At 56.7% G+C, this 57,671-nt stretch carries 9 protein-coding genes and 1 pseudogene (1 of these 10 running past the window's edge); 1 reads left to right on the forward strand and 9 read right to left on the reverse strand.

The window, feature by feature from the left end:
- Positions 1-21 precede the first annotated feature (21 nt).
- Both xcpS and gspE read right to left on the reverse strand, forming a co-directional pair.
- Positions 22-1,239 carry a GspF family T2SS innner membrane protein variant XcpS gene (xcpS, locus tag Q8O69_RS02300; protein ID WP_305589290.1) on the reverse strand — a complete coding sequence of 406 codons (1,218 nt, stop codon included), beginning with the start codon at positions 1,237-1,239 and terminating at the stop codon, positions 22-24.
- A 13-nt stretch (positions 1,240-1,252) separates the two neighbouring features.
- Entirely contained in the window at positions 1,253-2,767 is a 1,515-nt protein-coding gene (gene gspE, locus Q8O69_RS02305) for a type II secretion system ATPase GspE (RefSeq protein ID WP_305589291.1), read from the reverse strand.
- 106 nt (positions 2,768-2,873) lie between these two features.
- Here gspE and lepB point away from each other — a divergent pair, with 106 nt between their 5' ends.
- Complete coding sequence (gene lepB, locus Q8O69_RS02310) at positions 2,874-3,602, forward strand: signal peptidase I (RefSeq protein ID WP_305589292.1); 729 nt, start codon at positions 2,874-2,876, stop codon at positions 3,600-3,602.
- A 23-nt stretch (positions 3,603-3,625) separates the two neighbouring features.
- Here the strand turns inward: lepB and Q8O69_RS02315 are convergent, their stop codons facing one another.
- The 7 genes and pseudogenes from Q8O69_RS02315 to Q8O69_RS02345 form a co-directional block, all read right to left on the reverse strand.
- Positions 3,626-4,975 carry a hypothetical protein gene (locus Q8O69_RS02315; RefSeq protein WP_305589293.1) on the reverse strand — a complete coding sequence of 450 codons (1,350 nt, stop codon included), beginning with the start codon at positions 4,973-4,975 and terminating at the stop codon, positions 3,626-3,628.
- Positions 4,975-11,190: a hypothetical protein gene (locus tag Q8O69_RS02320; RefSeq protein WP_305589294.1), complete on the reverse strand. Its 6,216-nt coding sequence runs from the start codon at positions 11,188-11,190 to the stop codon at positions 4,975-4,977. Before Q8O69_RS02320 ends, Q8O69_RS02315 begins: the two co-directional genes overlap by 1 nt.
- A gap of 24 nt (positions 11,191-11,214) precedes the next feature.
- On the reverse strand, positions 11,215-17,463 hold the full coding sequence (locus tag Q8O69_RS02325; RefSeq protein ID WP_305589295.1) for a thrombospondin type 3 repeat-containing protein: 6,249 nt from the start codon (positions 17,461-17,463) through the stop codon (positions 11,215-11,217).
- A 276-nt stretch (positions 17,464-17,739) separates the two neighbouring features.
- Positions 17,740-18,669 (reverse strand): annotated as a pseudogene (locus tag Q8O69_RS22020) (hypothetical protein); the annotation flags it as partial.
- Between the two features lie 82 nt (positions 18,670-18,751).
- Positions 18,752-19,498 carry a hypothetical protein gene (locus tag Q8O69_RS02335; RefSeq protein ID WP_305589298.1) on the reverse strand — a complete coding sequence of 249 codons (747 nt, stop codon included), beginning with the start codon at positions 19,496-19,498 and terminating at the stop codon, positions 18,752-18,754.
- A gap of 103 nt (positions 19,499-19,601) precedes the next feature.
- Positions 19,602-20,477: a peptidylprolyl isomerase gene (locus Q8O69_RS02340; protein ID WP_305589299.1), complete on the reverse strand. Its 876-nt coding sequence runs from the start codon at positions 20,475-20,477 to the stop codon at positions 19,602-19,604.
- Positions 20,478-20,568: 91 nt separating this feature from the next.
- A protein-coding gene (locus Q8O69_RS02345; RefSeq protein WP_305589300.1) for an Ig-like domain-containing protein crosses the window boundary here: on the reverse strand, positions 20,569-57,671 show its 3' portion. Its footprint extends 5,206 nt past the window's final position; 37,103 of the gene's 42,309 nt are visible here — the last part of the coding sequence; the start codon falls outside the window, past its right edge; its stop codon occupies positions 20,569-20,571.

Consider the following 57,671-nt stretch of genomic DNA (forward strand, 5'->3'; position numbering starts at 1 on the left):
GGATTGACGCTTGTTCACTGCTTACCCCACCAACTGATTGAGAGACAGAATCGGCAGCAGAATGGCCAGTACGATCACCAGCACCACCGCCCCCATAAAGACCAGCATAAAGGGCTCGAACAGCCCCACCAGCAGCGCCACCTGGGCGCCCAGATCGTTTTCCTGATTGCGCGCGGTGCGTGCCAGCATCTGATCCAGCTCACCGGAGCGCTCACCGCTGGCGATCATATGCAGCATCATCGGCGGAAACTGCCCACTGGCTTCCAGCGCGCGGGTCAGGCTGCCGCCCTCGCGCACTTTCTGCGCGGCAATCACCACATCGGCGCGGATTACCCGATTGGCAATCACCTGTGCGCCGATGCCCAGGGCTTCCACCAGCGGTACACCGCTGCGGGTCAGAATCGCCAGGGTCGAAGCAAACCGTGCGCAGTCAGTGGCACGAATCAACCGCCCCACCAGCGGGATGCGTAACAGAAAGCCGTGCCAGCGCGCTTTGACCGCATCATCACGCAACGCCCAACGCAAGGCGAACACGCCCAGGATCGCGATAATCACCGCCAGCCAGCCCCAGCCTTTGACCCAATCACTCAGGGCAATCAGGCCACGGGTCAACGCCGGCAGGGTTTGTCCGGAGTCGACAAACACCCGCACCACATCCGGCACCACATAGCCGAGCAGGAAGCCGACAATCAGCAAGGACGCGCACATCAGAATCAGTGGATAGAGCAGCGCCAGCTGGATTTTCTGCCGAGACTGCTGTCGTTGCTCGGTGTAATCGGCCAACTGCTCCAGCACCGGGCCGAGATGGCCGGCATGCTCGCCCGCCGCCACGGTGGCGCGGTACAGCTCGGGAAAAGCAGAGGGGAATTCTTTCAGACTACTGGCCAGGTCATGACCTTCCAGCACCCGCGCGCGCACGGCCAGCAACATGCTTTGGATACGCGGCGAACTGGCCTGGGCCGCCGCTGCGCGTAGGGCTTCCTCAATTGGCAGCGCAGCCTGCACCAAGGTCGCCAATTGCCGGGTGATCAACGCCAGATCGCGAGCCGAGATACCGCGAGCAAAACTGAAGTGCGAGCCTGCGCCTGCATTTTCACGGGTACGAGTGGCTTTGACATCCAGTGGCGCCAGTTGCCGTTCGCGCAGAATCTGCCGCACCTGGCGCGCGCTGTCGGCTTCCAGCACACCTTTCTGCTGGCGACCTTTGCCGTCGAGGGCGAGGTATTCGAACGCGGCCATTATTCTTCCCCGCTCATTCTTCGCGAGTCACGCGCAGCACTTCCTCAACCGTGGTCGCCCCTTCCAGCACCTTGCGCCGGCCATCCTCACGGATGTTCGGGCCGAGGGTGCGGGCATGGCGGGTCATGTCCTGCTCGGAGGCCGCGTTGTGAATCAGGGTGCGCAGGTGGTCATCGAACACCACCAGTTCGTAGATGCCGGTACGGCCGCGGTAGCCGAGCTGCTTGCATTCAGGGCAACCCTTGGCATGAAACAGCGTGGGAGGTTGTTGCGGATCCACGCCGAGCAGGACGCATTCGGCCTGATCCGCCGAATAGGGCACCTTGCAGCTGGGGCAAAGCACACGCACCAGGCGCTGGGCCAATACGCCCAACAGCGAGGAGGACAGCAGGAAAGGCTCGATACCCATATCGACCAAACGCGTCACCGCGCCTATGGCACTGTTGGTGTGCAGCGTCGAGAGCACCAAGTGGCCGGTGAGCGAGGCCTGTACAGCAATCTCTGCAGTGTCCTTGTCGCGGATTTCGCCGACCATCACCACGTCCGGGTCCTGACGCAGGATGGCGCGCAGGCCGCGGGCAAAGGTCATATCGACCTTGGTATTGACCTGGGTCTGGCCGATACCTTCGAGGTTGTATTCGATCGGGTCTTCGACTGTGAGGATATTGCGTGTGTCGTCGTTGAGGGTGACCAGGCTGGAGTACAGCGTGGTGGTCTTACCGGAACCGGTGGGGCCGGTAACCAGCAAGATGCCATGGGGTTTGCTGAGGGTTTCCTGCATCAATGCCATATCACGTCGGCACATCCCCAAGTGCTTAAGCGACAAGCGCCCCGCTTGCTTATCGAGCAAACGCAACACCACTCGCTCGCCATTGGATGACGGCAAGGTGGAAACGCGGATATCCACCTCACGGCCGGCCAAACGTAGGGAAATACGCCCGTCCTGGGGGATACGCTTTTCGGCGATATCCAGCTTGGCCATTACCTTGATCCGCGAGACCAGCAAGCCGGCCAACTCACGACGCGGGCGCACCACCTCGCGCAGGATGCCGTCGATACGAAAGCGCACGACCAGGCGCTTCTCGAAGGTTTCCACATGGATATCCGAGGCGTTTTCCTTTACCGCCTCGGACAGGATGGCGTTGATCAGGCGGATGATGGGTGCATCACCCTCCTGCTCCATCAGGTCTTCGGTTTCCGGCAGACGCTCGGCCAGGCTCTCAAGATCCAACTCATCGCCCAGGCCTTCGACCATTTGCATCGCCGCCGAGGAGTTATGTTGATAGGCATCACTAAGCGCCTGATCGAAGGCCTCCAACTCCAGCGGCACAATCTCCTGCACCTGCCCGGCAAAACGCTGCGCCTCCGCCAAGGCGGTAACCGAGGTGCCCGGCCGGTAAGCCAAGTGCACGCCATTGGCCGTCGCCATCAGCAACACGCCATGGCGCTTGGCAAAGGCGAAGGGCAAACGCCGCGCATCCAGCTCGCCGCTGGGCTCGTCGATCAAATCGGAGGGGGGGGCAAGCATGGCAGGGTCCGTGGCGCGGAAACGCGGATGAAGGCAGAACGATGGCGCATAGTGTAACTATATGGGGCGCGTATGGCTGCAGCGCCGAGCCTGATACGACTAAACTGTGAACATCCAAACACTCAAGTGCTTAGCTAAATCCATGCCCCACAGACTAATTGGCTTATCGCTCAATCTACTGCTTCCTGGCGCAGGGCTTGCTTATTTGGGGTCTGTCAAGGGAGCCTTGGCGTTCCAAGCCGTATTCTATTTGCTGCTAGCTTTCCTCACGCTGACACGCCTGATTCTGCACCCAATCGGTTTGATAACCCTGATATGCACGGTACCCCTACTCTGCCTAGGAAGTGCCTGGTACGGTCTGGCCTCCTCCCCTTCCACATTGAAAATGCGTGAACGGCTTATTCGCTTACTCGGCTTCAGCCTACTGAGCATACTCAGCCTTGGGCTTGGCCTGGCGAATAAACAAAGCCTATTGGGTATTCAAGTGTACTTTGTACCTTCGCCATCAATGACCCCAACGCTAAATCCCGGCGATTTTATTCTGGTTGATACATGGGCCTACTCTACTCACCCTCCTGTCACCGGCGATATCGTGGTATTCCAGCAGGCTGACGATTTCGCGGTCGTCAAACGCTGCGCCAACTGGCCGGGTACAAACTCCGGCATCCAAGATAATCGACTATATGTCTTAGGGGACAATCCTCGACTGAGTATGGATAGTCGGAGGATTGGCGGAATAGACCTCGGCAAAATCAACGGCAAGGTTCGTCTCAAGCTGGTTACTTGGCAGCCTGAGAGCCAACACTGGCAATGGAAAATGGTTGGCGTGCATTAAAAAGGCGATGGATTTAAAGCAGCCTACGCCTTCTCCAAATTCCCCCACACCACTTCAACCGCTAAGCTCGCCTTGCTCTTGGCTGGTTTGAAATAGAAAACCTCACGAAATTCCGCCACAAACTTGGTTAGATAGCCCTGTTCAAACTCGCTGGGTCTATCCGCTGAATAAATCTCCACTCGGAATTGCCCGTCGAACTTCTTATCCAGAATGTTACCCTCCCATCCCAACGGATGATCGCAGGTTTCATGAATAAGCCGGCTCAATTCGCTGGCGGCAGAACGGATGGCTTTATTGACTGACTTATCCTTCACTCTAATACAATAGCTATGCTTGCCCTTGACGGCCGAAACGGCCTGCTCGATTTCAATATTGTCGGAAATATCCAAATGAAACGAGCCCTGGCTAAGCGTCTCTTCCGGTGTCCAGATCAACTGCGCGCGGTCGAAAGTATGGAAACGCCGAGCCAGTGGCAGGATATTGAATCCCTCCTTAAAGCCATAATTTCCGCCATCGATTCGCCATTCATTGGGGAATGAGAGCCCTTGCGCCGGCTCGCCGTTCAGCGGCAGCAATAAGAGACTTTGCGCCTCATAGATATCAAACGCTAGATAGGCATTCCGATTATCTACCCAGGTCAGGACTCGGGTTTCCTCATCTAGCGCCGCCTCGAAGGTGAGCACGGGCGACACCTCAATTTCGCCATCGACGACTTGAAAGCGTTGTATGCCGGCAAAGTCCACCACCAATACACTGCCGTCGGGCAGGTCCTGCACCGCCAGAATGACTCCGTTGAAGCGCCGCACGCCAGTTGCTCGCTCCCCCTCTACGTCGTATACCTCGTATTCTTCCCCAGGACTCAGTGGGAAAAAGAACAACGGTTTGCTAAAACGCGCCACACCACAATTATTGCCACTTACCGGTCGTATGATTGAAAAGACAACCTGACCATTCATATTGAATATACGCCACTCACTATCGCTACCCAGCGCCAGATGGCGATCACCCAGATGCTTCGGATACTGATGAGGTACGCGATAGAGCTCTTCGCCACCAGGGTCTATTACTACAATTTCTTTATCAGATGACTCGTTTTCTTCTATGGCGACCAGATAATTTTCACACGCGACGGGCGAAGAACTCGATTTAAATTTGAATTCTCCATCGCCATAACAAGCTAGATACAGCTTGTTTGCTAACCTCAACACCCGGAATGAGCCAGAAACTTCACCAGCCACCAGATCGATATTATTCAATGGAGCTACAAGCTTGACACTATCACTGGTAACAATAAGCGAGCCAATATCGGCCACAAAATCGAGCCCACCAACCTCCGCGCCATTATAACCGTGCGGAAAACTAAAAATGATCATTAGCCGGGAACTCCTGACAAAATTACTTTAACAGCTTCATCTACAGCATCTTTAATATCATCAAACTCTCCCCCGGGTTTAATTTTCCCCAACAAATATTGCTGAAATTTTCCCTCTTTAATAATTTCCGCTTTAACTTCATTTATCAGCGCTAAGCGGTCAATCGTTTCATCGGAAAATTCCCAACGAATATTCTTGTTTCCACCAGGGCCCAAATAAGTCGCCAAGTCCTTCATCAACTGCCCCGGCGCACCATCCGTACCATCCGTTTTTTTGCTGAAGTTTAGGGACTCCTTAATTCTCGTCAGCGAGATATGCTTGTTCCAGGACTTCACTTCGACAAAGTATGTAATTGCATTGCGCTTGACGACGATATCGTAAGTTCTTTTGCCAAAAATCTTTTGCATAATCTCAGGCAGAGATATTTCAAAGCCAATAAGCTCGTCGCCCTCCTGGGTGAACTTCTTCGACGCAACCCTGATCGTGCCCGCACCACCTCGGGCAACGAAAATCAGCGCACGGTCATAGCTGTCCTTAACGAAAGCGCCTATTTGCCCCAATACCGCCGAATAGTTCTGAGGATCGGCACCTTTCGAGAATTTCAGTTCTAATTTGTAAAACTCCTGTACAAACTCACTGAAACTTTTCCCGCCAAAACAATCAGAAGGGGTGCAGGGCGTTCGGCGTAGGGCAGCCAGCCCCTCCTGCCCCCCGCGCGCGTATACTGCGAGCAGGGCCATCAAGTCCGGCGACTTCTTCGCCAACTCATCGAGGTTGCCGCCGCGCTCTTTCACCAGAAAGCCGATGACTTGAGTGAAGTGCGCCGCCACTTTGTTTTTGGATTTGAAGGGTTGAGTTTTTTCTTCCACCTCTTTAAGAACTTTTATGAAGGCTGCCACCGAGGTATTTTTCAGAATATCGTCGATACCAGCCGCATAGGCCGCACCGACAAAAAAAGCAACGTAACGATCAAGCGCCGGGCTCTGCGTCACCGTGACGGCATTGATGGCACCCTCTTCGATCATCCAGTAGGTGTAACCCACCCATATATCGAAATCGTCGACGCTATCCACGGCCTTAACCAGGAAGTCTTTTATAGTGCCGCCCTCATATGCGGCAAAGGCCACCACTTGCAGGATGGGCACTACTTTTTTCAATGCCGCAGTGCGCGTGCCCGACAACCCATTCAGCACTTTCGCATCGAGGTAGCTGACCAGGTTAGTCAACACCTTGCTACCTTTCATGACCTTGGCGGCCGTCTTCCCGCCCGCCAGTGCCGCATCGACCGAAATCCCAACCCCCGTCAACTCGGCCAGCGTGCCGGCTATCCCTAGCCCCGCGAACACATACGTCGCCTGATCGAATTTCTCGGTATTGTCGGTATAAAAGTAATACCCATGGATCACGAAGTCACGAATATCGCCAACCAGTAACAGGCTGGCTACAAAGTCACAGATGGTACTGGCCGCGCTATCTACGCTTCCGGTTATGATGCCGTCGATACATTGCGACAGATAAATGACCGAAGTCCCTGCAACGTTCAATTGTGTCCGTAAGGTCTTCAGTGTACTCAGTTCGGCATAAGCAACGACTGTATCCAGCACCCCACTCGATGTTTTGACCTTGATTTCGGCTTGGCGGATTTTCTTTTGCAATTGGCAGTCGACGACAAACTTGAGGAAGGCCTCCGCCGAACCGATCAAATCATCCGTCATCACTGGGTTGCAGGTAGCGGCATCGTCCACGGGCGCGGCATGGGCGATCAAAATTTGGCTAATGGGAGAGAGCAGCTCTTTGTTGGGGGTTTCCCTCAGCGCCATCAGGTTGCTGAAGTTGGAGATCAGCCGGAATCGGGCCATGCCATCCGCACCGACCGTGGCATCCGCTTGCTCATTGCCACTCGCGAGGCGCAGCACGGGGGCTTGGCTCCAGTCGTAGACACCCAGCTCATTCAAGCGGCCCTGAAAACCCTCGCCGATAACCAGTGCATATTGTTCTTGCTGCCCTTTGAGCGGCTCCTCCAATGGCACTTTAAGAATTTGTTTATCAAGCTGAACGATCAGGGTCTGCTCGACAACATGTACGCCCAGACGGTGCCAGGCACCGGACTGAACCGCAGCGGTGGTCAGTTCGCGAGTACCACTTTCCATCTGGGCAGTTACTTTGACTTCACCAATGCTGGTTAACTCGATCTTTAGACCGCTGGCGGAAAGATCCACCAACTTACGGCCGAAGGCGACGGGATCGGCGCTGAAAGCGAAGCTGATACCGACATTGTCGGTTCGGGCGAAGGCACCATCATAAGACAAGGCCAACCGGCTATCCGTCTCGCCAAAAACAATGAATTTGTCTTTCTTTCCTAGACCAATGCTTTGCACCTGAGCCTTGTTGGCTATTAGCTCACGGCCGAACTCATCATCGACAAAGCGCCCATTAATGGCCGGTGTCTGCAAATCCCAGAACGCCAATGGTAATAGGTTGGGTTTGAGATAGTCCTTCAGGTCAATCGAGACGGTTTCGCCCTCTGCCCCAGGAACCAGCACGTCCGTTTCCGCACTGAAGCCGTCCGTGCCATCGGGGGAGCCTATCCGACTACTGACCAGGAGCCGGTTAGACAATCTCAATGCATTGGCCGGGGCTTTAACGGAAAAAGCTTTGTCATAGAGCGAGTCGTTGATTCGGGCGATGACTTTGCCAGCGCCCTCGAAATTGCCAGCGTTCAAACGGGTTTTGGCCATATTACCGGCCTCGATCTTCAGGTCGCCCTGCTCGACCGCCCCCCGTAGGCTGGTGACTTGAAGGGATAGCCCGGTCAAATCTCCGTAGGCCGACTCCGCCTTGATCGTAACTTCCCCGCTCCCACCTACCACCAGATTGGAAGGAGCCTCGATTACCAACGCAACATCCTCGACGGTGACTGGGATGCTCTTCTCTATATCGCCCGCCTTCACGATTAGCTCTTTAGCGCCAGGGGAAGTATCGCCAATCGCCTTGATCTTGATCTTGCCGTTAACGGTCGCAAAATTTCCTTCGACGCGCATATCGGCGGCATTAATACCTATGATCGTTCCATCTTCAACCAAGTTCCCAAAGCGATCTTTAAAGGTTAGTTCCAGTTCGACCCCCCCTAGCCCACCGATTACCGTTTTGCCGGAAGATACATGGGTGATCTCATAGGGTTTACCGGGAATAATCTCGTAAGTCGCTGACGGGGCCTTAAGGTCATAGGGCTCCTTGAAATGGGCCGTAACGCTAACTTTCTGTTTGGCCGTGGTCGGCAGTTTCAGCGCAGTGGAGAAATACCCCGTTGTATTGGTTTCACCAGTGCTCGAAGGGGTGGCGTTGCCTTGGACAGACCAGCCTATTGTATAAGGGCTTGTGGCTTCCTTGCCTTTTGGCCGTAATACCAACCCCTCTACGGATTGAAAACCTTCCGCGGCGGTATCTGCGGTTATTTTGATTGTGTCGCCATTCGGCAGTGGTAACGGGATAACCAGCATATGGTCGAATGCCCATTCCCACAGAATATTGCCAACATCGTTATTCGCATAAAGACGGATACTTAGAAAATCATCCACGTCCAACGCCGTAAGATGGTCGATATTGTCGAATGTGATACTTTGGTTCGTACCGATCTTAACCTTGGTCTCTTGCTCGCCCACAGCCAGTATCATTTCCCGTTCACCCGCCATATCGATTGGGGTGAGTTGTGTGAATTCACTTTGTAAGAGGCTATAAACGAATTCAACCAGCTTGTCAGTTGCCGAGAGGGCCGGTTTATCCAGATCTATCTTCTGTCCCAAAGAACTGTCGTATTCAGTTCTTTTTATCGAGTCGACGGTAAGCTCATACAAACTAAATTGCATCTCCGGCCGATACTGCCAGCTATACATCGGCTCCGGCTTCTTCAGGTTCAGCTCGGGCTTTTCCTTATCGGCTTTGCGATAAGCCTGGCGGGCGATTTCGCTGGCTTGTTCGTCGTGCAGCGGGACTTGTACCGGTACGTATTTAGACGGCCGGTATTTGAGGATGCCCTCGCCATTGCCGGTGGCGAAATCCGGGTTGCGGTTTTCCGGCTGCCCGGCCACTTGCAGGTAGAGGTGTTGTTTGGCCAGAACCTTTTCCGGCAGTTGGATGATCTGCACCTGTTGGCCAGGTTTGATCTTGAATTGCGAGAGGTTGTTGGCGCCTACGGGGGCGAGTTGGTTGGCGGCAACGATTTTGGCCAGGCGGCCGGTGTAACCGTAGTCAGCCAAGGCTTCGGGCAGGGGGCCGCCGTCCTGGTCGCGCCAGTCACTGTAGATGGCAATGCTGATATCGCTGCCGAGACCAGCACCTTCGTTGCCGATCAGCTGCTTCTTCTCTTCGCCGCGGGTCATGCCCTGTTCGATCTTGTTCTTGCGCTCGGCCCAGATTTTCAGATTGGGCGGGGTGAGCTGGATGCGGGCCTGATTGAGGTCGATCATGTTGCCGTTTAACGAGGCATTGAGATTGATTCGTGTGCTGCCCATATAGCCGGTGGGACGGTTGATGGCGATGATGCGCACCTGCTCCCCAGACTTTAGGTGGTTGGCGGTGCGCTTTTGAAACTCTTCGGTAAAGCCACCGGCGCTTTGCCACTTGTTGAAATTGGCTTCACCGCTGCGGCCTGACAGGGCGTAGGTATTTTCCGCCGAACCTCGCAGTTGGATGGTGAAGCGGAAGCTACCTTGCTTATCGTCGACGCCGGAGAAGGTCTTATACAACTCGCTCTCGTGCAGACCACGGCGCTCAGCTACCAGCTGTCCGGTGGATTCGCGGAATACATAGATATCGGTGTCGCGCAGGTCGTCCTTGCTGATGCTCTGCAGCAGGCCTCGGTCCTTGAAATCAGCTTTGGTATCGATCAGGCGGGTGAAGTCAGGCGCTGTGTCTTCTGTGCTGGCTGGTTTTGCACTATGCCGGCTGGACAGGTAGATGCCTTGCAGTTCGGCCTCTGCGACTGCGGTTTCGACGAAAACTTCACGCTCTTTGCCGTCGATGGTTTTTTTGACTTTCTTGCCCGGCACGATGATTTCTGGCTTTTCATCGCCATCGAAGTCGTAGGCTTCTTGGATAGTTTTGGCGTAGTCACTGGCCTGCGGGTTGTAGGCTGTTTTGGCGTCCAGTTTCACATTGGCAAAGGCGGCGGCACCATCAATTACCATCAGATCGACAGGGAAATCGAATTTCGGTTTTACGAATGTTGCGCTGGTCGTCATGGCCAGCGTAGCCAGCATGCTAATCGCACTCAGGCCGTTACAAAAGTCGTAGTCCTGACGCACCAAGTAATAGGGCATCATCGAGTTGCCGCGTGGATTGAAGCGCGAGTAATACAACTCCAGGTAGACCGGGGTGGTGTACTCGAAGGTGAATCCGGGGCACGACGGCAGGAAGTAATGCATGCTGTAGTTGCCGTCCGCATCGGTGATGGCGTAACCACCGGTGATATGCCCCCCGAGGGTCACAGGAACACTGGGCATCTTGCCGTAGATTTCGCTGCCATGATCACGACGCTTATTGGTCTCAACCTTGCCGTCTTTGCCGAAGAAGCCCACACGAAATGCGATGGTGTTGGCTGTCTGGTGCAGAATGTCCCCAGCTTCGGAAACCAACAGCGATTTGCTCGACGCTGACGGCTGCACGCCGGATTTTATTGGCAGCTCGAGCAACAGTAGATCGGAGCCATCCTTGAGGTAGCGGTTGTTCTGCGCGCGCACCAGAACGGTCAGCGCAGTGGGAGATATCGAGGGTTTCTGGATACTTTCGCCACCGGCGGTTTTAAAGGTGCTGCCGCGATAAGCCGCTGCAGTCATTTCTTCGTGCTCGGGGTAACGCTCTTTGGTATCGGCCAGGCGCTGAAGCAGGCTGCGGTAATAAGCCCCCGCCATGATTTGCGCGCGCTCGTACTGACCCGTTTTCTCGGCGATCTCACGGCCTTCATTGCCACTGTTGTCGTACTCAACGTAGTACGGATTGCCCGCCGGGCTCAAGACAATGGCCCGGGTATAGACCGCGCCATGCTTGTAGTAGATCTGCGGGATATATACGCCAGGCACCATACCCAGCGCCCAGAGAGCATTGGCGGCGCTGCTCCAGCCGACCAGCAAAACCGCTATCAGGCTGGCGGCACTACGACGCCCTAGTGTGTGGCAGAAGCTGCGCCATATGGTGCGAAAGAAAAGCAGCATGTCCATCTATCAAGCATCCCTGAGCTGGCGCTATTGGCTATTGTTCAAACGGTTCAATTCGCTTTGCAGTTGACGCAGATTGAGCTGCCCCTCTGCATAGGCTTTGAGTGCGGGCTGGGCTTCGCCGCCGACCAGGGCAAAACCAATCAGGTCGAGGGTTTGCAGCGCCAATACACCGCGGCTGTGCACCCGGTAATTGCTCACCTGCCCGACACCCACGGGCACGATGCGCTTAGCCTGCGGGTCGAAGCCAACCATCACCACGTAGTCATCGTTATCCGGTAAGTAGGCGTAGCTGTCGCCCAACTTCAGGGCAGCCAGATCGACACTGATCTCACCGTCTACAGCAATCCCACCAGGCTGCAAACTGTACATCCAGTAAGGCAAGGCCAGAGGCTCAACCGGGTAGGGTAACTGGGAGAACTCGAGGATCTGCGCGTGCACGTCACCGGCCTGGGTTCCGTCGGGGAACTGCAGGCTGGCCTGAGTCAAATCGAGCTTCAGCTCGCCTTGCAGCAGACTGAACGCCTGACCGCCTTGCAGAACGCTGTAAGGCAGGTTGCTGTTCAGCTGCGCTAACTGAAAACGCCCCAGCTCATTACTACGACCGCCCTGAATGGCAACCGCCTTGCGCTCACTACCGTAGTTGCGATTGGCCTGCCCCGGGTTCACCTCCAGCCGATAGTTGCCGCCAGCAATGTTCTCCTGCGCAGAGTCACCAAAGCCGAAGTTGAACGCGCCATCCCGGTTGGTGCGGCTACTGCGCCCCAACTCAACAAGGCGAACCTCCAGGTTGGGCACGGGCTGCTGTAACTGGTCAAACACCGCGCCGCTGATCAAAGTTGGCAGAGCTCGGGTTTGGTAGCGGATGCGTTGCAGCTCCTGACCGTCGTAGCGCACCTCAACCGATACTTCGGCGGCATAAGCCACATCACGGACTGGGTAGAAGGCGACGACCTGATTACCAGGCAGCAGCGATAGCTCGCCCGGCACCGGTTCATAGCTGCGGTTTACATCCACCAATTGATAACCTTTGGCCTCCAGTGGGTTTACGCCTAGCGGGTCCATATCCACGTAGGTTTTACCGTTTGCACTTTCAAAGACCTTAAGTTCTAACTTGGCCGGATCAATGGCCTGATTGAAGTAAAGGGTTATGAAGTCGTTAGGATCGACGTTCTTCGCGGCGTTATTCGGCGAGATACGCTCCAAGGCAATCGGTACCTGCTCCTGCGTCACCACCGTGATGCTTCGATTGCTCTGGGCCACGACTTGCTGATTACCATCCTGCAACACGGCAAGCAGGCGGTATTGGCCACTTTGCGGAGGGATTTGCAGGGTCGCGCTCTTCAGCGTGGTATCACCCTGCAAGCCCGCGTCAGACAGGACATCACCAGCGGCAGAGAGCAACAACGCGCGCGGGAATAGCTGGCCACTGAGGTCCTCGATACGCGCTGCCACTTGCAGCCTGATAGGCTCGCCGAGATTGAGCAGTTCGGTGCCCTCGGTCGGTAGCACCCAGTTGATCGCGGCTTGCCCGGACAGCTCCAGGCTGTACTCGCGCCGTGCTTGATTGCCAGCCTGGTCGCGGGCCTCCAGGGTTAGGCTGACCGGCTTGCCGAGCGGCAAAGCGACCTGAGTGACAAAGCGAAATTCGCCAGTCTGAGTACCCGGTTGCAGGGCGACATCCTGGCCATTGATCTGGAAGCTGGCGAGGTTGTTTTCACGCACACTGCCTTTGATCGAGTAAGGCTGCTCGCTCACACGATTCTGCGCGGGCAGCTCCAGTAGCTGCGTGTCGAGGATGATTTGCGGCGCTTGTTGGTCCAGCTGCCAGCTAAGACTCTGGCGCGTTTCCTGGCCGCTGTTATCACGAGCGATCAGCTCGACACTGAACGACGATTGGCCGGCAGGAATACTCAGGGCTTCACGCAGATCCAGCAACTGAGTGCCGGGGGCACGCAAGTTCAGACTACGGCCATTGAGCGTAATCAACTGCAGGCCGGCCTCGGCAAATACCTGACCACTGAGTTGAAAGCTATTGCCCGGCAACAGGCTGCCATTAGCGGGCGATAGATTGTCGAAGCGCGGCGGGGCGAAGCTGGTCTGCGGCGGCCGGTAAGTGACCTGCACACTACGTTGAACGCTGCGCTGCTCTACCCAAGCCTGAATCGACAGCGTGTTAGGCCCCGGCTGCAAGTTAAGAGCAGTGGACTGGAAGTTGAACTCGGTAACCTGTGCGGTAGGCGAAAGGGCAGCGGCCTGACCGTTGACCAAGACCTCCATACGCTGGGCCGGCTGGTCACTGTGCAGCAAGCCACGCACCACCAGAGTGGCATCGGTCAAAACAGCACCCGGCTGCGGATAACTGATGCTCAGGCCGATATCGCTGGCCAACGGCTGACGTTCCACTCTACGGGTGCGCTGCGCCGCGTTGCCGGCTTTGTCGAAGGCCGTCAGGGTCAGCAGGTTGGTGCCTTCAAGCAAGGGTACGCTCGCCGTCCACTGCGCCGCTTGCACGCTCACGGCAAAACGCGCGCCTGGGAAGCGGTCTGAGCTGAACTCCAGGCGATCCACACCGGAGCCACTGTCGCTGACGCTGCCACTCAGGTTCACACTGTCTTCATTGACGCTGATAAGTTCCGGCCCGTCGATACTGACATCCGGCGCCACGCGATCAGGGAAATCGTTGGCATCATCAGGGTTAGTGCCAGCGGCTATTTCTTCCTCATTGCTGACGCCATCGCCATCGCGATCCGGATCGGTGTTATCGCCAATGCCGTCGCCATCCAGGTCTCTGCTTTCCGTCGCATCGTCGGGGAAAACGTCTTGATCATTGGCTACACCGTCGCCATCGCGATCATCGTCTAACGCGTCCGGGGTGCCATCTTTATCCAAATCGGTAGGCACGCTGGTCTTGTCGTCTGGATCAGTGCCCAGCTGAGTTTCGTGATCGTTGGAGATGCCGTCACCATCGCGGTCGGTATCAGCGTTATCGCCAATGCCATCGTTGTCCAGATCCTTCGACTCAGTTGGGTCACGGGGGAAAGCATCCGCCTCATTAAGGACGCCGTCTCCGTCGATGTCGTTATCGAGGCTGTCAGGGATGCCGTCATTATCCAGGTCGTCAGGCACGCTGTTCTTGTCGTCGGGATCTGTGCCGACCTGAACTTCATAATCGTTAGAAACGCCGTCGCCATCACGGTCAGCATCAGCGTTATCGCCAATACCATCGCCATCCAAATCTTTTGACTCGGTGGGGTCATCCGGGAAGACATCAATGTTGTTTGCTACGCCGTCGCCGTCACGGTCATCGTCTAACGCATCCGGAATACCATCTTTATCCAGATCGGTAGGCACACTGGTTTTGTCGTCTGGATCAGTGCCCAGCTGAATTTCGTAGTCGTTGGAGATACCGTCGCCATCGCGGTCGGTATCAGCGTTATCGCCAATGCCATCGTTATCCAGATCCTTCGATTCAGTTGGGTCGCGAGGAAAGGCATCCGCCTCGTTGAGCACGCCGTCTCCGTCGATGTCGTTATCGAGGCTGTCAGGGATGCCGTCATTATCCAGATCGTCAGGCACACTGCTTTTGTCGTCGGGGTCTGTGCCGACCTGGGTTTCATAGTCGTTAGAAATACCGTCGCCATCGCGGTCGAGGTCGGCGTTATCGCCAATGCCATCGCCATCCAAATCCTTGGACTCGGTTGGATCATCGGGCAGCGCGTCGAGATGGTTGGCCACGCCATCGCCATCGCGATCATCGTCTAACGCGTCTGGAATGCCGTCTTTATCCAGATCGGTAGGCACGCTGGTCTTGTCGTCTGGATCAGTCCCCAGCTGAATTTCGTAATCGTTGGAGATGCCGTCGCCATCGCGGTCGGGATCGGCGTTATCGCCAATGCCATCGCCGTCCTGATCTTTCGACTCGGCTGGGTTGTCTGGAAACTCGTCGTCCGGGTTGAGTACGCCGTCGCCATCGCGGTCATCGTCCAGGCTGTCGGGAATACCATCTTTGTCGCTATCCGTCGGTACGCTGTCTTTGTCATCCGGGTCTGTGCCCGCCTGGGTTTCATAGTCGTTGGAAATACCGTCACCATCGCGGTCGAGGTCGGCGTTATCGCCAATACCATCGCCATCCAAATCCTTTGACTCGGTTGGATCATCCGGGAAGGCATCAATGTTGTTTGCTACGCCGTCGCCGTCACGATCATCGTCCAGCGCATCTGGAATGCCGTCTTTATCCAGATCGGTAGGCACGCTGGTCTTGTCGTCTGGATCAGTACCCAGCTGAATTTCGTAATCGTTGGAAATGCCGTCACCATCGCGGTCGGGATCAGCGTTATCGCCAATGCCATCATTATCTAGATCATTCGATTCAGTTGGGTCGCGGGGGAAGGCATCCGCCTCATTGAGCACGCCGTCGCCGTCGATGTCGTTATCGAGGCCGTCAGGGATGCCGTCATTATCCAGATCGTCTGGCACGCTGTTTTTGTCGTCGGGATCGGTGCCGGCCAGAACTTCATCATCGTTGGAAATGCCGTCACCATCACGGTCGGCATCCGCGTTATCGCCAATACCATCACCGTCCAAATCCTTTGACTCGGTCGGGTCATCGGGGAAGGCATCAACGCCGTTGGCTACACCATCACCGTCACGGTCATCGTCTAACGCATCCGGAATACCGTCTTTATCCAGATCGGTAGGCACGCTGGTCTTGTCGTCGGGATCAGTACCCAGTTGAACTTCGTAATCGTTAGAGATGCCGTCGCCATCGCGGTCGGTATCAGCGTTATCGCCAATGCCATCGCTGTCCAGATCCTTCGATTCAGTTGGGTCGCGGGGGAAGGCATCCACCTCATTGAGCACGCCGTCGCCGTCGATGTCGTTATCGAGGCTGTCAGGGATGCCGTCATTATCCAAATCGTCAGGCACGCTATTTTTGTCGTCGGGATCTGTGCCGACCTGAACTTCATAATCGTTAGAAATACCGTCGCCATCACGGTCGGTATCAGCGTTATCACCGACACCATCGCCGTCGAGGTCTTTCCATTCGCGAGGATCATTGGGGAATGCATCAACATCGTTGGCCACACCGTCGCCGTCACGGTCAAGGTCAAGCATGTCTGGAATACCATCTTTATCTAGGTCCGCAGGCACGCTGGTTTTGTCGTCAGGATTAGTGCCCAGCTGAATTTCGTAGTCGTTAGAGATACCATCGCCATCGCGATCAGGATCGGTGTTGTCACCAATGCCGTCACCGTCAAGATCTTTGCTTTCGCCAGGGTCGCGAGGAAAGGCATCAGCATCGTTGTCCACGCCATCGCCATCAATATCGCTATCCAGGGCATCGGGGATACCATCGCGATCTAGGTCTTCCGGCACGCTGTTTTTATCACTGGGGTCTGTCCCCAGCTGAATTTCGTAATCGTTAGAGATACCGTCGCCGTCGCGATCTAGGTCTTTGTTGTCACCAATACCGTCGCCGTCGAGGTCTTTGGATTCAGTCGGATCATTGGGGAAGGCATCGGCATCGTTGACCACTCCGTCGCCGTCACGGTCATCATCCAGCACATCTGGAATTCCATCGCCATCCTGATCCATAGGCACGCTGGCCGGGTCATCGGGATCAGTACCAACTTGTTCTTCATAGTCATTGGAGATGCCATCACCATCACGGTCCGGATCCTGACTGTCGCCGATACCATCGCCATCGAGGTCGCACAACTGACCGAAATCCACCTTGGCCAAAGCGATCGGATTGTGGTGCGCGCGCGCCTGGGTTTCCAGAGACACATTGCGCGCCACTGCACCGCCATAAAGCAGCGAGCCATATTGCTGAGTCAGATTACCGCGGGCATAAACGAAGCCAGCCAGCGTCGTGCTGGATGCGAGGGTTACATTGCCTTCGACAAGCACCAGCATTCGTGATGCATCGCCTGGCTGTTCGTAGCCGCTGGCATTAATCCGCGCCTGCCACGGCAGCTCGAGGTTGCCCAATACATGCAAACGCACCGTTCCATTGCCAATCGGCAGTACACGAGCCTCGCTGCCTAGGGTGAGCTTCTCAACCCAGTAATCTCCCGGTGCTAGTTCCAGCGTACCGCGATAGCCCACCTCGAGTTCCCGGAGGCGATAAACCCCCGAAGCGCTAAAGCGTACGCTCGCCATCCCACCAACACTCAGGCGCGCCCACTCTTTACGACTGCCATTGAGCACAGCGCTGCCAGCATAAGATACGTCCTGACGAAAACTGTCGGTGGTTTTCAGGAAGGCCGACATCGTCGGTACGGCTGCCCGCTGGAATGTGGCCTGGCAGTCTTGCGTAGTACAACTACGGGCTGTGGATGCAAAACTATTGTCGACCCGTGTCGCCGGTAGGTATGCAGAGGGGGCATCGCGTAACTGGGCATTGAAGGCAAAACTGATGCGGCCATCGTTGCCATGGACCTGCAGCCCTTTCGCAAAGGCCGCCACGCAAAGATTCGGCTGCACAGGAGGTGGGGCTATCGCGGGAACACTTTGCGCATTACGCGGATCACTTCCGGCTACCCGCTCACGCTCGTCATCGAAGCCATCACCATCGGTATCTTCGTCGAACAAATCGAGGATGCCATCACCATCCAGATCTCCACGCTCCTGGCATTGCGTGTTCCAGCCAAGAGCACCTATAGCTGCCATGCTCGTTTCGACTCGGGCCGCAGTGCCAAGGTCGACGGTGCGGGCATTCAATGCACCACTTAAGCGAGCGGCAAAAGCAGCACGGTAGTCGCCCTCAACATAGGTGAGTGCGTTGATGGTGCTGGACGAGTCTTGTGTAAGGTTGCCTCGGATAAACAGCTGCAGCGCCTCGGCCTGCCCCGAGCCACCCTCAATATCATTGATCCGGGCCTGGAACGGTAAGGTGACGGAATTTGCCACCATCAGCTTTGCGGTTCCGCCTGCAACCCGTAGCTGGCTATTGGATGCCATATCCAGTTGGCCAATCCAATAGCGACCGGGTGCAAGTGTAACCTTTGCACCGTATGCGATGCTTAGGCGCTGGATGTAATAGGCTTGATGGCGTGTGTTGAAACTGAGCGTGGAACCGGCATCCGCCTCGATATTGCGGTAGCGGTTGAGCTCACCACCACCCGCCTCACCGGCACCGAGGTAGTTCACGCGGAGGTCATGCTGTGTGGTCACGGATGGAAATGTAAGGGCTCCCAGTCCTGCAGCCTCCCAGCCGCTAGCCTGACAGTTCTGTGTGCCGCAGCTGGGAGCGCCCCAGGGGTTTTGGACACGGACGGTATCAATCAGAGTGCTCGGATTGCCAAATAACTGCCCGCCCCACTGGAAGGTAACCCCCCCCCCACCATGAGTCTGCAAGCCGCCACTGAATACAGCCCGGCATGAGTCCGCCGCTTGCGCAAAGCCAGTGCATACGCAAAGCAACCAAACCAGTCCTACCATAAACTGGCGGCGCCTGTCCTCCCCCCGCATTCCCATAGCTTTCCGTCCGCTTAAATACAGGCTGCCCTGCCACTTCCTTTAATCGCCAGTTTCATCTGGCCACGGGTGATACGCTCGTCTAGTGCGAGCTATATTGCACTTTCACTTCCTGCAAAGCCTTGGTACTGAGGCTTTTAACCGCCTGTTTGAGCGCCTGCGGCGCCAACTTCTCGCGTATGGTCCCGCTGACTTCGCCCAATGGCTTGGCGGGCAAACGTTGCTCGCCAGTTACACGTAGCAACAACACCTGACCATCGACGAGCAGCGGGGCGATATCGCCTACCAGCGTCGACTCGACCAAACCTCGCAACGGTTGTTCCAACATTTCTGGCTTGAGGCGGTTCTGTCGGTACTCAAGCGGTTTGCCAGCATTGCGCCAGGTCGCCGCTAGAGCCTTCCAGTCGCCTCCCCGAACCAGTGGCCCACTTAGCAACGTGATCAACTCGGCGCGCATAGGCTCCTCCAGCCCCTGATCGCTGGAGATAGTCTCGAAGCTTCTCTCCACACCACCGCCGAACTCGGCGGGGTGGCGATCGTAATAGTCCACAACCTGCTCGGTGGTTACCGGCTCAGGTGTGGCATGCGCTTGCAGGTAATGCCGAACCAATAGCTCTTCGCGATAGGCCTGCGCCTTGAGATCGAGCTGCGCACGTTCGGATGCATCCAGTTCGCGTTCGGCCAACAATGCCATGGCCCGGCTACTGACCAGGCTCTCAAGAATCTTGCGCTCCACTTCCTCAGTGGCGAACAACGGCGCCGACTCGCCGAGCGTACGCTCGATGGTCAACTCCAGTTGGGCGCGAGTGATAACGCTATCGTCAACCATGACCAACGTCGCGGAGGGCTCGACTGGAACATTTTCCAGAGCCTGACGACTTTCGTCTTCGCAGCCCGCAAGGAACAGGCCTACGAACAAGCAGCTAAGGAGCTTAACTGGCAGCATGATCGTCTTCACTCTGCGCCGCGGCTTCTTCGGTTTCGGCAGGGGCTTTCCGCTCGATTTTCGCCGCTTGCTTGAGACGGTCGAGTTCGGCCTGCTTGGCTTCCTGGCGCAGGCGATAACGGATATCGCCACTAACAGCTTCGAATGGTTGCTTGATTACCTGCGGGCCCTCAATGACCTTGACTACATGGAAACCAAACGGCGTTACCAGTGGTTCGGACAATTCACCCGCCTTCATGGCGAACACCTTGTTACTAAAGGTCGGATCGATGGCGCCTTCTTGCAGCCAGCCGAGGTTACCCGCCTGCTTCGCAGAAAGTTGATCCTCGGAGTATTCCTCGGCTAGTGCGGCAAAATCTTCTTGAGAGTTAGCCCGGGAATAGACTTCCTGAGCCTTGGTCAGCAATGCCTGACGCTCGGCCTCACTCATGGCCTGGTTGGTACGCAACAGAATGTGCGCCACATGGATTTTCTTTGCCTGGAATTGATCAGGATTAGTAGCGTAGAAATTACGTACTGCTTCATCGGTCACCCGCTCACGCAGGAACTCTTCGAAATATCGGCTGATCAGCATCTGCTTGCGGAACTCGGCCACCTCGGTCTCGATCTGCTCAACAGGTAACAACCCCTGCTCCTCAATCTGCCCAGCCAAACCCTCGCGTTCCAGATACTCATCCAGTTCACGGCTGACCCACTGATTGTTCTGCGTTGGCACGCGCTTGAACTTCAAATAGGCGTCAAATCGCTCCTGAGTAACCGACTTGCCGTTCACCTTGGCAATAGATTCACCGGAAGAGTCGCAACCGACCAACATAACGGCCAACAGGGAAGTCGCCAAAGCGAGGCGCTGGTACTGCATCATTCAATCTCCACCTTAATTAGATCTAATTCCTTTTATCGCGGCGTGCGATATACCGAAGAATCGCGAAACACACCGCGACCCACCTCACAAATCAATGCGGCACCGACGGGGATGGCCATACAGGTTCATTCTGAAAGTCTTTGAATTTCACAGCGATCCCTTGTGCGTCAATGGGCATGCCACGCAGCCGAACGACTTCCCCCGTATGCATATCGATAAAGCCAAGATGACGACGCACAGCGCCATTCTCCGTATCTTCGACAAGGGCCGCCAGCCCTTTGACCCAGGGCATATCATCCATGGCAAGAATACGTGGCTGTTCAGCAAAATCATCCGAAAAATGGAGATCAACCAAGGGCTGCTGAGACTCCCCCGAGATGCTGTAGTCGAAGCGAATAAGCTTGCAGTCATTCAGGAACAGGGGCTCGCCATGCCACTTAGTCAATCCATAGCCACAATTCCCCGCAGCAGGCATCTGTAGCGTTACCCCTCCACCCCAGCGGTTATTTGTATATAGAGCCAATCGCTGCCCTGTAATAACAGGAAGTGATGGCATATTTTCGGACTCCGACTCGTCATAGCTACCTTCATCCTGTAGATGAAGGCTCATAGGCTCAGGCCAGCCCAGCACATCAATCAGTTTCCCATTCGTGCTATAGAACGAATTTTCCAACTGAGAAAAACTCTCAGGATCGAACTCATACACGATACCTGCCCCATCCCCTGACTCTGGAGTTCCCATCCAGAGTCGCTTGTTGCCATCAAAGTCAAGAGCGGAGAAGCGTGTTTCCAAGTTGTGAATCTGAACCGGCTCGCCATCAAAACCGCGCTGCCTGATCAGATCCTGAGTTTCGTCACCGCTGATGAAGTACACATCGAATACAGGCATAGATGTAGGGTCTTTCGGATCACTACCCAAACGTATTTCAAGTTCATCCTCAAAGCGGTCGCCGTCAGTATCCGCAAGATCTTTACGGGTACCGTGCTGGTCTTCATCGCTATCGCACAATTGATCCAAGTCTGTGTCAGCACAAGGCGAGAAGTTGACCAGTCGTGTCCGGTCCGCTGCCGAGATACCACGCAATACGTCCTCTCCTAGAGTACTTAGCACTTCAAGTGTGCCGTTCGCATGCTCACTGTTTTCCAGAGCGATAAAGTTCATAACGACACGATGCTCGTTTGCGGGCACCTCGAAGCTGTAGCCAATATTCCATTGGTAATAAGAGTCACTGTAGAGGCTCTCGTTATGCAGGGTTTCACGCCCCGAATCGTCAGAAAAGACATGAACAAAGCTTACCGGGTCGAGAGACAGGCCGTCATAAAGCTGTTTCCTCTGACGCAGCCAGCGATCTTCTACAGTCAACTGATCATCGCCACTAGAAGTACTTTGCTGGTAACCGATCGACCAATAATCATTCCTAGACATCAAGAGAGGATTTGCTGCAAGTGCCTCGTCGCTGATGTTGTAGAACTTATCCAGGACCCGAACATAGCCCCGGCCATCGGCGGGCACATAGAATTCGCGACTCACCATCAAACCAGGCTCAATTTCCTGCAGAGGTGTACGCCAGCTACGGCCGTCAGCCGAGCCGACCACTCCACGGGCTAGCTGAGCCTTAGCGCCCCCCTCTTCTTCGCGAACATAGCCTTCCAGACTCAACGCTTGCTGCAGTGGCAATGCACTACCGTCGCCTGTCAGGTTATAAAAACTAAGCTCGCCATCACGCTCGACTCCAACCTGTATACCCGACTCGGTACGCATGTAGGCGTCAACGTCGTTCGATAGCTGGGCAAGGTCATCACCAGCACTCAAAGGATCGGTGCCATCAACGAACAACTCATCGCCGTCACCACGCCCGGAACCATCAGAGTCAAATTTCACGGGCGAAGTCCCTAACACATTGGCCTCATAAGCATCTGGCAAAGAGTCGCCGTCAGTGTCGCGATCACGAGGATGGGTACCCAGGTGGTATTCCTCAAGGTTACTCAAGCCGTCGCCATCTTCATCACCATCGGCGGAGGCTTCCTGTAGCCCATATTTGATCTCGAACCCATCGGGCAACAGGTCGCCATCGCTGTCTTTTTTCAACGGATCAGTCGAGTACTCATTAACCTCTTCACCATCCTTTAAGCCGTCCTCATCGGTGTCGGCCTTGTGCGGATCGGTGCCTAATTCAATCTCCTCACCATCGTTCAAACCGTCCGAGTCGGAGTCTTCGCGGTTCGGGTCAGTCTGGTGCACACGCACTTCATCCGCATCCGACAAACCGTCGCCATCACTATCGCTTTCGTGCGGGTCGGTACCGTACTCCTGCTCTTCAAGGTTGCTCAGGCCATCCTCATCCGGATCGGCACTGGCGATTCCCGGCTCGGCAACCAGCGGATCGAAGCCACTGTAGAACTCGAAACCATCCCACAGCAGATCGCCATCGGTATCTCGCTTCTCAGGGTCGGTTCCCAACAACGCTTCGTTAACATCCGACAGACCGTCGCCATCGCTATCTGGGCGCCCAGGCAACCGTGCTAGATGAAGCGCATAAACTCCGTCACCCAGCGGTAGATAGCTGATCGACCACCCCAATAGATCCGGCTGCTGGTAAAACTGCTCATATATTGCTTGGCCATGCGGAATCTGATCTCCCTGAGAGCCAGTGAAATCGACGAGTTTCTCTTCATTCGACTGGCCACTCTGGAAGCTTGTAACCACGCTGTTATACCAACCACCACTAGGCAATGAGTAATAGCGGGTTTCGACTCGCCCATCGCGATGCACGATAACCTGCATGTCGATCCCGCCCAGGTACTCGTAATTTGGCGACCAGTCTGTCCAGGTAAAGGTCCAGCGATCCTCCTGCTGGGCCACATAAAAACTGCTTCCCGGATTATGGGTAAGTAGGTAATTAAGCGGAGTTATCTGCAACTCACCAACATAGAGATGCTGACTATTTGGGGTGACATATACCTCGCGGGTTGGAAATGCGAAATCCTCGGGCAACGTGAAGCTGTAACCTGAGTAGGCGTAATAAACATCACCTAGATCACCACTGAGCGGCTCGATGTAACTGTCATCAATCACCAGTGCAATATCGCCCACATTCGTATTGCCATCCTCATAGAGCGAAACTTCACGCTCGGCAACGACCTCAACACCCAGAACCTGATGGCGCACTTCAACTTTCCAATCCGCTGTTATACGACGATCAATACCCTCGATAACGAAGCGACCATCCGCATCGCTTTGCGCTTCCATGGCACCGGACTCGCTCGAGAACGACTCGACCATTTCGCCGCCTTCGACTGGCCGAACGTAGACATAAGCCCCAGCTACCGGACGCGCCAGAGCATTGACCACACGCCCGGAGATGGTACTGAGTGGCGCAGCCTCAAGCGGCACATCAATAATCTCTTGCGCAGCATTGCCATTGCTATCGGTGGCCCGGATCTCGATACGGGTCGTGTTGCTCTCCGGAAGGCTCAGGTAGAACTCCTGCTCACCGCCTGAATTGCGGGTCTCCAGAAGTACACCGTCCTGCCACAGCTCGACACCCTGAACGATCCCGTTATCTCGAATATTGGCGCGTACTGTCAGCTGGTCACCGTAATAGTGCGGCCCATCCAGCGCTGCAATGGTGATAACCGGCGCCGTTTGATCGGGGGTCTTCGGCTCACTGTCCTGGCCATCCGGGATGCCGTCGTTATCGCTGTCAGGGTTTAGCGGGTCGAGCCCAAGCGGCACTTCCTCGGCGTCCGGCATTCCGTCCGCGTCGGAATCCACAAGCGTCTTCCAGTTGACGAGGTCGCGTAGCTCTTCGTGGGTCAGGCCCGCATCGGCGAAATTGGGGTCGCTCAATTCGTCGAACACCCGCTTAGCCTCGGCACGACTGTGGTTCTGCACTGCATAGTGCATCAGAACCTGCCGCCCGCCTGCCGGTACGGTCAGGCTATAGGTCACGTTGTAATTGTTTTGATTGCCCGAAACCGCTGAAGGCTGGCTAGGCGCACCCAGGCCACCGTACAACACACCCGCAGCTGGACTGCCACTACCATCAATGCCGTCATCGGTCAGCAGGTAGCGATCCGCCATATCGAACTGCTGGTCACCCGAGGAAGTGGCCACGATATTTCGGTTGCCGTTGTTATAGAAATTCCCGGTAATCCTGACCTGCACTGTCAGCGGCTGGCTACCCGGGTTCTCGAACGATTCAATAAAACGGGCGTAACTACCTTCCACCGGCACATAGACCTTGCGCTGGACATTCAGACCACTCATTTGACGGACCGGATAAGTCAGCTCGCGACCATTCAAACGCAACTGGTATACGGACGACTGGCTATTAGTGACGTAGCTGTTTTGAACGAACAGGTACTGGGCTCCGTCGAAAGCCAAGTCAGTCCCGTTAGTTACTCTTCCGTATTGACTGTTGAGATCCCAGCGATACTGGTTATTAAGGATTTTGGTGGAGCTAGACTGCGTGCCCTCATAGCTCAACTCGCTCTGCGCAATAGGATTCAGCCCACGGCGTCCCACCGCTATCAATTTAAGATCTCCAATGTCACCCAGATCGACCATATCGGCCAACGAGGTTAACTCGATGGATTTTTCCACCCGCATATCCTGGGCACCGAACAATGTGCTCGCGGAGACAGTGAGCTCACGCATAGTAGTGAACACCGACAAGCTGAAGCGGCCCTGGGCGTCTGTATCGACCTTAACTCCTTCCAGTTCGACTTGGACACCAGAGACCGGCTGATCCAAAGCATTCACAACACGGCCGTTTAGACGCACTTCCGGTGTTTCATGGATAGACACAGTAACTTCGGCTTCGCCCACGTTACCGTTGCTATCAGTAACCCGCAGGGTGAATAGCGTTTCCCCGGCATCCGGCAGTAGGGCGGAGAACGCCTGCGCTCCACCCTGAGTACGCGTTTCGATCAGTTGGCCATCCTGGAGGAGCTCCACGGTCTTGATCAGGCCGTTGTCAGTGATGTTCGCCTTGATATCCAAACTCTCTCCGGGGTAACGACGCATGGCTACAAGCGGCTCGATGCTGACATTGGGTGCACTGACGTCCGCTGTCATCGGCTCGCTGTCCAACCCATCCGGAATACCGTCACCGTCGCTGTCGGGGTTGTTAATGTCGGTGCCCAGGCGAGTTTCATCGGCATCGCTCAGGCCATCTTCGTCCTGGTCGTAGAAGGCGAAGAAGTTCACGACCTTGCCGGCCAGATTGGCATCGAGATTATCCAGACCCAGGTTTTTCAATCTGCGCAGTTTGTCCGCCGTAGCAACCGCCGCCTCCGTCGAACCTTCCAGAGTGGCGAAGTGCATAACCACCCGACGTTCGCCCGCAGGAATACGTACCTGGTAATCGGTTTGCCATAGACGGCCGTTCCGATTGACGAAGCTCGTGCCCTGACGCCGCTGGGCATTACCGGAAAATACGTGCAGCAGCACCGGGCGCGTCGGTAAGGCAGTATCGCGCAGGGCGATATAGTCGTCGCCCGTTGTCAGCTGCGCATCGCCACTGCTGGTGACTGCTGCAACTTGACTGTCGTTGGCAGCACCGTAATAGGACTGCAGACGCACGGTCGCCACCTGCTCCTGCCCGGTCGGGTTATCTAGAATTTCCAGATAGCGCACATAGGCGCCACCAACGCTCGGCACCAGAACCCTGCGGCTGACCACCAAATTGTTCATCCGGCGGGCTTCGTAGTGATATTCGCGGCCATTGGCTGAACTGGTGGCGTGGTTTTGCCAGTGGCCGTAATTAGTACCATTTATATACAGATTAAATGCAGCGTTACCATTGATTGCAGAACCGGTGGTTCCGTTTACATAGCCGCTGTAATAGAAACTCCAACTCCGATTATTTTCATCGCTGATCGAGCGCGCGCCGTTGATATTCGGCCGATCATCGCCGACTTGTTTTGGATCGGTGCCATCTACGAAGCGCTCGTTGATATCGCGCCGGCCACCCGCATCGCCGTCGGCCTTCAACGGATCGCTTGGCGGCATGCCCTTCACTTCCCAGCCATCCAACAACTCGTCGCCATCGGTATCGGCATTGCGTGGCAAGGTTCCAGCCAGGAACTCTTCCAGGTTGGTCAGGCCGTCATTGTCGGTATCGTCCGAAGCGTTGAGGTTGCGCAGATTGTGGTCGACCTCGAACTTGTCTGGCATGCCGTCATCGTCGCTGTCCTGCTTCAGCGGATCGGTGCCATGGGTATAAATTTCTGCATAGTCGTCCAAACCATCATTATCGCTGTCTGCCTTATCCGGACGGGTGCCACGATTGATCTCATCCTGATCCAGCACACGATCCAGGTCAGTATCACGGGTCAGCGGGCTGGAGAGGTGCACTAGCACTTCAGCGCCATCGCTGAGGCCATCGCCATCAGTATCCGCAACGCGCGGATGGCTACCCGCTTCTTGCTCCTGCAGGTTAGTCAGGCCATCGTCATCGCTATCCAGTTGTGCCTGACCATCATTGGTTTTCGCATCAAAGCCATAGCGCTGCTCAAAGCCGTCTGATAGGCCGTCGCCGTCCGTATCGGCCTTGCGTGGGTCCAAGCCCAGCGGCACTTCATCGGCATCGGCGATGCCATCCAGATCGGTGTCGACCTGGGTCGTCCAGTTGGCGATATCGCGGTGCTCTTCAACGGTGAGGTTTTGCTCTGCGAAGTTGGCCGCCGATAGCTCCTCAAGGATGCGCTTCACCTCGGCCCGGCTGTTGTTTTGCACAGCGTAATGCAGCACTGCCTTGCGACTGCGCGGCGGCACGGTTAGCGAGTAGGCAACCGAATAGTTGTTCGGGTTCGCCGTCGCAGCGCTCGGTTGAATCGGCGCACTTAGCCCGCCGAATAGAATGCCGGAGGCGGTACGGCCGCCATTGTCGGTCACGTCATCAGTAACCAGGTAACGGTCAAGGGTATTGAATACCTGATCACCCGATGATGTCGTCACAATGAATCGACTGTCGTTATAGAAATTACCCAGAATCTGTACAGGTACGGTCACTGCCTGGTCGGTGGTGTTCTCGAACAGATCCAAATAGCGGGCATAGCTCTGGTCGGCCGGCACATGAATCTTACGACTCACGCGCACGGCACCCATCTGTTTCTCGGGCAAGGTCAGCTCACGACCGGCCAGACGCAGCAGGTAGGGGTACGGCGAGTCATTGGTGTAATAAGAGCCATTTACCTGCAGGTATTGGGCACTGCTAAACCCATAGTTGGTACCGTTCTGTACGTTGCCGTAGTAGGTATGGAAATCCCAGCGCTGCTGGTTATTCAGCGTCTTGCTAGAGCTCTGCTCACGGGCTTCATAGGCCAGATGGCGGGCCTGGATTGGGTTGAATGCACGACGCCCCTCGGCAGCAAGCACCAGATCACCGACATCCACGGTGCCGCCGCGCACCGGCTCGAAAACTGGACTCAGTGCCGTTAGCGTCTGGGCCCCGAAGCGTGCAGTGGCTTTGACCTGCGGGTCGAGCAATACCGTGCTGGCGGCGACTGCGAAACGACCTTGGCTGTCGGTGGTCACTTCTTCAGCATTGCCGGAAGCTTGCCAGCTATGGGTGAAGTCGATCTCATCAACAAAGGTCCAATTGCCATTGGCCTTGAGTGTTACCCGCACATAACGACTGTTCAAATTGAGGCCGCTGAGATCTAGCGTGCGACGTGAACTCATTGAGCTGTTGCTAGTGCTATTAGCACTGCTAACCGGAACAGAAAGGCTGCCTGCGGCCACCCACGCTTCACCAACTTTCTGGTACACCTCAACCGAAGGCAATACGACATTGCTAGTGTTGTCTTGGCTTGAGCCGATTTGGATACCATCGATGAAAACGGTGCGGCCAAAATCGAAGTCGATGTTGACTGTTGGCTTGCTATTCCAGCCTAGCCATTCATACGCCGTACCCTGACCTAGATCCACGTTAAAGCCAGCCACGCCAAGCTGATTGTCGTTCAGCTGCATGCCTGAATTATCGTTGTAGTTAGAGCTGGAGTGCGGAAGCTGGTCCATGGCGTAGCTCAGTGGCTCGACATTTCTGCCGTCCAGATCATTGCCTATGGATATTGCTGCGCCCACCACCGGATTACCTGCGCTATCCAGCACCCTACCCACAACCTGGGTACCGGCATCATCGATGATGCTAAAGCGCTGCAACGGCGCGCGGCGTTCGTTGCCATTGGTATCACGCGCACTGACTTCAATAGTCAGTTCATTACCTTGAGCCGGCACTAGCAGCACATGCTCGTACGCAGCTTCGGCATCGCTAGCGACTTCGATGCCATTGACATAGAACGTCACCGCTACCACCCGGCCGTTATCACTGGCATTAGCACGCAGGCGCAGTTGTTGACCATGCACCAGGCTGCTACCTGCGGCAGGCGAGGTCAGGCTTACCTGCGGCAGTTCATGATCTTTCTCCAGCGGCTGACTGTCTTCGCCATCTTGCAGGCCGTCCTTGTCAGTATCGGAGTCGAGGGGATTGAGACCGGCCAGGACTTCTGCGCCGTCACTCATGCCATCGCCATCGCTATCTGCGACTTTGGGGTTTGTCAGAGTATCGAGCAGTTCCTGCTTATTGGTCAGGCCGTCGTTGTCGTAGTCCTGATTGGCATCCGCACTATTTTTCGGGTTGAGGATATCGGCGTAAGGGCCCTTGAGCTCGATAAAGTCGGACAGACCATCACCATCGGTATCAGCCAGATCCGGCTTGGTCCCGCGGGTATAGATTTCTTCATAATCACTGATGCCATCGTCATCGCTATCGGCTTTACGCGGATTGGATTTGTTGGCCACTTCCGCGCTATCCAGAACGCGGTCCAAATCGGTGTCTTCGCTCAAAGGATCGCTGTTATGCAGATCGACTTCGGCGCCATCGGATAATCCGTCTTCATCACTATCCGCCTGACGTGGATGGGTACCCAGTTCCTGCTCGCGCAGGTTGCTCAGGCCATCGCCGTCGCTGTCCAGATGCTGCTCACCCGCTACCAGCGGATTGAAGCCGTACTTGACCTCAAAGCCGTCGAGTAAACCATCACCATCGCGGTCAGCCTGGAAGGCACTGGTGCCATGGGCATATTCATAGATGTCCTTGAGGCCATCGTTATCGCTGTCCTTAAGGGTCAGCTCGCGCATCATCACCAGCACGTTGGGGTGATAGATGGTGAACAGTGGATCGTTGTCACCAGGACGGCCCGATTCCGTGGGTGTAAAGCCGAAGTAGACCAACCCGTTGCCGTAGGGATAGCGAATGGAGGTGACGCGATTGTCCGCACGGACGCCACTGAACGTTAGCGGAACGGTGGTCGGTGCCAGTTTGCCCAATGGAAGGTAGGCATGTCCGGCATAGTTGCTCGAACGGTAAGGCCACCAAGACCCGGCTTTGCCTTCGCCCACCTCGGACCAGCGCGACACCGGCGTTAACTGCTCCCAGTTACCGGTCCATACCGACTCGCCAGGCAGACCCGGGATATCCAGCAACGGACCGGTGCTGGTGTTGTAGTTTTCACTGAACAACAACACACCGCCGAGCTGCACGAAACTGAATACTTTGGCCCGGTTATCAGCATATGAACTATTCCCGTAATAGTCGCGCGAACTGTCGACGATCAACATGTCAACTTGCGACAGATCGAAGCTTGCGAGGTTGCTCACCAGCACAGGCTCGTAGCCAGCACGCTCGATGATCAAGCGCTGCGATAACTGACCAGCGTTGTAACGAGCGCTGAAATACCCCACCCGCACCTTGGGCGATTGCAGGGTGATGGTGCCGACATCGGTGGTGCCGCCCCAGACCGGTTCGAATTGCGCCGAGACACTGGTCACCGCCTCGTTGCCGAGCAGACCGTTGGCGATAACCGCAACCTTACCCGGCGCGACTGGCACACCAGTGATCACGAAGCTGCCGTCATTCTGGCTGATAGCAGTCAAGCCACGGGCATCGACCTGAGCTCCGACAATAGGTTGTCCGTTGCTGTCGAGCACTCGGCCTACCACCGTCGTCAGCGGATCCTCGATAAGACTAAAACTATGTTCGCCGCTGCTACCCTGATTGTTATTGGTATCGGTAGCGACCAACTCCAGACGCAGGTTGTCGGCCTCGCCCGGTAGAGTCATCGCATAAGTAAACGGCGCACTGGTCAGCAAGGCTATCTGAGTGCCATTAAGACGCACCGCGACCTTGGTCACGCGGCCATTGTCCTGCACCATCGGGGTAATGGTCAGGCGCAGGCCCTTAATCAACGACTGGCCAGGAACAGGCTCCAGCAGTTGCACAAGCGGAGCCTGGGTATCCTTGAGCAGCGGTTCGCTGTCTTCGTCGTCACGCAAACCGTCGCCGTCAGTATCGGCCTTCAGCGGGTCGGTACCTAGCTGATCGACCTCCACACCATCTTTGAGCGTGTCGCCATCGGTATCTGGATTATTGATGCCCGTACCCAGAAGGAACTCACGAGCATTGGTCAGGCCATCGTTGTCCTTGTCGAGCAGGCCGTCTGCCGCTTCGCTCGGGTTGAGGCCCATTTGCAATTCCAGCTGATCTGGTATGCCGTCGCCGTCGGTATCTTTCTTCAGCGGCGAGGAGGCTGGAATATTGCTGACCTCAGCACCATCGGACAGGCCATCGCCGTCAGTATCCGGGTTCAGCGGATCGGTACGGTGAGTGAGCACCTCGCTGCCATCGGACAGTCCGTCGCCATCGCTGTCGGCGACGCGCAGCTTAGTGCCCTGTTGCGCTTCCTGGAAATTGCTCAGGCCATCGCCATCGAAATCTTCGGCACCATCCTCGATGCCATTGCCATTGGTATCGCGCAGGGCCGGGTCTAGGCCCTGGGTTTCCAACTCCAGTTTGTTGTTCAGGCCATCGCCATCGAAATCGCCTAGCGGATCGAACACCTGCAATAGCAGGCTGTTGCCCATGACTACCGGCTTCGTCGGCGTACCGGCAATGGTGCCACTGAGGTTCAAAGGCAGCAGGTCACCGTCAGCGATCTGGTTGTCCGGCTGACTGAAGAACGTCGGCACGACAAGCTGACGAGCCGGGCTGTAATACCAGTTGAAGCCCAGACTCTGGCCACCCAGTTCCGCTCGACCAGTGCTGACACTTGGCCAATACACATCGCTGTTGCTGGCCATCAATACCGGTACGCTGTAGGTCTGGCCGACCAGCAGTTTGACCGGGCTCACCGCGCTGAACAGTGCATGGGGAGCGCAGATTTCGCTGCCTTGTTCGCGCACTTCGTCATCGCGGGCAATGCCACGCAAACCTGAGCCAGTGGTGTCGTAGCGGTAGCAACGCCCTAGCACCAGTGCCTGTTGCGGTACGAAACTCAGGGTGCGGCCATCGGCGCTCAGGCTGGCGGTGCCGGCTCGAACGGTATTGCCTTCGAAGAACTTCAGCGCATCGCCACTTTCCAGACGAACCGGCTCGTCGAATTCGAAATGAGCACGTAACTGAGTGCCTTCGCGGGCCTCGATCACGCTGCTGATGATTTCCGGCGGCTGCACGGTAAAGCTGATACGGAACTGGCTGCTCAGATCCAGTTGCGGCATGGCTTCGATAGGGCCAGCCAAGCTGAGGGTGACTTCTTCGAAAGTGTCGTCGTTAACAGCCAGCCAAGCTTGGCCCTGCACCAGATTGATCGCTGCCTCGCCTGCCTGGCCGTTGATCACCGCAGCACCTGTGGCCCGCGCGATAACAGCCAGGTTCGCCGGCTTACCATCGATTTGGCTGATGCGGTTGCCAAAACGATCCTGCAACATGATTTGCAGACGTACATCCTGTTTCACGCCGCGCGCCAGTACTGCGCCCTCTTCCTGTACCCGGCCCTGGTCATTGAGTAGGCGCAGGTGGCTGGCCGGCGCTGGAAGTACCGTCAGGGGCAGAGTGGAAACGGTATGGATATAGCCGCGGCTGTCATAGGTGTAACGGATGGTATTGCCAGCGCTGCTTAGCGGCAGGGTGAACTGGCCGACCTTCTCGCCAGCCTGCAGATTGAATTGCGCCCGACCATCTTTAAGCGTGATTTGAACATGCTCGACGGTCTGGCCATTCAGGGTGGTGCTGCCAATGTTGATCCCAGCGCCCGGCTGTACATGGAAGTCGGCTGCTGGCAGCGTCAAGGCCAGTATGCTGGTCTGATCGAGGCTGATGTTATTCAGCAGCAAATCCTGCGCCTGCACTGTCAGGCTGACAGTGTCGCCAGCAGCGACGGGCGGCAGATGGCTGAGTAGCAGATGACGAGTTGGCCCCGGCAATATGCTCAGGTTCTTCTCGGCACGTGCAATCTGGCTGAACTGCGGTAGATCGGCCCATAGCTGGTAATCACCCGCCACCCGATCAGCGTTGAAGGTCAGGCTGGCATAGCCATTGACATCGCTGGTGCTATTGCCGAGCGAGGTTACATAGCCATCGCTAAGGCGACGAACACGCCATTGCACCATTTGCTCCGGCACCGCACGTGAAGCGGCATCCAGCACTTGCACGCGATAGACGGGGCGTTCCTGAACACGGGTCTGTTCCGGATTGTCGCTGCCTTGCAGTTGCTGGAAACGCACCAAGTTAGGCGGCTGGTTCAACGCAATACTGAAGTCACGGCTAACGGTCTGGCCGATGCGGTCGGTCAGTTCAACCTGCAGGCGGAACAGGTCGCCCGGCAATGCAGTGTCCGGCATGCGCAGATCACGGCTGATATTGTTCGAGTAGCCGTTATTGCCGCAATAGAAGTTACCGTTGCTGGCTCGCAAGCAATTGAATAGTTCCTGAGGCTGATCGCCGACTAGCTGCAAAACACGCAGTGCCAGACTACCGGTATCGTCCACCGCGTTCAGGTTGTTCAGTTGCAGATTGACCAGACCGCCATAAACCGCCCGTGCGGGCAAATTCACCTGCATCAACTGAGCATCAGGCGCCTTATCGCGTGTCACTTTGATTGAAACCGGCTGCGCCTCGCTAACCTGATCGCGGCTATCGATCACCTTGACTAGGAGCAGCTGAGTCAGGCTAGTAGCGACACGCTCGTTACGACGATCCTTGACCGTGAAGGTATGTGCATTGAGTTGCTTCTGGTTGAACGAATAGCTATCCGTGAAGCCGTTCCACTGCACCTCAACGGCTTTGATAGCGACGTCATCTTCGGCCGTGAGACTGATGTTGTAGCTGCCCTGCTCAACGACCTCAGCAGGTGCTGTAAGGGTGCCGATATTCGGGAAGGCGTCATCGATCACTAGTACACGCAATTCCGCAGAGGTGAGATTGCCGGCACGGTCGCTTACTTCGAGGGTGAAGACCTGCTCACCTAAAGTGCTTGCAACATTCTGGTAGACCAGTTGGTTTTTGCCAAAGGCCACGGCGACCACCTTGCCATTGCGCAATAAGGTCGCTTTATCCAGCGCTCCTTCAGCGTCCGCCATCTGCGCCTTCACGGTAAATGGATAGCCACGCACCGCCTTGCTGACATCGGTAAACACCGCTTGCCCTTCATAGGTCAGGCTGGCTGTCGGTGCTTTATTGTCCTGATGGCGGTAGAAACGCTTGGTTTGCGACTCCGCGCTGTTTCCGAAGACATCCACGGCGCGAACTTTGAGATATTGCCCGCTGAAGCTGGTGTCCAACGACAAGTTAGCAAGGAAGGGTTCAGCCCTGCGCAAGGCAATGCGCTGCCAAGGCCCGTTGCTGTTAGCAGAGAGCAGGAACTCGACCTGCGCCAACGGCTGCTGGCTATCGCTGATTTGAGCGCTAACCACAAGAGGTAATGGCAACCAGGAATGTTCTGCAAGTGTCAGAGCCACATTGAAGGGGTTGGCTACACCGTCACTAGGCGCCAGGTAAAAATCGCGCGCAGTCGCTTCGCGAACCGTGCCAAAGGCATCTTCGACGCGCACGCCTAAAGCGAAGGTCTGACCCATCGGCAACCCTGCCGGCAAACGCAAGCGCGCTTGATTTAGAGCATGCTTAAGCTCGGCCACTGGCTGACCATTGATAGTAAAGGCGACTCCACGAAGGTTTTCCTCGGGCAAGCCAAGCGCCAGGGAGTCGGACGGATACAACGTGCTGCCAGCCAGAGGGGCCAACGGGGCGACGGATGCACTGCCGATACCATAAGGAAGCTCATAGACCCTAACGCCTTGGCTGCCAAAACCCAGCGCCAAACGATTGCGCTCGATAGCCAAAGCCGTAGTGCGCTGGGACAACGGCAATACGCTGCCGTCGATCACTTGACCACTAAGCGGCTCCAACGCGGACAGGCTATAGCCCTGCACTTGTGGCTGCTCGACCCAGAGCAACCCTGCAGCCCAATAGAGGCCGGTTACCTTAGTATTGCCGAGCAACTGAATGTTCTGCTGTGTACGCAGATCGTAGCGCCATGCGCGCTCGGCCGAGATATAAAACAGCTGCTCGCCGTTAAAGGCCAATTGACGGGGCTCGCCGCTCAATTGTGCGCTTAGCTCTTGTACCGGCTGCTGGATATCGTCACGCAGATCGACCATAAAGGCTCGACCGCTTTCACTCAGTACCGCTGCTTGCATGCCGTAAACGGAAAGCTGGCGCAGGTTCTCCTGTGGGCTCACAACAATTTCACGCTTGCTACTAAGCAGTTTCAATGCTGCCAGACGCAACGAGCCACCGCTGGCTGCAACTAGGTGCTCGCTGCTAATAGCCAGATCCGTAGCCGCCACCTGGCTGAAGACTGTTTGCGCCGCAAGATTGCTACGCGCAAGCGCCATTACTCGCTGTTGCTGCGCCTGCAGAACAAACCAATAATCACCGCCCGCTGCTACTTGAGCTGCAGCTTCGCTAAACGCCTGGCCGGGATAGAGGGAAGACTGCCAGACACCAGCTGCATCCTGGCGCAACAATTGGGCACCGAAATTATCCGCTGCCAATATCAGCTGCCCATCGAATAGCGTCAGTCCATCGACCGAACCACGGGTTGCCACGGTTGCACTGCGGCTATCGTACAAAGGCTGATAGCCTGCACTACCCAGCAGCGGCTGCAGAATGCGGCCCTCACTACCACCCAACCAGAGCTTGCCTGAGGCCCACTGGGCCAGGCCTGGATTGGTGGCACTAATCGGCCAGGAAGCTATGCGCTCACGCGTTGCTAGATCGACCAGCTGAACGCGATCTTTGGACAGTGCAAGCAACTGGCCCGGCAACACGAACAGACGCTCGGCACCGCCGGTCAAGCCGCGAGAGTCGCCCTGTAGATTGCCGTTCAGTTTCCAAAGCTGTGCATTGGCGTCCGTCAGGTAAATTTGTTCGCCGACGTTGGTCAAACCACGCAAGCCCGTCTGATTGAACGTTGCCAGGGTCTGTCCAGTTGCGGAAAGCTTCAACAGCTGGTTGCCGGTCAAAACCAGGAACCCGTCACGATAGGCCAGCACTTGCCGGATATCCGCGCCCAAGGTTTGCTTGCCTGCAGATTTGAGCTGGCTGCCGAGGGCATCGAACCAATAAATGTCGCTACCACTAGCGGCGAGAATGCGCTCGCCCTGCACAGCCAAATGGTTCAAGGGGGCTGCGACGCCGATCTGGCCGACAACGCTCATCTCATCCTGCGGATCGAGCAGGCTAAGCCCGAAGCCCTTGACGCTAACCAGCAGATAGTTATGTAAGTGATCCATTGCCGCGATAACGCCCGGCAAGCGTTTGCGCAAGCCTTGGGCATCATGCAGTTCGACATCACGCGACAGCCAGTAGCTGCCCACACGAGGCAGGAACACATCGAACGCTAGGCGCTGCGCAGCACTCTGCAAAGACCAGGCATCAACCACGCGAGCTTGCCAACGCTGCTCATGCCGATTGCCCAGCTCATCGCTGAGCAAAGCCCGTACGTGCAACTGTGCCAGCCCTGCAGGCAAACGTAGGTTGAGCTGATCGGTGCCGCTAGCGAGCAGTTGATCGTTCTCATCCAAGGCTTCCAGTGTCAAACGATAGCCTGCGGGGTCGGCACCGCTCAAACGCAGCTCGACAAGGCTTTCGGCGTACAGTTGGCTTGGTAAACCACTCAGTGAGAACTGCGGCAGTTGCTGCACCGGCACCACACGCAGGTTGAGCTGCTGCTCGCTGTAGCGGAAATCGCCAGGGAAGTAGGCACGAGCACGCAGTACCAGGCTTTCCTGTACCGACACCTGTGGTAGGCGCAGGCTGAACTGGCCTTGCTGGCCACTGCTGAGTACACGCGCCAATACCGTACCGTTGAAGCTACGCAGCTCGACTTCCACCCATGCCGGCGCCTCGTCAACCTGGTAGCCCAGAGTTAAAGCACTGCCCTCGGCGAATATCTGATTATTGCCTGCGCCACTCAGAGTCAGTGCAGCCAACTGCTGGTTCGGCTTGCTGTGCAAGATCAGCTCACGCGCACCAGCCGCATCCTGCCACTGGTAACGGGTATCACCGGTTTCCGGCAGGTCGAGCCAATAGAAACCTTTCAGCAGACCAGCTACCCCAGCCAGCGCGACATCATTGCGCTGCAATTGTGCGCCTTCGGCAACGCTGCCGACCGGGAAAGCCGCCGTCAATGGCAAACGCGCACCGGCACTAAGTACTGCGGCAGTATCCAGGCTCAGTTGGGCTGCCTGGGCAATAGCTGCAGGCACACTGAGTTCTAAGGTCTGTTCACCGGCATGATCCTGGACCCGCAAATGCAGGTTTTCTGGGGCATTAGCCAGCAGCCAGGCACGGCCATGCGGGAAGCTCTCGCCCAGATAGGCATCCAGTTCGCCCTGATACCACATTGCTTGAGCGGGCAGCGGATGCCCTTCGGCGTCGCGCAGGCTCACATCGGCCAAGCCCAAAGCCGACTCTGCAGATGCAGGCAAACCGCCGATCAGAACACCGAATGGCAGACGCTTGATAGTCGCGGTCAGCGCAGCACGCTCAGGTTCAGCCACCTGCAAAGGCTCAACAACCAATTGCTGGGTATCGTCATGGCGCTGCAGGGAGAACAGCTTACCGGCAGCGAAAGTCAGGGATTGATAATTGCCAGGCAGTGCGCCAAGACGCTCCACGCCGCGCCAAACCTGCCAGCTATCGCCGTATGATTCCTCACTGACCCGCAGCCACGTCAACTCACCATCGAAACGAGCTCCGCCAACCTTGCCGAGCAGCGGCAGGGTTGTAGCTTCGGCCAGACTCCACCCCTCAGCAGTATGCTGCAGGCTGTGTTGCTCGGCCGCCGCCGCGGTCCAGCTGAGTAGTCGATCACCTTGCAGAACAAAGCCGAGGCGGCTTGGCAGTGCTAGCTTGGCAACACGACGCAGCAGCGGTAGCTCCTGGTCGTCAAGCTGCAGCAGCTCCAGACCCGCAGTAGTCAACACAGCCAGACGTTGATCATCCGCCTGAACCTGGAGAATTTCGTCATCCAGGCTAAGACCTACCAGTTCCGCGAAGCCCTGAGCACTCACAGCGAACCCGGATATCTGCTGGCCGTGACGAACGAACAGCAGATCGCCGCTGGCACCGACCAGCGTACCTGCCGTACTGCGCTCCACTGCGGCCTGCCAAGCCCCATCCTGCCAACGCCAGAAACGCAGGAAGTCGTCGCCATCACGACGAATTTGCGCGGCCAAGCCTGTGCCACTAAAGAACAATTGGCGCACGCGACCACTGTCACGGCCTTCCAGCAATCCATCCAGGGTATTCAGGCGATAGCCGTCGCTGCTACGGTTTTCGACCCAGGCGAGTGCCTGTGGATGCCCTGGCAAAGCGGTAAGCCGTGCTGCGCTATAGCCCTTTTCGATGCTGTCGCGACGAGTTTCCGCTTGTAAATAAGCAAGTTTGTTCAGGCTATGGGTAGCCGTCTTCTCGTGGCCGGAACGATCACGCAAGGTCGCATCCAAACGCAACCCAGCACCATCGAAGCGGCTATTCCATACTTGCCGTACCGGGCTAAAGAGCAGCTGTGCTGGAGTAGCCGTGTCGTTGGGATCGAACAGGTCGATGCTCGAGCTATTGCTGAAGTCCAGCATGGTCACCGGAGGTGGTGCATCTACCCAAAGCTGAGTACCAGACAGCAAGGTCTGCGCTGGCTGCAGGCTCAGCGTCGCGTCTTCGTCGATGCCCTGATCGCTGCGCAGGTTGAGAATTTTCTGGGTACGCAAGGTCTGACTTTCCCACTCAGCCTGAAGGCGTACGACTAGCACCCCATCGCTGCTTACCTGCGGTACAGCCACATCCAGTTCAATATATTCGTCGTCATTGGCCGCGCGACTGAGCATGCGCGGTGCCGGGTTAGCCGGATTCTGCGGATCGCCGCCAACATCCAGATGCAACGTGGCCTGTTGCAATTGACGCAGAAGTACGCGGACGGCAATGGACTCGCCACCCTGCACGGTTTGGCCATCGTCCGGGCTGAGAATGCTCAGCTCAGGTGCACCTTTCTTAGCGTCATAAGGAAGCAGCGTGATACTCGCCGGCTGGCTGCGCAGCCCGTTGAGATCCACTGCGCGGGCGCTGATATGCAGCGGCTCGCTGGCGTCAGCAGCGACAGGTACGCGCAAACGGCTTGGATCAGCCAGCCGCTGGCAGGCTTGGATATCAGTGAATGGATCTGCTGCCTGACTATTGATACAAGCCTCGACATAGTCGATGCCATAACGATCAGAGCTGCGCAGCACGACGTCGGTGGTTTCACCGCGTGGCACGAACTCACCATCCAATGGCGCGATAATCGCCAATTGCGGTGGCGTCTGATCAGCCACCAGATCGTAATGCCCCTGAAAATACTGGTATCCGGAGCCATTCAGGCCAATGCCAGCTCGCAGTTCGGTCGTTAACGGATAAGGCGCTTGCGGGCTGCCAGGCAAGTCACGCAGACGAGGGTGCGCTTGCTCGACGCTGACCCAACCACTTTGCCGGTCGAGTATCGCGGCAACGTAGCGACCATCCTGCAGACGAATTTCAGTGCTACGAATCTGATCCAGATCACCTTCCAGCTGAAAGCGCAGCTGAGCAGAGGTACTTTCCTCAACCGGCGTTGGCTGAGTAACAAACTGCTGCAGGCGTAGGCTCGGCGCACTGACTTGTGCATCGAAACGGCGCTCACTGTTATTCGTGCCGTCGCTTGCACGCAGTAACAAGCTAAAGCCTTGGTATTCGCCGCGTAGGTCAAGGGTAAAGTCGCGGGATGAAGGAATAGCGACCCAGTCGGTCTGGTAGGTTTTGCCACCATCGGCGGATAGTCGATAGAAAAACTTCAGCTTGTCCACAGGCTGCATATTGTCTTCAGCGGCAACGCTGAAGTCATAACGGCTACCAACCTTCAATTGAGTCGCTATCGACAGAGGCTGCCCAACTGGTTTTAACACCACGCTCAGCGAGTCGGCACGCGGCGGCAAGCGGTCATCGGCTGTGTAACTACCCACATAGTTACCGCCCTGGATGGACTCACCGAAAGCACTATTACCCGCGGCGTCACGAATGCCTTTCAAGATCACTTCATAGATGGCGTTAGGCTCAAGAACTGCATCGCCGCGCAAGCGCAGTTCTATGCGATTACCCAGGCTGACCGGCGCAATAAAACGAGCACTAATGTCCTCCTTTGGTTGCGCATGGGTTTCATAATCCCTGAACACCTTGAGCACGCTGTAACTCTCGACGCTAAGCGGCGAGCTGGATTCCAGAATCAGCGGATTGAAGGCGTCCAGTGACCTGATCACACGCACCTTAGGCGGTGTGTCATCAATCACAGTCAGCCATTGTCCTGACTGGCTATCTATGCGCTCGCCGCTGGATTCGCGTACCAGGCTGATTTGGTACTGCCAACCGGCCTGACTTGGTGGTGTCACGAAGTTCAGGCCAGTATCTGTCAGGGTAAAGTCAACGCGATTGCCGGCATTGGGTTGGATGCCCTGCGCGGCCGGATACCAGTGCAGACTAAGACCTTCCGAGATCCCTTGGGCGGTGATCTGTACCGCCGTACCACCACTGTCGCTGACCTGACTATTGTTCACCTTGCTGGACAGCACGCTCTCGATAACCAGTGGCGCAGAAACTGCCAAAGCCGTCGGCAAGATTGCACGCAGCTGACCGTAGCGGGCCTGTACCGTATACAACTGCGGTTGGTCGAGCTGTAGGGAGAAGCTCAGTTGATCGCCCACAGCGTTGACCTGGAATTGCTCAGGGTTCAACACTCGTTCGCCAACCTGTAGCTCATCGATAAGCTGCAACTGACGGCCGCGCAACACATAGGTGCGCATCTCCCCAGCAAGACTGCGGTTGGGTTGCAAGGCATCGAGGCGTACCAATGCAGCCCCGAAGAAATCAGCCCCATCTACTAGCCACGGCAAGTCGAAATTCACCTCCGCCCCTTGCAGCCAGTTAAGGGGCGGTTGGGCAATGGCCAGGCGATACAATCCTGCAGGTTCGAACACCGGATGCTGGGGAACCACACGCAACTCAGCGCCCAAAGCTTGGGAATTACTGGCAATTTCGGACCCGGAAAGCTCAGTCAAAACGGCGCTAGCCGACTGCCAAGCATAAGCGGGACCGGTCAGACCAAATGCCAGCGTTTCATCGGCGGCCGCCAAAACCCCGGGCTTCATCGCCCAGGTATTGTTCATCGGCAAGGCAGCGTTGGAATAGCTGGCGCCAACACGCCACTCCAGCAGATTGCCGTTCAACTCCAGTTGGTCGACCTTATTTCCTACAGGGATGCTAGCTATTAGTCGGCGAGCCAACGTCTGCGGCTTGCTCATGTCGAGATCAAATATCTGCATCTCGCTGCCCGAATGCCAAGCCAGCAATTCACCCTGCACCGCTATTTTGCTAATAGTCGAGAATGGCAGGGCGAGGTCGCCGAGCAGTGGTTCGCCACGGCCACGCAACAACGCGGCGCGCTGGAGTATCTGTAATGTATCGCCGCCCTGCAGGTACACACGGCTGCCATCCAACCAAAGGCGCTGAACCGCAGATAGCCCATGATTGTGGCGACTAATCACCTGCTCAGGAGCACGTGCGCTACGCACCTCCAGATAATCCTTGTACAGCAGATAGATTGCGCGACTATCCAGCGCCACCCCTACCAGATTGGCTGGAGTTTCCAGGGTCAATTCCTGCAATTCGGGACCCTGTACCTGGCCAACGAATACTCGCTCTGCGGCCTTGGTTAATAACAAGTCACCGCCCAGGCTTAGGCTCTGATAATCGATCTTGCGGCTATTGGGCAGCGGCGCGAGCGCGCGAGGGGCATAGAGGTTGCTCAGGTCATAGACCTGCAACTGAGCGTTTTTGTCGAGCAGCGCAGCATACCCTTCACCCAAAGCGATATCGCGGATGTCGAATGCGCTTGTCCACTTAGCCAAAAATTGCGGCTTGTTGCTGTCCCGCAGACTGAATAGCTGCACATCTCGCGCACTTGCGGTCATCAATAGATCGGCGTACCGACGGAAATGGTTGGCCCCAGTGAGCTGTTGCTGCCCCGGCAATTCGATGCGCATGCTGCTGTCGCGTGCGGTATCGCTGGCGAACCCTTGGTTACTGACCTCTATGCGCAACGTGCCCAGGGTGTCATCCGGCACCACGAAGCTAAGAAGGTCGGCACGCTCCAAACGCACATCTGCAAGCAAACGCTCATTCACCCGTATCTGAGTCGCTTCGCCAAAGCCACGGCCTTGCAGGCCGATGAACTCGCCGGCGTTGAAGGTAAAGCGCTTATTGCTGGAAGACAGTGCTCCATTAAGGCGATTGTATTCGCCCGACTTGTCGATTTGTGGATCTGCCACATAGGTCATCGCCGCAGCTTGGAAGCTCTCCTGCCCGCCTTGACGCAGGCGCAGGCCGACCAGCAAGTTACCGTTTGGCGACGCAGCCAAACCAGGGATACGGAAGCGTAACTCGTACTCGTCGCGGTAAAGGATATCGCTGGCCGGGACGCGCAAGCCTCCCACTTCGATGATCAGGTTCTCTCCGAAACCACGGCCGCGCAGGGTAGCCTCGCTGCCACCGCGCCAACTGGACTGCCGCGGGCTCAAACTGTCGAGTTCGAGCTTGGCTTCGCTATCGGCGATAAAACGGAAACGGTAGTCATGGCCCAGCGTGCGCTTCTGTTGGTCGCGCAAGCCACCCGCCAACACCACTTCATATTGCTTACCGGGGGTTAGCGCATTCGGACGGATCACCAGGCGGCCTACACCTACCTGTGCGACCTGGCTTGGGATTGCCACTCCGTCGAGGCGCAGCTGGATCAGTTCGCTTCCGTGGTCGCGCAACTGTTGATTGTCCAGCAGGCGGTTGAACTGCACTTCAATCGCCCCATCGCGCGGCAAGCGACCGGAAGGACGAGGACTCTGGGAAAGAACTGCCAAATTCTGATAGGCCAAGGTGTTCAAGCTACCACCCAGCTGGTTGCCTGCGCTGAGGCTCTCCAGCGGATTTTCGGTCGGCTCGCCGTTGACGAAAACGAAGGAGCTACCGGCATAAAGAGCCTGGCTACCGAGCGACAGACTGGTCACATTGCCCAAGACGCTGAAGTAGTCACGCAGCGCGATGTTCTCGCGCACCTGGCCGTTGAGCCAAGGCGAAATGTCGAACAATTGCACGTCACCCTGGCCGCCCGCTACATACAGCGTTTGCCCGGCAAGCTGCAATTGGCCCGCAAACAGATCGCCACTGCTAACCAAATAGGCCAGCTTCAGATCGGCCACCGGGCTGGCACTGGTATCACTGTCGATACCGAACAATTGCACGGTGGCGCTGCTACCGCTGGAGACCAGCAGTTGTTCCGGCAGCACCAGTATGTCTTCCGGCACGAAGGAGTTACCGGCCACGTCACGGGTATTTACCCGACGCTGCACTCGGTATTCACCGCTGGAAAGTTCTATTTCAACCAGTTGCCGTTGCTGCGGCAACGTTATCCACAAGCTTGAGCCGGCGAGGCGCAGACGACTCGGCACGCCGCCCAAACGCGTGATATCGAGCAAACCAAGATCGATTAGTTTCAGCTCTGAGGTCAAACGATAGAGGCGGATACCCTGTTGGTAAGCTACATAAATAAGCCCATCGCCGCTGGCCAAGGCATTGATGTCGGCGGGCATGTCCAGCTCGGTGATGCGCTCAGGCTCTGCCGGCAGGGTCAGATCGAACTGCAGTAACTTGCGCCCACCGGCAATGAATAACTGCTGCTCGGTAATGGTCATATCGACGAAGCCACGGGGCGACAGTCCGTTCTGCGCCTCGTAGTGGTAATACTTCTCGGTATCGAGGAACTGCTTGGTGACTATAACTGGGTGAACCGGATCGGTAATGTCAGCGACTATCAGTCGTGCGTCCTTGCTGGTGATACGCGACACACGCCCCTGCAGGTCGACCTTGTCGAAACTGCCGCCGGTAATCACATAAAGCAATTGCGATTCGGCATTATCCAAGCGGGTGATTGCAGAAATAGGGCTAGCCACTTCTGATGGCAGGTTGACCGAGCCTGTAGGTACACCAGTGTAGAAATACTCCACCGGCGCTTCACTTTGCTCACCAGGGAACAGTTGACTGGTAACCGTAACCTTGGCTTTACCGAAGCTACCCGCAGGCGCGCGCACCTCGATACGGTTACTGCTAAGCACTTTAAGGTCACCCGCCAAAGCACCGGCGAATCGCACTTGCATATAGTGGTTGAAACCACGGCCATACAGCGTGATCAGGTTGCCGCCCTGAGGCGGACCGGTTTTTGGCTGTAGATCGTCGATCTCGATTTGCGGCAGGATCGTCATGGCGCCCTGGCGGATATAGGCCAAGTTCTGATCAAGACGCTCGACCTTGACCGGCAAGGTCGCGCTAATACCATTCAACTGGAGGTCGGGTACTTGCACGCGCACTTCTGTGTCGCTGACGCTCACCAGCTGTGCGGGCTGCAGGCGAGTTTCGCCGATCCATACGGCTATTTGTTCAGGCGCGATGCCAAAGCCGGTACCGCGGATCAGCGCTTGCTCACCACCCGCAGCATGGAAATAGTGCAAACCGGCCACACCCTCGGCTTCGCGCTGTACCTGGCTAATCTGCGGGCGCACACCTGTACGGCGCTCTAGTTGCAGCAAGAACGCTTTACGCAAGGTATGCCCTTGCAAATCCATCAACCCCTGGCTGACTTCAATATGCAGTTCGCCTTGATAGTCACCCTTGAAACGTAACTCGATAAAACCGCCACGCAGAGTATTGCTACCCGCCATCTCGTAGGCGGAAGCATCCAGCGGCTGGCCTTGGCCATCAAGCACACGGACAGCTTGGGCCAAGTGCGTGGCGTCGCTGTTGATCAGGTTATTGAAGGCAATCTTTACCACCTCATTGAGGCCAATAACCGCACCAGTACCTGGAGTAGAAGAGGTCACTGCGAGATGCGGCTGGATATTGATTTCAACACCCGTGCCATTGCCCTGCATGATCTGGCCGCCCATACCCAACAGTTCACCGCTGCTGGTCTGGTTCTGCCAGTAAATGGTTTCGTATTCACCTTGCGCATCGACTTCTAGCAGCAGGTAGCGATTGCCAGTCCCGACGCTGATCAGCCCTTGCTGAACCTGCATGGTCGGCAGGCTGAGAGCTGCGCTTACGGAATCGGTAGTGACGGTGCCGCGCTCGATTGCCTGGACGCGGTAGTCGAGCTGCTCGCCAAACTCCTTAAACGTGGCCAAATACAGCTGCTTATTGCGCAGGAAAAGCACATATAGCTCGCCGTTCAGCCACTGCAGATCCACAGGCGCACCCAACAGATCCGCACGCAGGCTGCCATCAAATGGGATGCTTGGCAGTGGCGCCTGGGCGCCCAACTCATTTCGACCCAGTGGCAGGAATCGCACATAACCTGTACCCAGGTCATTTGCCGCTGCTACAGCCAAGGTACGGCGCTGCAGCTCCACCGCCACATCGAGCGCGCGATGATTCGGCAGGGACAGCGTGGAAACCAGCAAAGGACGGTTGAGGTCGTTGATATCGACCACACTGATACCGCTGCGGTCGTTGGCCAGATAGACCACCTTATCCAACACTTCCAGGCCCAACACCGGCGCGTCCAGGCGCAGTTGCGACAGACGGATCGGCCGCTCCCACAAACCGATATCGTAGATCTCCAGACCTGCGGTCATCAGGAAGCGGTTGCCCAAGTGCGCGGCAGCACCCGCCTTCACACCGATGAATAGCAGATCCTCGACGGCCTGAGCAGCACCGATTTGCATCGGTGGATAATTGGGCAATACCACGCCGAGGCCTTTGGGCAGGGTGTAAGAAAGCGCGCCGACCTTGATCTCGCGGGTGGTTGCGCCACTTGGGATACGCAGGAAGATGTCGTAGATGTCCGGATCGATCACGCCCGGCAGGGTGAAGCTGAAAACCTTCTGAGTCTGCACATCGTCTTGCAGATCTATAGTGGTTACACCCGGCGCTTCAACCAGAGGATTGCGGCCCGTATAAATCTCGGTCGTACTGTGGCGCGCACGCAATACCACGCGGCTACCCGGCAGCAAGGCTTCATGACTGGCGCTGATGGTGACTTTCTGGCCACCCTGCTTGCTCGCCGAGTCCGGCGAAATAGTGAACTTGACCTGCTCCAGCGACTGCTCGGAACCAACCACCAAGGCACCGAGATAGTCGTCGCGCAGTCCACCATCGTCCAGACGCAGGTGCCATTGTCCGGGCGTCAGCGGTAACAAATCGAGAGCGTGAGCGGCGATTTCCAGGCGTTCGGCATTAACCCACTGAAGCTGAATCGGATACTGGTTGATATAGCCTTGCACCGATTGCGAGAATCCACTGCCGTGAATCACCACAGTGTCCTGGGCTCCTCGATGGAAGCTGGCGTTCTCCAGATAGTTGATACGCGGTTGACTGGCTCCTGCTGGCGCCACGCGGAAATCGACCTGGAACGGTGCCCACAGGCCGCTGCCACGCAGGTTGCGTGCGCTGTCCAGGCGCAGGCGCAATTGAGCGCCCGGTATCGGCGTGAAGCGCAAAGCGACACGACTGGCCGACTGACCATCGCCGTTCAACGCTTCGATGCTGGGCACAGACAGAGGTTGTTCGGCGTTGCCTAGATCAAGCAGTTGCACAGCCCCCTGGGCACGCAGCGATTCCAAAGTTACAGGCTCATTGAAGGTCAGCTCCAACGCCTGTTCACCGGCTGGCACAATCCCCCCCTGCTTGGCCGAGGAGTCCAGAACCAATGCGCCTGGCAACTCCAGCAGAGTAAGACCCTGAGTACCGGAACCAGCCACCAGGCGGTTCTTAAACAGATCCAGGGCCTCAATGCGCTCTTGGTTACCCGCCGAGATCACCCGTGGCTGCAAAGGCTCACGGATATCCAGCACCACCACGCCGCTCTCTGCAGCGACGAACAACAGGCTGCCGGCCAAACGCAGGCGCACACCACGACCAGGGGCTGCCTGCAACTGATTACCAAGATCGACACGTACGCGCTCTAAGGGCTGATCACGATTGATGATCTCCAGACCACGGCTGCCTAGTGCGACCAGCATATAACGGCCATAGACCAGCGCATCCTGCGGGTTGGCCTCGAAATCAAAGTTGCGCTGTTGGCTCGGGTCGAACAGGTTGAGGGTCTGGATGCTACCAGTCGCGGCATCCGTCGCTTTGACCAAGGACTCACTCCAGCCTGGGCACTTGACCCAGGCGGCGCTGCGGATATTACCGCCACTCAGCAGCCAGCCATCTTCCAGGCGCAACAGAGCACCACCATTTAGACCAGCAGGCGCGGAGAGACGTAATGGATCTTCACCATCCTGATAATTCAGCGCCATCAAGCCGGTACCGCTGGACGGGCCGGTCTTGAACGCACAAGTCGTGCTGTCTGGCGGCAAGGCGTCGACCGAGGCACCTGCGGCGAACAAACCAGCGCCCTGCTTGATTAGACGACTGACCGGGCTGGCCAGCTTTTCTTCATGAATCACCTGCAGGCCGTTCTGTTCATCCAGATTCAAACGCGCAACGCCGCCAACACCGCTGGCCACATAGAGACGTTTACGCCAGGTGTTTTCTTCCCACTCCAAAGTCGGCGCAATCTGCAGCGAGTCGATGCCAATCGAGAAATCTTGCGCGGCTTGGCGAGTAAGAATTTCCTGCTCTTCCGGCGTCGGCTCCAACGAGCCACTGGACATAAAGGCTCTGGCCAGGCGCTCGTTAATCGCCATAGCCTGAATCTTAAGGTTCAAGCGCTGCGCGTCGCTCGGCAGAGCCGGTGAGCCACCAACCAACTGCGGCTGGCTAGGATTCTGTACCGAGAAGGCGGCAGCCCGATAGTTCTCTGGTAACCAGCCACCACTAGGCAGTTTCTGCGTGCCATAACCCTCGACCATATGGCCGCCGTTGGTAAGCGCCACACCGGTCTGCTGGTCAATCCACAGGTCGCTCGGGAATATCAACGAAGGATGCAGCTGGGACAATTTGCGCAGGCCGTAACCGAAGCTCTTATCGCCATTCAGACGCGCTTGATTGCCATAACGATCCTCACCCAGCACTTCGACTTTACCCGGTGCGCCACGCGGTGATGTCACCCGCATACGAGTGCTGGACAGTACATCGATACGCCCGACCGGTAGGCCACCGAAGCGCACCTTAAGGCCATCCATAACACTGTTACCCGGCTCGAAACCATCGCCCGTGATAGTCACGATAGCGTCGCCGGCAGCAGGCCCCCACAGCGGCGTCAGCTGGTCGAAGCGAATAGGCGCATCCACCAGCAGAGCACCTTCCAGTACGGCCTGTTGCATTACACCGTCACGCACCGCCGCCAGCGTCAGGTTGTACTGACCTGCGCGCGGCAGGGCCGGTACGCTAACCTCAAGAATGGCCGGCGCAGTGTCACTCTCGCGAGAGACACCTACTATTTGGGCGGCCTGATCGCCAATATATACATGAACCTGGGCGAGGCTGGCGGGCAGGCCGCGCGCACTCACGGTGATCAGGCTGGCCTGGTCACGGGCCACACGACGAGGCACCACGGCTTCAAGCGAAAGCACCTCGTCACGGGCCCCGCGGTAAGTCAGATTAACCCGCTGATCCTGCATCAGCGTATGCAGCACTAGCGGACTCTTTCCAGGCATCGGCTTGACCGAGGCCAAACCAGCCTTGACCAGCAGAGTCAGGCGGTCACCAATCCGCAACTGGTCGGCACTAGCATTTGCCAAAGTCAGCTTGGCGTCATTGCTGGTGATTGCCACATTGGCCGTCAGCGTCTCGCCCTGTGGGCCGAGCAGCAGGAACTGTTGCTCATTAGTCAGATACTGATCGATTGCCTTGCTGAAACGCGCAATGACTTGCAGGCTGCCATCCGGCTGACGATCAAGAATACCGTTACGTGGGTCAACCATGTGCAAGCGTAGAAGAACGTCCGGCACCACTTGCACAATACTACCGTTGGCTTCCACACCGCCGGCGAGTGCCGAGTAGGCATCCGCGACCACGCTTTCCACGCTGCCGCCAGCAGGAGCCTCCATGCTGCGGCCCGGTTGTGGGCGTAGTGGGTCGGTAACATCGATGGTCAGCACACCCTTGCTGCCCCGAGCGACATAAAGCGTGTTGCCGTTGAAGTCGAGATCGTAGACATAACCAATGTCGTTTACCCGCGCCACCACTTGCGGCTTCGCTGGATTCAGCAAGTCGACTACGGCAATGCCGCCGCTGCCTGCGGCCACATAAGCGTAGCGCCCTTGCAAGGAAACACGGGTGCCTGGCAGATCCAACTGCGCCAAACGCTGTAGGCCCTGGGCTTTGTCCTGCTTGAATACATAGAAACCACCACTGCCATTGGCTTCCTGAGTGAGCAAGATATTGGTTTTAAAGTTGAACGCACCGCCCACGCCGATCAGCAGGTCGGCATCACCCAGCGTTGCGTTCTGGGTTGCGATGTCGAGCAGAGGCAGCTTGGACTCGGTCGCCAAACTCTCGACCAGATAGGTTTTGTTTGGCAAGAAGGCATCGACAATACCTACGCCCTCTTCACCCATAGCTAGCAGTACTCGGGCATTGCGTACACGCAGACCACGTACGACTTTGCTCGGCAGTTCCAGCGCGCTCAATAAGGTGGTACGAGCCGGATCCAGTTGATCGAATGCGACGGTGAACAGGCGAGACTCGATGGCATTGCCGCTGCTATCCAAGCGGACGCCGGTGATATAGGCACGATCACTGCCACGCTCGAAATAGGGTTCTACGCCTACGGCGATAAAGCCGCCTGGCAGGGATATTTTCGACACAACACGGTCATCACGGCCGTCGCGATTGCGGTCGAGCAAACGCAACATATCGTCTGGATTTAAACCGTTGTCGCCAGCATTGACCGCATACACCAAGACCCCTGCTTCACCTTGAGCGGCGAACAGATAGCTGCCGGACGGATCAAGCGCCAGATCATAAATTCGGCCCTTGTCGCGAATCAGTGCCTGGGGCGGCTGTTGATAGGTAAAGGCCTTGAGCAAAGTGCCCAGCTGCCCAGTGCCTGTAAGTTTGACCACTACATCAACGGTACCGAGAGAAGCGGCAGGGCTGATCACTTCCAGGGTTTCAGCATCGAGTACTTTATATTGAGTCGCTTCGAAATCACCGAACAGGACGCTCATGGCGCCAGGATCGCTGCGGAAACCCTGACCTTTTATCAATACACGGGTGCCGCCATTAAACGAACCTTGCGCAGGTGTCAGGGAACGCACCAGCAGCGGCTCGACAAACTGCACAGCACCAACTTTGGAAGCCTTGCTACCGTTACCGCTGATTACTTGCAGACTCGCAGGACCAGGCAGGCTGTTCGGCGCCTGGACGCTATAGCGAGTGCGGCCATCGAGTAGGGTCTCACGCAGCTCCCCGGTGGCAATCTGACCGGATAAGCTGAACTGCGGTTGACCGGTACTGCCGGAGAGAACGACTTCCAGCTCGCCACCGCCGATATCCAGAGAGCCAGGGGCAACACGCTCAATAGCGATCTGCGGTCCCGCAGCCAAACCGGTGCGGAAGCGAATGCTGTGCTCCATGAGTCCACGAGTACGGCGGCTGGCCAGATCACCCTTGAGAAGGATGCGATAACCGCTGGTTGCGGCCAACGGTTGTTCGGGCTGCAAGCGCAACACGCGCTGGTCGGCACTTCGCTCGATAACGAAGGCGACGTTTTCCGGCTGCTGTCCGGCTTGCGCGTCGCGCTGCAGACTCAGATAAGTACGCAGCTGGGCATCGTTGAGCTTATTCAAGGAGCGGGTAAAGCGCAGCTCCAGCGGACTGTCCAACGGCACGCCGTCACTTTGGTCACGCGGCGAGCTGCTGACCAGTTCAAGGGTCAGCAGGTCAATCAACCCCAAATGGGATATGGATTCAGGGTAATTTGTCTTCGCTGCGAAGATGGCAATTCCCTGGTCAGCGACAACCAACGGGTAGCTGCGGCTGGATTTCGTCAGTAGACCGTTTGGTACCCCCAGGCAGCGATATGGCAGCACCAAGGCATCGAGCAGACTGATATTGTCGGGACGACTGAAGTCGTAGAAACCTAAATAGTCTTGCGGCGCTTTCTCGCATTCCGCACCGACCTCTGCAGCACCATGAGTCAAATTAACGCCGGTGGTGGCCAAGGTGTGAATCCCTTTACTCTGCCCCGGTACGCTAAAGCCTCCCGACTGATAACGGCCCACTTCGCGGATATAGGCTGGCCGGCTGGCGTCATAAAGCTTCAGATCATTCCCGTTAGCAAAGCGGCCGCCATCGGCACTCAGCGCTGTCAGCCCTGCCACATCGCTATCACCGACCTGCGGCAGAGAAGGCTTGCTGAGGTCGAAAATCACTCGACGAGCACCGTTGACAACATGCAGCGTATCGCCGATCACAGCGATGTCCTGCACGTCACTCAGCGTTTGGGAGCGCCCACCGAGGGTCGCATGGGTAATCCGCCGCACCACGCTGGGTCGCATGGGGTCGGCGATGCTGACCACCGCAATTCCTTCCTTGCGGCTGGCAACCAGCACCAGGCCCTGATGCACCAGAATCTTCTCCACCACCTCGTTAAACGGTAACGGCAGGCTATAGCGGATACCGCGATCCTTACCCGGTGGTTGTTCTGTCAGATCGTCGGGATCGCGTATCTCGCGGTCATAAACCAACAGCAGGCTACGACCTTCATAGTCAGTATCGATAAACGGGAAGCTATAGCCCCGCGCAGCCACATACAGCTGCTTGTCGCCCAGTGCCATCGCACTAGGCTGCACATCCTGCGGCAAGTTGTAGTAACCCAAGCCGTGGCGTGGCGCAGCCTGGTCGACCTGTGCGGGATCGTACTTGACCAGGCTGATCCAGCCAGGCGCATAGTAATGCTGCAACTCTTCCAAGGTGGTCAGTTTATCCGGCCGTACTACGCCCTCTCCGAGTTCACCGCGGCCAAGCACGTAAACCATTCGCAGATCGCTATCCACCGCCAGATCGACGATATGGCCTGGCGGCAACTTCAGCGGATCGGGTACGTAATCCGTGAGCTGTCCTCTTTCCAACTTGCTCAGGCGAGCATCGATCTCCTTGCGCGTCATAGCCGGTTCGCTTTCCAGGCCGCGATCCAGTTGCAGACGGCCATAGAACAACGCGTTGCGCTGCACATAGCGACGACCGAGCTCATCACTCAATTCGATATCGATAAAGCCGCGGTAACCGCCACCCTCATCGTCGCGCAGGTCTGGCACCAGCCAGCTCATGCGCTCAGCGCTGTATAAACGCAGATCGGCCGAGCCAACCTTGAAGCTCCGCACCGTCTCTGGTTCACCGCTCTTATAGGCGGTGAGCGTCATGCCAGCGTGAAAACCCTTGCCGACCAACGCCACACGGTCGTTCTGGCCACTCTGGGCTACGCGGACCACCGCAGGAGTCAGGTGAGAAATCGACAATTCGTCGACAAAGACAAAACCGCCCAGAACAGTATCGGAAAGACCGCTCTGGTTATGGACACTGACAGTCGCCGGGCCGGGATAGTTAGGCACCGTCTTGGCGTAGAGACTAACGATACCGGTCTCGGCATCTACAGTACGAATCTCGATAACCAGCGGCTCGCCGCCCACCATCAGGCGCAACTGGTCACTGAAATTCCGACCTCGGACAACGATCTCGGTGCCGCCACGCACGTCCCCGACATTGACACATGAGTTGCGCTCGCGACTCTCGCGGGTACAGATGCTCTCGATATCCGGGTACAACGCATCTGCCGGCGCAGTGCTGAAGTTGAATACGTAGTCGGCAGCCATCGGCTGACCGGTAACCGCGGCCAAGCCTTGCTTGATCCGTACGTAATAGCGCTGGCGAGCTTGCAGACTCTGGCCTTCCTTGCGAGTCAGCTGGATACGCCGCTTAGTGGTGTCGCTACCCCGACTGGCGAAGGCCAAGTCGAACAATCCGGTCACGTCACTGCCGATCTGCGCATCACCCTCCAATACTTGGACATAGTCGCCCAGCACAGTGGATTCCGGCAGCACTGCCGATAGTTCGATAAGGATTGCCGGCAACTGCGTGCTGACATCGTTCTCGCCAACCTGAGGCGTGTGTTGCAACACGGTCAAGGCCGGAAGGTCTATACGGCCAATACCACCTTTGCCAGCGGCGACCTGGATGCCTCCACGCGCCAAGGTCACGCCACGAACCCCGAAATTGTCCGACTTGGCGTTACGCTGAATCATGACCGGAACGCTGGCATCCAATCCGCTCTCACCGACACGAGCCAAGTCGATGATCTGCACCAAACTCTGCGATGGCCTGTCTTCCTGGTCGGATAACAGTTGGGTGACATAGGCCAGGTTGCCGGAAAGGTGCACGTCATACAGACCGTCGGAGGCCAGATCCGGGCGATGCGGTTCGATTTCCACCACCTGCACCAAGCGCGGTTGGTCAGGCTCGCCGATATCGATGCGCGACAAGCGCGCGCTATCGCCGGCACCGGCCATGTCGCTCACAAAGAGCTGATCGCCAACCAAGTGCAAGCGGTTGGCGATGCCCAGGGTATCGACACGCGCGACTATCGGCATGGCCGGCGTGCTCAGGTCGGCAACCACCACGCCCTCTTCCGAAGCGGCAATATAGGCATAGTGGCCACGCACCTTGACGTCGCGAGTGAAGCCATTCGGTTTGATGTAGCCAACATGGTAGGGCGCGGTCATATTGGTGATATCGATCACCTGTACGCCACCGTTGCCATTCGCCACCAGCGCCAGATTGCCGCTGCGAGTCAGACCGTAAACATCGGGGTAGGGCATATCGACCCTGCCCATCATCAGATAAGGCAGGCCGAATTGGCCGTCGCCATTCTTTTGGCCGAACAGCAGCAACTCGCCAGCGTTGTTATCCAGATAGAGCGCGCCAGTGCCTTCGCTTGGCCTGTCGCCACCAAGCCAATCCTTGCGAATTTCACCAGTGAAACTGGAGATAAACTGACAAGCTCCACCCGCGGCAGCACCCTGACAGTCGCCACCAATAACACCGGATTTACCCGCCAGAACGATATTCTCATCGGATACCAGTTCGCCGATGCTACCGCTGAACATCTCGGCGGCACCGTTAAGCAGCGGTGAATAGGCGAAGAAGTCACCACTTTGATTGCTCTGGGTTTCATCCACAGCATCCATGATAAAGATGCCAGTGCGAGCCGGGGCATTGGCTTTGAGCATCTCGTCCTTGCCAAGCAAGCCGAGACCTTGCTCGATGCGCAACGGATCAACACTGGACCAAGCGGCCAGCATCGCGCCACTGCGATCCAATGCGCGGTACTGATCGACTGCGGTGTAATGCACCTGCTTCGCGACCTGCTGGGCATTTAGAGCCGGCATGATGAAACGCCGCTCGCTGAGCGACCAGCCAACCTCGTGGTAGGTATCGCGCGTCACGGTGTGGTTCGGTGTAACCACCGTGGTCAGTACGTGCAGACGCTCGTTGCGTAAACCAGTACGGCGTAGAACATCACCCTGACTAAAGTCGGCCCAATAAATAAAATAGTGCTTGTCTGGTTGGCTGACCGGCGTTTTATCGCCAGGGGCCCGAGTGTCATCGCGGAATAGCTTCAGCGGATATTCGTCGGCGACTTTCCACTCGCCGCTTTCTGTCTGGTACTGACGCTGCCAGAGCATGCTGACATCCTGGATAGCGCCACCCATATCTTCAATAGAGACCACTGCGCGCAGACTCTCGCTCATGGTCAGCACGTCTTTATCAATCGGATAGAGCACGCTCAAGCGCGGAACAATGGTGTCCTCCAGGCGACCGATACGGACGATCTGCGACTCACCAGCCTGGCCGAGCTGATCATAGGCGATGGCTTGCACGGTGAAGCCTTGCACACCAGCAGGCGCTGCAATCAGTGCCCGGTAGACGTGGTCCTGCGCATGACTGCCCGTCTGCTGACCGTAACTCTGTTGGCTGCTGTAGACCGGAACGCCATTGACGTAGAAGGTGACACGGTCAATGCCTTCAGGGCCAAGGTCGTCGAATGCTTCGACAAAGACCTCAACGTCCTCGCCATCTATTACCACGCTGTTGTCATTATCCGGTTTGACGATCCGTGCTTGCGGTGGTTGGTCGGCTTTGATCGTCAAAGCACGGGGCAAATCGACCATGGCAGACTCGTAACCGTCCAGATCCCGGGCCTTGGCGCGGAAACGCAGAACCTGATCAACACGGCCATTCGGTACCTTGAAATGAAACTGGTAGGGCGCGGCGGAATCTTCGCCGAGCGGCTGGTAGGCAGGAGTCGCGTCTGCTGGGCCGATGGAATAGAAAAGCGAAGCGCTGTCTACGCCGACTTCCGGGTCGCTGGCCTGCACCTGGATGACCACTCCACGACCTTCGGTCAGCTCGCTCACCTCGCCCATGGCAAACCCGCGGGCGTCGAGCAACTTGATCGCGTTGACCTCAGGAACCTGGTTACGCAGCAGGGTTACTACTATTTGTTCGCGGGTCTCGTTGCCGCTGGCATCGCGAGCAATGATCTGTAGCTGCATCGGCAGCGCATCGGGCAGTTTGTCCGTGCGGCCCAGGTAACCGGCAATAGTGTCCAAGGGCAGGCTGCCGATAAACGGTGCGCTGAGCATCAGACGGTCGACGACACGTTCGTTGTCGGCATATATACCGTCGCCGTCGCGATCCACATAAAGACCGAGGCTGACCGAACCTACGCGTACGTTGTCACTTACTTCCAGCTGATATGGCAAATCACGCTTTTCGGCCACGCTGGCACCAGTGGCCACCGGCAGCTTAACCACCATCTCAGGCGCTTTGTCGTCCTTGAATACACGTACCCGCACAGGCTGAACCGTAGATACGCTACGTGCTTGACCGTTGGCACGGCGCTCAAGGGTGCTCGCAGTCAAATGCAGATCAGTACCAGCCTGCCCGTAAGGAATCTCCAGAAGGAACTCATACGGGAAAACCATATCTGTGAAACTGCGATCACCGCCCTTCAAGCCGGCAACATTGAGCACAACACGATCAATACCGACATCATCGACAGCGTTGACTTGCACCAGCATCAACTGGCCTTCGTCTATCTCGCTGTTGTTCTTGGGTGTACCAATGGCAACGCTGGGAGCCTGATCCTGCACAATCTCAACATCGAACTGTTCTTCGGCACGGTGAGCATCCAAGTCATCATGGGCGACACCATAGGTGTCCACGGCTTCGACACTGACATGCACACGATTCGCTTGGGGGTTTGCGGGATCAAATTCTGGTACTGGTACAGAGAAATTGTAGGGTGCCGAGCGCAAGCGCATTTCATAGGGCGCTTGGCCATTGCCATAGGTGGCACGCAAGTGAAGGTATTCGATACCGACGTCGTCGAATGCTTTGACGTTCACATAAAGCGGGTTGCCTTCCACCACTTTGGCACCCGGTACCGGCTCAATCACATCCAGCACCGGACGCTCGTCGACTCGTACCGGATAGCTCACTTCACGCGCTTGGCTATTGGCGGCGTCGAACGCCTCGACCCGTACCCAGACATCTACCCTGCTTATCTCATCGTGGGTAAGTCCGAAGCCTGCAAGAATCTGGTGCAGCCGATCGACATGCAGTATCTGGGTGTATTCCGGCGTGTCGATATTGAGCGTAGTGACAGGCTCGTAGTCGTCCGAGGGAATACCTTTAATGTCGCGCAACAGGGAGAAGTCCTGCTTCACGTACTGACCGTCGCGCTTGAGCACACCATAGGCGCGCGACAGCATGATGCGGCTGACCTTGACGTTATCGTAGCCCTGTACCGTCAGACTGAAGTCACTGTCCTCAATGGCGCCAAAACCAATTGCAGGGCGCTTGATGATGGCTTCCGGCTTGATAGTGTCGGCGGCGACATTGATCTCTCGATCAAACAGTCCAACTGCGCCATCCGAATCCGTTATCTGCGCCGTCAACTTGAGCTTTTCGTTATGGCGAATCAGACCGGCGGGTACTTCCAGCACAAAAGTGCTTTGCAACGCGTAGGGGCTATTTTTGCGACCAAAATCGTCCGCCAAAGTGGCGTCGTAATTGGCCTGCATGCTGTCGTGAATGCTGGCAAAAGCAGCATCGACCGCCTGAACACCGCCCGCAGCTTCATTGGCACTGCTGGAGAGCACTGGCAATGGCACGCCATTAGCAAACACCTTGAGACGGGATGGCGTCAGCAGACGATCATCCGCCGCCACCAAGCCGACTCGGATGCGGAAAGTGCCTGCCGCTATGTCCTGATCTTCAGCCGGCGCAGTAATACGTACTTCCGGCACCATATTGACCAGAGGGTGGATCAACAGCGTGCGCTGACTAACATGGCCATAAGTGTCGGTCAGCTCGACCCGGTACTCAGTCGGTTCCGTTTGGTCGAATAGAATCTCAGCCTTATCAGATGCCTGCAACGGCGGGGCATTTGGACAGTTGACCGCAAACGAGCGGCTATAGACCACTGCCGCAACGCTGCCATCACGCTTCAAACGCAGTACGCGGTAAGAGGCCAAACCAGCGTCGTCGCGCAACTCGGTATCCAGACGGAACTGCTCTTGGGTGCGGACCCAGAACTCGCCATAATTCAGACGAGACGGCTCACGCAGGTTTTTTTTGTAAGTGCCATTAACCCAATAGGTGTTGAAGCCGGTCATTTCCAACGAGGGTTTTTCATTGGCCTGCAATGGGTACAGCATGCTGTGTTCGCTGCTGCGACCGCTCCAATCTTCGGCAATCAGGGTCAACTCCAGATCACCGCTATCCAACG

The sequence above is a fragment of the Pseudomonas sp. genome (genome assembly GCF_030690725.1).
GTDB lineage: Bacteria > Pseudomonadota > Gammaproteobacteria > Pseudomonadales > Pseudomonadaceae > Aquipseudomonas.

Excerpts from the sequence above, each read along its gene's own strand:
- Q8O69_RS02340 (WP_305589299.1), bottom strand. The coding sequence starts at position 20,477 with ATGATGCAGTACCAGCGCCTCGCTTTGGCGACTTCCCTGTTGGCCGTT.
- Q8O69_RS02315 (WP_305589293.1), bottom strand. The coding sequence starts at position 4,975 with ATGATCATTTTTAGTTTTCCGCACGGTTATAATGGCGCGGAGGTTGGT.
- Q8O69_RS02320 (WP_305589294.1), bottom strand. The coding sequence starts at position 11,190 with ATGGACATGCTGCTTTTCTTTCGCACCATATGGCGCAGCTTCTGCCAC.
- xcpS (WP_305589290.1), bottom strand. The coding sequence starts at position 1,239 with ATGGCCGCGTTCGAATACCTCGCCCTCGACGGCAAAGGTCGCCAGCAG.
- Q8O69_RS02325 (WP_305589295.1), bottom strand. The coding sequence starts at position 17,463 with ATGTCGGCCTTCCTGAAAACCACCGACAGTTTTCGTCAGGACGTATCT.
- Q8O69_RS02335 (WP_305589298.1), bottom strand. The coding sequence starts at position 19,498 with ATGGTTGACGATAGCGTTATCACTCGCGCCCAACTGGAGTTGACCATC.
- gspE (WP_305589291.1), bottom strand. The coding sequence starts at position 2,767 with ATGCTTGCCCCCCCCTCCGATTTGATCGACGAGCCCAGCGGCGAGCTG.